The 55,068-nt window shown below is 72.1% G+C and carries 56 protein-coding genes (1 of these 56 only partly in view); 39 read left to right on the plus strand and 17 right to left on the minus strand.

Annotation, left to right across the window (positions count from 1 at the left end; all coding sequences use genetic code 11):
* Positions 1–86: 86 nt before the first annotated feature.
* Positions 87–752 (minus strand): hypothetical protein, encoded by a 666-nt coding sequence (locus tag ABTY61_RS25125; protein ID WP_350507313.1) that lies wholly within the window; start codon positions 750–752, stop codon positions 87–89.
* Between the two features lie 101 nt (positions 753–853).
* Here ABTY61_RS25125 and ABTY61_RS25130 point away from each other — a divergent pair, with 101 nt between their 5' ends.
* A complete protein-coding gene (locus tag ABTY61_RS25130) occupies positions 854–1,489 on the plus strand; it encodes a TetR family transcriptional regulator (protein WP_350507314.1) in 636 nt (211 codons plus the stop codon).
* A gap of 5 nt (positions 1,490–1,494) precedes the next feature.
* Positions 1,495–2,238, plus strand: a complete 744-nt coding sequence (locus ABTY61_RS25135; RefSeq protein WP_350507315.1) for a TrmH family RNA methyltransferase — start codon at positions 1,495–1,497, stop codon at positions 2,236–2,238.
* Positions 2,239–2,278: 40 nt separating this feature from the next.
* Here the strand turns inward: ABTY61_RS25135 and ABTY61_RS25140 are convergent, their stop codons facing one another.
* The 5 genes from ABTY61_RS25140 to ABTY61_RS25160 form a co-directional block, all read right to left on the minus strand.
* Positions 2,279–3,523 (minus strand): peptidoglycan-binding protein, encoded by a 1,245-nt coding sequence (locus ABTY61_RS25140; protein ID WP_350507316.1) that lies wholly within the window; start codon positions 3,521–3,523, stop codon positions 2,279–2,281.
* A gap of 166 nt (positions 3,524–3,689) precedes the next feature.
* Positions 3,690–4,592 (minus strand): pyridoxamine 5'-phosphate oxidase family protein, encoded by a 903-nt coding sequence (locus ABTY61_RS25145; protein WP_350507317.1) that lies wholly within the window; start codon positions 4,590–4,592, stop codon positions 3,690–3,692.
* Positions 4,593–4,599: 7 nt separating this feature from the next.
* Positions 4,600–5,070, minus strand: coding sequence for a VOC family protein (locus ABTY61_RS25150; RefSeq protein ID WP_350507318.1), 471 nt, complete (start codon positions 5,068–5,070; stop codon positions 4,600–4,602).
* Between the two features lie 189 nt (positions 5,071–5,259).
* On the minus strand, positions 5,260–6,297 hold the full coding sequence (locus ABTY61_RS25155; protein ID WP_350507319.1) for an XRE family transcriptional regulator: 1,038 nt from the start codon (positions 6,295–6,297) through the stop codon (positions 5,260–5,262).
* A 301-nt stretch (positions 6,298–6,598) separates the two neighbouring features.
* The gene (locus ABTY61_RS25160; protein WP_350507320.1) at positions 6,599–8,770 is read right to left on the minus strand and encodes a protease pro-enzyme activation domain-containing protein; all 2,172 of its coding nucleotides are present in this window, start codon (positions 8,768–8,770) and stop codon (positions 6,599–6,601) included.
* Between the two features lie 260 nt (positions 8,771–9,030).
* On the opposite strand from ABTY61_RS25160, the gene ABTY61_RS25165 reads away from it, so the two are divergent.
* On the plus strand, positions 9,031–9,597 hold the full coding sequence (locus tag ABTY61_RS25165; RefSeq protein ID WP_350507321.1) for a CGNR zinc finger domain-containing protein: 567 nt from the start codon (positions 9,031–9,033) through the stop codon (positions 9,595–9,597).
* Between the two features lie 74 nt (positions 9,598–9,671).
* Here the strand turns inward: ABTY61_RS25165 and ABTY61_RS25170 are convergent, their stop codons facing one another.
* The 3 genes from ABTY61_RS25170 to ABTY61_RS25180 all read right to left on the minus strand — a co-directional run bounded on the left by ABTY61_RS25170 (position 9,672) and on the right by ABTY61_RS25180 (position 14,474).
* Positions 9,672–11,168, minus strand: a complete 1,497-nt coding sequence (locus tag ABTY61_RS25170; protein WP_350507322.1) for an FAD-dependent monooxygenase — start codon at positions 11,166–11,168, stop codon at positions 9,672–9,674.
* A gap of 156 nt (positions 11,169–11,324) precedes the next feature.
* Positions 11,325–13,025 (minus strand): phenylacetic acid degradation protein PaaN, encoded by a 1,701-nt coding sequence (paaN, locus tag ABTY61_RS25175; protein ID WP_350507323.1) that lies wholly within the window; start codon positions 13,023–13,025, stop codon positions 11,325–11,327.
* A gap of 171 nt (positions 13,026–13,196) precedes the next feature.
* Entirely contained in the window at positions 13,197–14,474 is a 1,278-nt protein-coding gene (locus tag ABTY61_RS25180) for a putative hexosyltransferase (RefSeq protein ID WP_350507324.1), read from the minus strand.
* Between the two features lie 128 nt (positions 14,475–14,602).
* On the opposite strand from ABTY61_RS25180, the gene ABTY61_RS25185 reads away from it, so the two are divergent.
* Positions 14,603–15,187: a TetR/AcrR family transcriptional regulator gene (locus ABTY61_RS25185; RefSeq protein ID WP_350507325.1), complete on the plus strand. Its 585-nt coding sequence runs from the start codon at positions 14,603–14,605 to the stop codon at positions 15,185–15,187.
* 76 nt (positions 15,188–15,263) lie between these two features.
* On the opposite strand, the gene ABTY61_RS25190 is transcribed toward ABTY61_RS25185, so the two are convergent.
* Entirely contained in the window at positions 15,264–15,710 is a 447-nt protein-coding gene (locus tag ABTY61_RS25190; protein ID WP_350507326.1) for an Lrp/AsnC family transcriptional regulator, read from the minus strand.
* A gap of 164 nt (positions 15,711–15,874) precedes the next feature.
* Here ABTY61_RS25190 and pdhA point away from each other — a divergent pair, with 164 nt between their 5' ends.
* The 4 genes from pdhA (at position 15,875) to ABTY61_RS25210 (ending at position 21,190) form a co-directional block, all read left to right on the plus strand.
* Positions 15,875–17,014 carry a pyruvate dehydrogenase (acetyl-transferring) E1 component subunit alpha gene (gene pdhA / locus ABTY61_RS25195; RefSeq protein ID WP_502895431.1) on the plus strand — a complete coding sequence of 380 codons (1,140 nt, stop codon included), beginning with the start codon at positions 15,875–15,877 and terminating at the stop codon, positions 17,012–17,014.
* Positions 17,014–18,015 carry an alpha-ketoacid dehydrogenase subunit beta gene (locus ABTY61_RS25200; RefSeq protein WP_350507327.1) on the plus strand — a complete coding sequence of 334 codons (1,002 nt, stop codon included), beginning with the start codon at positions 17,014–17,016 and terminating at the stop codon, positions 18,013–18,015. The genes pdhA and ABTY61_RS25200 overlap by 1 nt, the downstream gene beginning before the upstream one ends.
* Positions 18,015–19,343, plus strand: coding sequence for a dihydrolipoamide acetyltransferase family protein (locus tag ABTY61_RS25205; RefSeq protein WP_350507432.1), 1,329 nt, complete (start codon positions 18,015–18,017; stop codon positions 19,341–19,343). Before ABTY61_RS25200 ends, ABTY61_RS25205 begins: the two co-directional genes overlap by 1 nt.
* A gap of 254 nt (positions 19,344–19,597) precedes the next feature.
* On the plus strand, positions 19,598–21,190 hold the full coding sequence (locus ABTY61_RS25210; RefSeq protein ID WP_350507328.1) for a globin domain-containing protein: 1,593 nt from the start codon (positions 19,598–19,600) through the stop codon (positions 21,188–21,190).
* 36 nt (positions 21,191–21,226) lie between these two features.
* Here the strand turns inward: ABTY61_RS25210 and ABTY61_RS25215 are convergent, their stop codons facing one another.
* A complete protein-coding gene (locus tag ABTY61_RS25215; RefSeq protein WP_350507329.1) occupies positions 21,227–21,769 on the minus strand; it encodes an NUDIX domain-containing protein in 543 nt (180 codons plus the stop codon).
* Between the two features lie 218 nt (positions 21,770–21,987).
* Here ABTY61_RS25215 and ABTY61_RS25220 point away from each other — a divergent pair, with 218 nt between their 5' ends.
* Positions 21,988–22,410, plus strand: a complete 423-nt coding sequence (locus ABTY61_RS25220; RefSeq protein ID WP_502895432.1) for an SsgA family sporulation/cell division regulator — start codon at positions 21,988–21,990, stop codon at positions 22,408–22,410.
* 77 nt (positions 22,411–22,487) lie between these two features.
* On the opposite strand, the gene ABTY61_RS25225 is transcribed toward ABTY61_RS25220, so the two are convergent.
* On the minus strand, positions 22,488–22,868 hold the full coding sequence (locus ABTY61_RS25225; protein ID WP_350507330.1) for a phage holin family protein: 381 nt from the start codon (positions 22,866–22,868) through the stop codon (positions 22,488–22,490).
* A gap of 155 nt (positions 22,869–23,023) precedes the next feature.
* On the opposite strand from ABTY61_RS25225, the gene ABTY61_RS25230 reads away from it, so the two are divergent.
* From ABTY61_RS25230 to ABTY61_RS25260, 7 genes are all read left to right on the plus strand, one after another.
* Complete coding sequence (locus tag ABTY61_RS25230) at positions 23,024–23,341, plus strand: cupin domain-containing protein (protein WP_350507331.1); 318 nt, start codon at positions 23,024–23,026, stop codon at positions 23,339–23,341.
* A 32-nt stretch (positions 23,342–23,373) separates the two neighbouring features.
* Positions 23,374–24,042, plus strand: a complete 669-nt coding sequence (gene tenA / locus ABTY61_RS25235; RefSeq protein ID WP_350507332.1) for a thiaminase II — start codon at positions 23,374–23,376, stop codon at positions 24,040–24,042.
* A gap of 183 nt (positions 24,043–24,225) precedes the next feature.
* Positions 24,226–24,426, plus strand: a complete 201-nt coding sequence (locus ABTY61_RS25240; RefSeq protein ID WP_350507333.1) for a DUF5326 family protein — start codon at positions 24,226–24,228, stop codon at positions 24,424–24,426.
* Between the two features lie 286 nt (positions 24,427–24,712).
* Positions 24,713–26,527 (plus strand): phosphomethylpyrimidine synthase ThiC, encoded by a 1,815-nt coding sequence (gene thiC / locus ABTY61_RS25245; RefSeq protein WP_350507334.1) that lies wholly within the window; start codon positions 24,713–24,715, stop codon positions 26,525–26,527.
* A gap of 120 nt (positions 26,528–26,647) precedes the next feature.
* Positions 26,648–26,878, plus strand: a complete 231-nt coding sequence (locus ABTY61_RS25250; protein WP_350507335.1) for a FitA-like ribbon-helix-helix domain-containing protein — start codon at positions 26,648–26,650, stop codon at positions 26,876–26,878.
* Complete coding sequence (locus ABTY61_RS25255; protein WP_350507336.1) at positions 26,875–27,282, plus strand: type II toxin-antitoxin system VapC family toxin; 408 nt, start codon at positions 26,875–26,877, stop codon at positions 27,280–27,282. Before ABTY61_RS25250 ends, ABTY61_RS25255 begins: the two co-directional genes overlap by 4 nt.
* Positions 27,283–27,335: 53 nt before the next feature.
* Positions 27,336–27,488, plus strand: coding sequence for a thiamine biosynthesis protein ThiC (locus tag ABTY61_RS25260; protein ID WP_350507337.1), 153 nt, complete (start codon positions 27,336–27,338; stop codon positions 27,486–27,488).
* A 155-nt stretch (positions 27,489–27,643) separates the two neighbouring features.
* On the opposite strand, the gene ABTY61_RS25265 is transcribed toward ABTY61_RS25260, so the two are convergent.
* Complete coding sequence (locus ABTY61_RS25265; protein WP_350507434.1) at positions 27,644–28,057, minus strand: VOC family protein; 414 nt, start codon at positions 28,055–28,057, stop codon at positions 27,644–27,646.
* Between the two features lie 124 nt (positions 28,058–28,181).
* Here ABTY61_RS25265 and ABTY61_RS25270 point away from each other — a divergent pair, with 124 nt between their 5' ends.
* On the plus strand, positions 28,182–29,111 hold the full coding sequence (locus ABTY61_RS25270) for a LysR family transcriptional regulator (protein ID WP_350507338.1): 930 nt from the start codon (positions 28,182–28,184) through the stop codon (positions 29,109–29,111).
* 186 nt (positions 29,112–29,297) lie between these two features.
* Here the strand turns inward: ABTY61_RS25270 and ABTY61_RS25275 are convergent, their stop codons facing one another.
* From ABTY61_RS25275 to ABTY61_RS25285, 3 genes are all read right to left on the minus strand, one after another.
* Complete coding sequence (locus tag ABTY61_RS25275; protein ID WP_350507339.1) at positions 29,298–30,155, minus strand: hypothetical protein; 858 nt, start codon at positions 30,153–30,155, stop codon at positions 29,298–29,300.
* 351 nt (positions 30,156–30,506) lie between these two features.
* Positions 30,507–31,823, minus strand: coding sequence for a metallophosphoesterase (locus tag ABTY61_RS25280; protein ID WP_350507340.1), 1,317 nt, complete (start codon positions 31,821–31,823; stop codon positions 30,507–30,509).
* Positions 31,824–31,994: 171 nt separating this feature from the next.
* Positions 31,995–33,152, minus strand: coding sequence for a LacI family DNA-binding transcriptional regulator (locus ABTY61_RS25285; RefSeq protein WP_350507341.1), 1,158 nt, complete (start codon positions 33,150–33,152; stop codon positions 31,995–31,997).
* Between the two features lie 357 nt (positions 33,153–33,509).
* Between ABTY61_RS25285 and hisC the strand changes: the two genes are divergently transcribed.
* From hisC to ABTY61_RS25350, 13 genes are all read left to right on the plus strand, one after another.
* Positions 33,510–34,595 (plus strand): histidinol-phosphate transaminase, encoded by a 1,086-nt coding sequence (hisC, locus tag ABTY61_RS25290; protein ID WP_350507342.1) that lies wholly within the window; start codon positions 33,510–33,512, stop codon positions 34,593–34,595.
* A gap of 348 nt (positions 34,596–34,943) precedes the next feature.
* The gene (locus ABTY61_RS25295; protein ID WP_350507343.1) at positions 34,944–36,326 is read left to right on the plus strand and encodes an efflux RND transporter periplasmic adaptor subunit; all 1,383 of its coding nucleotides are present in this window, start codon (positions 34,944–34,946) and stop codon (positions 36,324–36,326) included.
* 2 nt (positions 36,327–36,328) lie between these two features.
* On the plus strand, positions 36,329–37,132 hold the full coding sequence (locus ABTY61_RS25300; RefSeq protein ID WP_350507344.1) for an ABC transporter ATP-binding protein: 804 nt from the start codon (positions 36,329–36,331) through the stop codon (positions 37,130–37,132).
* Complete coding sequence (locus tag ABTY61_RS25305; protein WP_350507345.1) at positions 37,129–38,340, plus strand: ABC transporter permease; 1,212 nt, start codon at positions 37,129–37,131, stop codon at positions 38,338–38,340. Before ABTY61_RS25300 ends, ABTY61_RS25305 begins: the two co-directional genes overlap by 4 nt.
* Before the next feature lie 13 nt (positions 38,341–38,353).
* Positions 38,354–38,944 (plus strand): hypothetical protein, encoded by a 591-nt coding sequence (locus ABTY61_RS25310; RefSeq protein ID WP_350507346.1) that lies wholly within the window; start codon positions 38,354–38,356, stop codon positions 38,942–38,944.
* Between the two features lie 248 nt (positions 38,945–39,192).
* Positions 39,193–39,615: a hypothetical protein gene (locus tag ABTY61_RS25315; protein WP_350507347.1), complete on the plus strand. Its 423-nt coding sequence runs from the start codon at positions 39,193–39,195 to the stop codon at positions 39,613–39,615.
* 43 nt (positions 39,616–39,658) lie between these two features.
* Entirely contained in the window at positions 39,659–40,168 is a 510-nt protein-coding gene (locus ABTY61_RS25320) for a GNAT family N-acetyltransferase (RefSeq protein ID WP_350507348.1), read from the plus strand.
* A 312-nt stretch (positions 40,169–40,480) separates the two neighbouring features.
* Positions 40,481–40,693, plus strand: a complete 213-nt coding sequence (locus ABTY61_RS25325) for a hypothetical protein (protein WP_350507349.1) — start codon at positions 40,481–40,483, stop codon at positions 40,691–40,693.
* Positions 40,677–41,192, plus strand: coding sequence for a DUF6879 family protein (locus tag ABTY61_RS25330; RefSeq protein WP_350507350.1), 516 nt, complete (start codon positions 40,677–40,679; stop codon positions 41,190–41,192). The genes ABTY61_RS25325 and ABTY61_RS25330 overlap by 17 nt, the downstream gene beginning before the upstream one ends.
* Complete coding sequence (locus tag ABTY61_RS25335; protein WP_350507351.1) at positions 41,189–42,037, plus strand: helix-turn-helix domain-containing protein; 849 nt, start codon at positions 41,189–41,191, stop codon at positions 42,035–42,037. The genes ABTY61_RS25330 and ABTY61_RS25335 overlap by 4 nt, the downstream gene beginning before the upstream one ends.
* A gap of 252 nt (positions 42,038–42,289) precedes the next feature.
* Complete coding sequence (locus tag ABTY61_RS25340) at positions 42,290–43,378, plus strand: protein-L-isoaspartate O-methyltransferase family protein (RefSeq protein ID WP_350507352.1); 1,089 nt, start codon at positions 42,290–42,292, stop codon at positions 43,376–43,378.
* A 29-nt stretch (positions 43,379–43,407) separates the two neighbouring features.
* Positions 43,408–43,638, plus strand: a complete 231-nt coding sequence (locus ABTY61_RS25345; protein WP_350507353.1) for a hypothetical protein — start codon at positions 43,408–43,410, stop codon at positions 43,636–43,638.
* 96 nt (positions 43,639–43,734) lie between these two features.
* Positions 43,735–44,187, plus strand: a complete 453-nt coding sequence (locus tag ABTY61_RS25350; protein ID WP_350507354.1) for a DUF3995 domain-containing protein — start codon at positions 43,735–43,737, stop codon at positions 44,185–44,187.
* 257 nt (positions 44,188–44,444) lie between these two features.
* On the opposite strand, the gene ABTY61_RS25355 is transcribed toward ABTY61_RS25350, so the two are convergent.
* Positions 44,445–45,281, minus strand: coding sequence for an alpha/beta fold hydrolase (locus tag ABTY61_RS25355; protein WP_350507355.1), 837 nt, complete (start codon positions 45,279–45,281; stop codon positions 44,445–44,447).
* A gap of 249 nt (positions 45,282–45,530) precedes the next feature.
* Here ABTY61_RS25355 and ABTY61_RS25360 point away from each other — a divergent pair, with 249 nt between their 5' ends.
* The 9 genes from ABTY61_RS25360 to cydD all read left to right on the plus strand — a co-directional run.
* Positions 45,531–46,304: a GbsR/MarR family transcriptional regulator gene (locus tag ABTY61_RS25360; protein WP_350507356.1), complete on the plus strand. Its 774-nt coding sequence runs from the start codon at positions 45,531–45,533 to the stop codon at positions 46,302–46,304.
* Between the two features lie 148 nt (positions 46,305–46,452).
* On the plus strand, positions 46,453–46,929 hold the full coding sequence (locus tag ABTY61_RS25365) for a carboxymuconolactone decarboxylase family protein (RefSeq protein WP_350507357.1): 477 nt from the start codon (positions 46,453–46,455) through the stop codon (positions 46,927–46,929).
* A 229-nt stretch (positions 46,930–47,158) separates the two neighbouring features.
* Positions 47,159–47,947 (plus strand): response regulator transcription factor, encoded by a 789-nt coding sequence (locus ABTY61_RS25370; RefSeq protein ID WP_502895433.1) that lies wholly within the window; start codon positions 47,159–47,161, stop codon positions 47,945–47,947.
* Positions 47,948–47,958: 11 nt separating this feature from the next.
* Positions 47,959–49,470, plus strand: coding sequence for a sensor histidine kinase (locus ABTY61_RS25375; RefSeq protein WP_350507358.1), 1,512 nt, complete (start codon positions 47,959–47,961; stop codon positions 49,468–49,470).
* Positions 49,471–49,687: 217 nt separating this feature from the next.
* Positions 49,688–50,269, plus strand: coding sequence for a Uma2 family endonuclease (locus ABTY61_RS25380; protein ID WP_350507359.1), 582 nt, complete (start codon positions 49,688–49,690; stop codon positions 50,267–50,269).
* The gene (locus ABTY61_RS25385; protein ID WP_350507360.1) at positions 50,262–51,629 is read left to right on the plus strand and encodes an oxygenase MpaB family protein; all 1,368 of its coding nucleotides are present in this window, start codon (positions 50,262–50,264) and stop codon (positions 51,627–51,629) included. The genes ABTY61_RS25380 and ABTY61_RS25385 overlap by 8 nt, the downstream gene beginning before the upstream one ends.
* Positions 51,630–51,974: 345 nt before the next feature.
* Positions 51,975–53,519: a cytochrome ubiquinol oxidase subunit I gene (locus ABTY61_RS25390; protein ID WP_350507361.1), complete on the plus strand. Its 1,545-nt coding sequence runs from the start codon at positions 51,975–51,977 to the stop codon at positions 53,517–53,519.
* A gap of 30 nt (positions 53,520–53,549) precedes the next feature.
* Entirely contained in the window at positions 53,550–54,587 is a 1,038-nt protein-coding gene (gene cydB / locus ABTY61_RS25395) for a cytochrome d ubiquinol oxidase subunit II (protein ID WP_350507362.1), read from the plus strand.
* A 4-nt stretch (positions 54,588–54,591) separates the two neighbouring features.
* Positions 54,592–55,068, plus strand: partial view of a thiol reductant ABC exporter subunit CydD gene (cydD, locus tag ABTY61_RS25400; protein WP_350507363.1) — the 5' portion only. 3,006 nt of this gene lie beyond the right edge of the window; the window shows 477 of its 3,483 coding nt (coding positions 1–477); it begins with the start codon at positions 54,592–54,594; its stop codon lies off the right edge, out of view.

The following is a 55,068-nucleotide window of genomic DNA, read 5'->3' on the forward strand; positions in this document are numbered from 1 at the left end:
GAGGCCGACAGATCCCGTTGAGGACCCGAGGTCAGTCAGGCGGTGGGTCAGACCCGCCCGGGAACCGCTCATGAACATCCTCACTGTCAGGCGGCGTGGGCGGCTTGGAGCCAGTTGGTGAACTCGCAGGCGAAGTGCCACTGGTGGCCGGTGGGGAGGAGGTCGGGGGCGGCTTCGGGGAACTGGACGGTGAGGCGGATCCGGAGACCGGTGGGGGTGTCGGCGAACTCGTGCATGACGCGGAGGACTTCGGTGCCGTCGGCGAGGGTGCCGGTGGCGCCGATGCGGGTCGGGAAGGTGGCGTGGTCGGGGGCGGTGATGGGGACGTCGTCGTGGAAGTGGAGGAGGAAGCGGGTCGGGGTGGTGCCGAGGGTTTCGATGATCTCGACCCGGTCGCCGGTGGAGTCGGCGAGGTAGTGCTCGGGGTTGGCGGCGAGCAGGGCGGTGCGGTCGCCGGCCTGGAGGCGGCCCTGCCACCAGGTGAGGAAGCGGTCGGCGTCGATGCCGGTGGCGGTGAGTTCGGTGACGGCGGTGCGCCAGCGGCCCTGGGAGGCGTGGGCCCAGGTGGTGAGGGCGGCGTCGGCGGCGGTGGTGTCGGGGGTGAGCAGCTCGCGCATGCGGTCGTCGCCGAGGCGCTGCTTGAGGAGGCGCAGGGCGGCGCGGGCGCGGTCGAGTTCCCAGGTGAGGACGGCTTCGGGGGGTTGGGGGGTGTTGTCGAGGGTGGTGTGGATGGTGAGGGGGGTGATGGGCATGGTGGCGCTCCTGGGGGGAGGGCGGTAGGCGGAGAGATTTTCTCCGGTTGGATGGACGGTAGCATAGGGGGAGAGAGTTTCTCCGGTTAGGGAGTTTGTGGATGAGGGCCGACGCGGAGCGCAGCCGGCGCAGGATCCTGGATGCCGCGTGTGAGGTGTTCCTGGAGCGGGGGCCGGATGCCCCGCTGGATGCGGTGGTGCGGCGGGCGGGCGTGGGGCCGGGGACGCTCTATCGGCGGTTTCCGGATCGGGAGGCGTTGGTGCGGGCGCTGGTCACCGATCTGCTGGGGCGGCTCACCGAGGCTGCGGAGGAGGCGCGGCGGGTGGAGGGGGATCCGTACGGGGCGTTGCGCCGGTTCGTGCACGCGGCGGCTGATCTGCGGATGGGGGCGGCGATCGTGGTGTTGCTCGAACGGCTGGTGGTGGATGAGGAGTTGGTGGCCGTTCGGCGGGGGGCGGTGGCGGCGGTGGAGGGGCTGTTGGGGGCTGCTCGGGATGCCGGGCGGGTGCGGGCGGATGTGGGGATGGGGGATCTGGTGCTGCTCTGCGTCCGGGTCTCCCGGCCGTTGCCGGGAGGGCTCGCGGCGTTGGACGCGGATGGGGCGTTGGTGCACCGGCATCTGGATCTCGCGTTGGCCGGGTTGGCCGAGGCGGGGGGTTCCTTGGGGGTGCCGCTCGGGTTCGACGAGGTGATCGCGGCGGCCGGGCGGCCCGGGGAGCCGGGGGTGGGAGAGTGAGCGGCATGGACGACGAGCTGGTGCGGGAGTGGCGGGCGGCCGAGCAGGGGGCGGTGCTGCTGGACGGGTTCCACCCGCTGAAGCACGCGTTGCGGTTCGGGGGTGAGGTTCGGCGGGTGCTGACGGCGGATCGGGGGGCGTTGTTGGCGTTGGCCGGGGAGTTGGCGCCGGATGTGGTTCCGGCGCTGGACGTGCTGGCGGTGGAGGTGACGGAGGAGCGGTTGCGGGGGTTGGCGCCGCGGTTGCATCCGACCGGGGTGGTTGCCCTGGCGGTGCGGCCGTCCGTCGAGGCCAACCGGGCGGCGTTGGGGTTGCTGCCGCGGCGGGCTCCGGTGGTGGTGCTGGAGAATCCGCGGAACCTGGGGAACGTCGGGGCGGTGATCCGGCTGGCGGCCGGGTTCGGGGCGACCGGGGTGGTGACCACGGGCGAGTTGGATCCCTGGCACCCGACCGTGCTGCGGGGCAGTGCGGGGCTGCACTTCGCCACCGCGGTGGAGCGGGTGAGTCTGCCGGAGCTGCCGGCCGGGCCGTTGTACGTGTTGGACCCGGAGGGCGTCGACATCCGGGACCTGCCGTTCCCGGACGACGCGCTGCTCGCCTTCGGTACCGAGCGGCACGGGGTCTCGGCGGAGCTCAAGGAGCGGGCCGACCGGTTGGTCGCGGTGCCGATGCAGGCGGGGGTGTCCAGCTTCAACCTGGCGACGAGTGTGGCGATGGGGTTGTTCCACTGGATGTCGGGCAGGCGTTGACGGGCTGTGCCGGGGCGCGGCGGCGCCCCGGCGGGGAGGGTCAGCCGAAGAGGGCGCGCCAGGTGTCGGGGCCGGGGTAGCCGTCGGCTTCGGGGCCCTGCCAGCCCTGGGCGAGTTGGAAGGCCTGGGTCGCTCTGCGGTCGGCCTCCGTCCAGCGGGGGCCGGGGCCTTCGGTGTAGGAGCCGCCGAAGCCCTTGCGGACCAGTTGCTCGCCGAGTCGGCGGACGTGGTCGTTGGTCCGGCCGGGGGCGAAGTACTGGGGGCCCGGGAAGGTGGTGGGGGGCGGCGGGGGAGGCAGGGGGGTGGCGGGGATGTTGCGGCCCTTGTTGTTGACCAGGAAGTCCCAGGTGTCCTTGCCCGGGAGGCCGTCGGCTTCGGGGCCTCGCCAGCCCTGGGCGAGTTGGAAGGCCTGGGTGGCCTTGCGGTCGGCGTCGCCCCAGCGGGGGTCGGGGCCTTCGGTGTAGAAGCGGGAGCCGCCGCGCTGCACCAGCATCTGGCCGAGCCTGGTGACGTAGCCGTTGTTCGCGCCGGGGCCGAACTTGTCGGTGCCCGGGAAGGCGTTCGCGGTGTCGTTGCTCCCGCCGGACAGGCCGGTGTAGCGGTACGGGACGTAGCCGCCGGAGTTGTTCCAGTAGGCGTACGGGGTGGAGCGCCTCTTGGTGCCGGGGGAGGTCTGCTCGTAGGCGACGTAGCGGGTGCGGGAGGAGTCCGTCCAGCCGCCGAAGATCGTCACGTGCGAACCGGCCTGGGGGTTGGCCGGGTTGTTGTAGATCAGCGCGTCGCCGGGCTGGAGGTCGTCGCGGTTGATCCGCTCGGCGAAGTTCGGCAGGGTCCAGGTGGTCTGGCTGCTGCCGAGGCCCCAGGCCATCGAGACGAAGCCGGAGCAGTCCTGGCGGTAGCCGTCCGACCAGTAGCGGCCCATGCTGTACGGCACCGACTGGTCGACCCAGGCCTGGGCGCGCTGGATGACCTGGGCCCGGGTGACGGGCTGGGCGGCGAGGCGCGGGGCGGCGAAGGCGCGGCCGTAGAGGCCGCCGGCCTCGCCCTGGGGGGTCTGCGGGGGCTGGGTGGTGCTGCTGCCGCCCGGGGTGGGCTCGGCCGCGGCGGCGGTGCCGCCGGCCATCGCGGTGCCGACGGCGGCCATCAGCACGGCGGCCCGGCGGCGGACGCTGCGGGCCGAGGCGGCGTGCAGCCGGGCGCGGCGGCGGGCGTTGCAGCCCCCGCATATGCAGTCCTCCGCCGGTTCGACCTCGTCGAAGTCGATCAGGGTGTCGGTAAGGGTCATGCTCCGCCTCGTTCCCGGTCCGGCTCCGCGTGTCATCGGGACCAAAGTCCCAAAGCGGGCGGGGTGCGGCGCGGCGGGTTGGGCCGGGAGGGTGACGACCGTTCGGCTCCGGGGTGTGGCGGGGCTCCGGCGGAGCAGGTAGTAGCGGTACGAACCTGATGGGTGATCAGCGCGGGATGGCGGGCGAGTACTCGGGGTCGGTCCAGGTCAGCGGGGTGGCGTCGGCGAGTTCGCGTACTCCGGTGACGGTCAGTTCGACCGTTCGCTCGACGCCGGGGCCGGCCTGCTCGGACCAGTCGGTGCGGGCCTCGCCGGTGATCAGCAGGGCCCCGCCGGTCTCCCAGTCGGGCAGCAGCAGCCCGGCCCGCGGGTCCAGCTCCAGGTTCCCGAGGGTCAGGAACATGCTGTTGCCGCGGTACTCGGGCCAGCGGACGGTGTCCGGTCCGACCGGCTCCAGGAAGCCCGGGAAGCCGCCGCGGTGCGAGGCGTCCACCCGGCCGTCGGGGCCGGTGGTGGCGATGAAGAAGGTGTCGGAGGTGGCCACGGCCAGCTGCTGCGCCGTGGACAGGACCGTGCCCTCGGCGACCGTGCGGGGCGCGCCCGCGCCCGGACGGTCCAGCGGGGTGCGGCGCTGGATGTACTTCGGGCAGTTGGACACCACCTCCTCGGCGTGGACCACCAGCCCGCCCCGGCCGTCCGGGGCGGAGCGGCCGTTGAGCCGCATCCGGCGGCGGCCGGCCGGGTCCAGGGCGATGGTGCCGAGCTGCGCCGGGCGGGCCAGTGCCTCGGCCAGCGGATCGGCCTCGGCGGGGCGGGCGGCGATCGTCATGGTGTGCTCGTCGGTGGCCCGCAGGAAGCCGGCCGGGCCGGACAGCTGGGTCGCCCAGACCCGGCCGTCGGGGTCGGCGGCGCCGACCACCAGCGTCCGCCGCTCGGTCAGGAAGCGGGCGGCCACCGCGGGGATGGTGCTGCGGATCGACCGTCCGGCGTGGTCGGCCCGGTCGGTCACCCCGGCGCGGGCCTGGGCGGTCCGCTCGCCGGGGTGGTAGGGCGTGCTGGCGGTGGTCATCGCGTTCCTAGAAGAAGCCGCAGGTCGGGGCGTCGGTGTGGGGGGCCTCGGCGGTGGTCTCGTCCACTCCGGTGCGGGTGTAGACCTCCAGCCGGATGCCGTCCGGGTCGCTGAAGAAGATGCCGCCGGAGGCGGAGCCCTCGCCGTGCGGGACGACGCCGTCGTAGGCGAACTCGGCGCCCAGGGCGCGCAGCAGGTCCTCGGTGGCGCGGACCTCGTCGAGGCCCTCCACCTCGAAGGAGAGGTGGTGCAGCCCGGGCGTGGTGGTGGAGAAGGTGCCGGTGCTCTGCTGCCAGAGGGTGAGCACCAGGCGCCCGTCCCGGCCGAGCATGGCGTAGCGGCGATCCGGGTCGGTGCCCCGGGCGGTGAGCTGGAGGCCGAGGACGGCCCGGTAGAAGTCGACCGAGCGGTCGAGGTCGGTGACGTTCAGGCCCACGTGGCCGGTCTGCAGGGTGCGGAGCGCGGTGGTGCTGGACATGCCTGGTCACTCCCTGGGCTGGGCTTCCGGCGAGGCTTTTTGCCTAACCTGTATGGATGAGGCTATGGGTTAGGTGACGGGGAGTCAACCGGTGTATTCGGGTGGAGGGGTTAGGTTTCGGGGAGGGGAAATGCAAGAGCCCCGTCGGACCGTGGGGTCCGGCGGGGCTCTCTCGTGGGTGGGGTGGGACTACGGCCACTCCCAGCGGATGCCGATGTGGCCCGGCTGCTGGTCGGGAGCCAGGACGTGCGCGCTCGCCGAGGCGCCGATCCACAGCTGCTCGCGGCGGTGGTCGACGTCGGCGCCCGGCTCGCGGTCGTAGCGCTCGCAGTGCACCGGGACGGCCGCCGGGTCGAAGTGCACCTGGAGCACGTACTCGCGCACCGTGGTGGCGAAGCGGCGGCTGTACTCCATGGTCGGGCCGCCCGGCGGGATCTCCACCTCGTACTCGAAGACCGTGCTGTCGCCGAGCCCGAGCGGGCGGTCCAGCATCAGCTCGGCGACGGTCAGCCCGATCTCCGGGCGGCGGCGGACCCGGCCGAGCCGGCCGTGCCGCACCGAAGTGATCTCCGGGCAGCCGGTCGCCTCCTCGTCGGCCTTGTGCACCACCAGGCAGCGGCCGACGCCGCCGACCGTGGCGCGCACCACCTGGCGCATCCGCAGCAGGTTGGCGCGCCGCTCGGCGTCCACGTAGTACGAGTCGTGGATGCTGAGCCGCTCCAGCTCGCCGGCCGGCGGGGCGTCCAGCTCGGTGAAGATCGCGGCGATGTCCACCTCGCCCGGCCAGACGTCCTCCAGCCCGAGGTGGAGGGTGTTGGCGGCGGCGGCCCAGCGGCCGCGCGGGCGGGGCGGGCCGAGCAGCGAGGAGAGCGCGCTGTGCGGCAGGCCGAGCAGTTCCTCCAGCAGGTGCACGGCGCGCAGCGAGCTGGCCCGTTCGGGCTGGCTGCGGCCGCGGCGCCAGTAACTCAGCGTCGTGACACTGACCCTGACTCCGCGTTGGGCCAGGGCGGCGCGGATCCGGTCCAGGCTGAGGCCGCTGGCCTCGATCGCCAGGTGCAGGGAGTCCGCGAAGCCGCCGGGCGGGGCGGGGCGGCCGGCGGACGGCACGGGGGCCGTCGGGGTCGGAGGGGGATTCGGGACGGGCGCCGGGGCGGGCGGGTCGGGGCGCTCCGTGCGCGATCCGACCAGCCGCAGCCGCGCGGCGTCCTGAGGCTGCTGTGCGGCCATGCGGTGACTCTCCCCACCAGGTGAGTTCGGCGGCACCTGGTCGGCGCCGGGGCGCGCCGTCAGCGGCTTCACCGAGCTTTGGGGAACCCTATGCACGGTCGAGAGGCTACGTCATCAGTCGTGCGTATGACAGTGGTCACGGGCGGTGGACCGGATGGTTATCGATCTTGAAACAGTCCGGAAACATGACCGGAACCCGGGCCGCCGGAGCGGGCGGAACCGGGCGGAAACGGACACCGCCGGGGCGGGCCTTCGTCGGCGCCGCCCCGGCGGGGGTCTGGGTGGTGCTACCTGCCGGTGATCACTTGACGTTCAGGGCGACGTCGTCGATCACGAAGCTGGTCTGGTTGGAACCGTCCTCGGTGCCGGTGAAGGTCAGGTTCACGCTCTGGCCGGCGAAGGGGGTCAGGTCCACGGTCTGCTGCACGTAGCCGGTGGCCGCGTCCGTGTTCGACCAGGTCTTGAGCGTGCTGCCGCCCGCCTTCAGGGTCAGCGTGTCGTACGGGGTGCCGCCGGTCTCCGCGGTGTCGACGTGCAGCCAGAAGGTCAGGGTCGCGGAGGCGCAGCCGGCCGGGACGGAGACGGTCTGGGACAGGGTGTCGGTGTGGGTGCTGCCGTAGCCGTCCAGCCAGGCCTTCCAGGAGCCGGAGTGGGCGGGCTGGGAGGCGTTGTCGGTGATCACGCCGGAGGAGGCGGTCCACGGGGCGGTGCCGCTCTCGAAGCCGCCGTTGCCGATCAGCTGGGCGGCGGTGCAGCCGCCGGCGGGCGGCGGGGTGGTGCCGCCGGTGGTGGAGCCGCCGAGCAGGGCGGTGGTCAGGGCGTCGGCGACCGGGCTGCCCCAGCCGGTGACCTGGTCGTAGCCGGTGCCGGCCGCGTAGTCCTGGTTGGCGCCGGTGGTCACGTCGTGGAAGGTGCTGCCGTAGCTGCTGCTGTTGGCGACCGTGTACAGCTTGGGGGCGGCCTCGCCGAGGGCGGGCTGCCCGGCGGCCTTGGCCTTCTGGTTGAACTGGGCCGCGTAGCCGGACCACAGCGGGGCGGCCGCGCTGGTGCCGCCGATGACCTGCCAGGCGCCGCCGGTGTAGACCGCGAAGCCGCTCTGCGGGTCGGCGTTGGAGGAGACGTCCGGGACGGTGCGCATGGTGCCGTTGATCCCGGTGCCGGTCTGCCAGCTCGGCTTGGCGAACACGGTGGAGACGCCGCCGCCGGCGGTGCTCCAGGCGCTCTCCGAGGAGTAGCCGTTGCCACCGGTGACCTGGAGGTTGGTGCCGCCGACGCCGGTCTGGTGCGGGCTGGAGGCCGGGAAGTCGACCGACTTCACGGTGGCGCCGCTGGTGGAGCGGGTGCAGTCGCGGGAGCCGTCGTCGCCGGAGGCGGAGAAGATCGAGATGCCCTGGGCGGCGGCCTGCTTGAAGGCGTTGTCGACGGCCGTCATCGAGGAGGCGGTGGTGTCCGGCTCGCAGGAGCCCCAGGAGATCGAGATGACCGTGGCCTTGTTGTCGGCCACGATCTTGTTGGCCATGTCGATCTCGCCCTGGTCGTTGTTGGGGGCCTCGTAGACCAGCTGGGTGGCCTTGGGGGCCGCGCCGCGGACGATCTCGCTGTCCAGCTCGACCTCGCCGATGCCCTGGCCGGGCGCGGAGTCGTAGTTGGCGCCGTCCACCGACACGGTGCTGACGGCCGGGCCGGTCAGGCCGTACTGGGCGTCGTAGCTGGTGAGGTCGGAGGACTTGTAGCCGTCGAACTCCCAGAGCGCGACCGTGGTGCCGGTGCCGTCGGCGCCGGTCTTGTCCAGGTTGTAGGCGCCCTGGTACTGGGCCGGGCTCATGCCGCGCGGGGTGGCGGTGGCGGCGTTCGGGGTGACCGAGTGCGGCGCGGCCAGGTGGTTCTTGCGCACCGCGTGGTCGTCCAGGCCGCTGACGCCCTGGACCACGGTGGCCAGGTCGGCGGGGATCGAGGCGGCGTCGTCGTTGGCGAAGAAGGTGCGCTGCTGCTGCGGGTCCACGTAGGAGCTCTCGTGGGTGCCGAAGGCCTGCGAGACCTGCGCGGTGGTGCCGTGGGCGTCGACCACCTGGCGGTTGGCGCTGACGCCGCTGACCGTCAGGCCCTGGGCGGCGAGGTACGCCTTGACCTGCTGGACGTCCTGCTCGGTCGGGCCGAACCGGGCGGTGAACTGCTCGGGCGTCAGGTACCGCCCGTACTCGGGGGTGCCGGGGGTGGCGACCGCGCCGAGGAAGCGGTCCAGCGCGGCGGCGTCACGCAGCTTCAGGCTGACGGACACCGAGATCTGCTGCTCGGCCGGGACGTCACCCTTCTTCTCCGAGTGGGCGACCGCGGGGTTCACGGTGTTCGGCAGGGCGACGCGCGGGGCGGCGTTGGGGGTGCTGGCGGCCTGTGCGGTGGAGACGCCGAGCGAGACGGCGGTCAGCGGCAGGACGGCTATCGCCGCGGCGATGGCGAGGGAACGGTGGCGCAACGGATCCTCCTCCGGCCGACTGTGGGGAGTCGGCAAGGGGCAAGGCGTTCCGAGGGGTTCAGAAACGCTGGCTAGAACATGTCAGAGCGGATCGGTGCAGTGGATCATGGTCCGGCAATCGATTGCTAAAAAACAGTCAACTGTGGAGGCGTGGAAAGCCGGGGATTCCATACAGTGAATGGCCGGAATTCCGGGGACGGTCCATACCAATTCCCGGCGCCGGGACCGGACGTAGAATCGGGCCGAGCCGAGGGAGAGCGATGACTGAGCTGATGCCGGATCCGAGGGACCACCGACCGCTGATCGGCGAGCCCCTCGCGCTCGACCTGCTCAACACCCGCTGGGCCGGAACGCCCGTCAACGACGCGCTCGCCGACGTGGAGCAGTACGGGATCTGGCTCTCCTCCAACGGGCTGACCGGGCGCTGCGCGGCCGACGATGCCGGGCTGACGGCCATCCGGCAGACCCGCGAGGCGATCCTGCTGGCGGCCCAGGACGTGCGCGGGCAGGGCGAGTTGGGAGCGGAGGCGCGGGACGGGCTGGACGCGGTGCTGGCTCACGGGCGGATCCGGCGGACGGCCGGGCCGACCGGGGCCGAGGAGCGGGTCGAGACCGACCGGCCGGAGTGGCTGGCGCCCTGGCTGGCGGCGGACGACTTCCTCGGGCTGCTCGCACAGGGGGTCCACCGGGTGAAGCAGTGCGCACACGAGGCGTGCATTCTGCATTTCTTCGACACTTCGCAGAACGGGCGCCGGCGGTGGTGCCGGATGGCTGTCTGCGGGAACCGGGCGAAGGCGGCGCGGCACTATGTGAAGGCCCGGGGTTAACCGACGACCGAATGAATGGTCGGCGGGTGCGGCACGGACGCCGCACCCGCCGACCATTCGTCCGGGGTGTCCGGTCAGGCCTCCGCGGGGGCGCCCAGCCAGGTGGTGAGGGCTTCGCGGAGTTCGGCCTGGCCGGGGTCGACGGCGGCCCAGGCGGTGTAGCCGTCGGGGCGGATCAGCAGGACGGTGTCGGCCAGCTTGCCGTGCGGGTCGGCGGGGGCGGCGGAGACCAGGCGGTCGGCCCAGGGGGCGGTGGCGGCCAGTTCGTCGTTGCTGACCAGGACGAACTTTCCGGCGCGCAGCGCCTCGTAGAGCCGCTCGGGGGCGGCCGGGTCGCCCTCGGCGGGCTTGCTGAGGGCGGTCAGCCGGAGGTCCGGGACGCGCTTGCCGACCTGCGGGTGGGCGCCCTTGGGGGCCGGGTAGGAGATCTCGATGCCGGAGACCATGCGGGCGCCGCGCTCGGTCAGCAGGTCGAGGTGGCCGCCGATGGCGGTGAGCGCGCCGCGCAGGGCCCGGGTGGGGGCGGACTCGGCGAGGGCGAGCCGGATCAGCGTGCCGGAGGTGCGCAGCACCGTCCTGCCGACCGGGTGCCGCTCGGTCTGGTAGGTGTCCAGCAGTGCGTCGGTGGCCCGGCCCCGGAGGGCGGCGGCGAACTTCCAGGAGAGGTTGGCGGCGTCCTGGAGGCCGGTGTTCATGCCCTGGCCGCCGGCCGGGGAGTGGCAGTGGGCGGCGTCGCCGGCCAGGAAGACCCGCCCGGAGCGGTAGTTGGGGGCCTGGCGCTCGTCGCTGTGGAAGGTGGAGCTCCAGCGGACGTCGTGGAGTCCGTAGTCCTCGCCCTGGGTGGCCTGGACGACCGCGGTGAGCTGCTCGGGGGTGGGGGTGGCGCCGTCGGGCTGCGGCTCGTTGCGGTCCCAGGCGATGACCCGGTACCAGCCGTCGCCGAACGGGGCGACGAAGGAGAAGCCGGCCTTGTTGGCGCCCACGGCGATCGCGTCGGCGGGTTCGCGCTCCAGCCGGACGTCGGCGAGCATCACGGAGTCGACCACGGACTCGCCGGGGAAGTCGATGCCGAGCAGCTCGCGGACGGCGGAGCGGACGCCGTCGGTGCCGACCGCGTAGCGGGCCCGGTGGCTCCCGCCGTCGCCGGTCTCCAGGGTGACGCCCTCGGCGTCCTGGCGCAGTCCGGTGACCTCGGCGCCGCGCAGGATCACGGCGCCGGCCCGCTCGGCGCGTTCCTGGAGCACCCGTTCGACGTTGTACTGCGGGGTGATCAGGACGAACGGGAAGCGGCTGGGCAGCGTGCTGAGGTCGATGGCGACCCGGTTGAACATCGTCAGTCCGCTGAGCGGGCGGCCGGTGGCGATGAGTTCCTCGGCGAGGCCCCGGGCGTCCAGCAGCTCCAGGCTGCGGGCGTGCACGGCGAAGGCCCTGGTGAGGTTGGACTCCGTGCCGCGCTTCTCCAGGACGGTGACGCCGACCCCGGCGGCGGCGAGGTCGCCGGCCAGCAGCAGTCCGGTCGGTCCGGCCCCGACGATGATGACGTCGGTTTCGGTCGTCGGCTTCACGGCCATGTATTCAGCTCCCGTTGTTCGGAGGGCGGTTGGACGCCGTTTCCGGCGCTCTCCCAGCCTCCATCATCCCGGGCGCGGGTGGAGCTGTGAACCGCCGGTCCCCCGGTGGCCGATGGCCGACCGGGGGACCGGATCCCGAGGGTGCGGTGGTCCGGCTCAGCTGTGGCGGCGGATCTCCACCGTGCGGAACCGGTTGGCGACGAAGGCGCCGTCGCAGTACGCGGAGTTGGCGGCCGGGTTGGCGCCGGTGCCGTGGAGGTCGGAGAAGGCGGCGGTCTGGTTGGGGTAGACGCCGCCGGTGAGGTTGAGCGAGAGCGAGACGCCGGAGTCCAGCGCGGCCTCGACCAGCAGGGCCTCCACCTCGGGCGAGGTGGTGTAGCCGGAGGCCGTCATGGCGCCCTTCTCGCGGACCGTGGTGCGCAGCAACTCCACGGCGGCGGGAGTGGATTCGACGGCGACGGCGAAGGACACCGGGCCGAAGCACTCGGTGCGGAAGACCGAGCGGTCGTCCGGCTTGTCGGCGTCGAGCTTGACCAGCGCCGGGGTGCGGACGGTCGCGCCGGGGAAGTCGGGCGAGACCACCGCGCGCGGGGCGAGGGCGACCTCGCCGTACTCGCCGCCGGCCGCGGCGGCCGAGCGCTGCAGCACACCCGGGTTGACCACGGCGCCGAGGATGGCGGCGGCGCGGGCGTCGTCGGAGAGCAGGCCCTCGATGGCGGCGGCGAGGTCGGTGACGACCTGGTCGTAGGACTTGTCGCCCTGGTCGGTGCTGATGCCGCCGCGCGGGATCAGCACGTTCTGCGGGGTGGTGCACATCTGGCCGCTGTAGAGCGAGAGGGCGAAGGCCAGGTTGCCCAGCATGCCCTTGTAGTCGTCGGTGGAGTCGATCACGACGGCGTTCACGCCGGCCTTCTCGGTGTAGACCTGGGCCTGCTTGGCGTTCTCCTCCAGCCAGTCGCCGAAGGAGGTGGAGCCGGTGTAGTCGATCATCTTGATCTCGGGGCGGACCGCGAGGGTCGCGGCGACGGTGCCGCCCTCGTGCTCGGCGGCCAGGCAGACCAGGTCGGCGTCGAAGCCGGCCTCGGCGAGCACCTCGCGGGCGACGGCGACGGTCAGGGCGAGCGGGAGCACGGCCCGCGGGTGCGGCTTGACCAGCACCGGGTTGCCGGTGGCCAGCGAGGCGAACAGGCCGGGGTAGCCGTTCCAGGTGGGGAAGGTGTTGCAGCCGATCAGCAGGGCGAGGCCGCGCGGGACGACGGTGAACTCCTTGGTCATCACCAGCGGCTCGCGCTTGCCCTGGGGCTTGGTCCAGCCGGCCTGCCGCGGCAGCCGGGTCTGCTCGGCGTACGCGTAGGCGACGGCCTCCAGGCCGCGGTCCTGGGCGTGCGGTCCGCCGGCCTGGAAGGCCATCCCGTAGGCCTGGCCGGTGGTGTGCATGACGGCCTGGGCGAACTCGTGGGAGCGGGCGTTGATCCGGTGCAGGATCTCCAGGCAGACGGCGGCGCGCTCCAGCGGGGAGGCGGCGGCCCAGCCGGGCCGGGCGGCGCTCAGCGCGGCGATCAGCGCGTCCGGGTCGGCGTGCGGGTAGGTGATGCCCAGCTCGACGCCGTACGGGGAGGCCTCGCCACCGACCTGGTCGCCGTCGCCGGGGTGGCCGGCGAGGACGAAGGGCTTGCCGAGGAGGGCGTCGAAGGCGGCCTTGCCGTCGGCCGGGCCGGTCTCGCCGTAGGCCTTCGGGAACTCGGGGTAGGCGGACCAGTAGTCGCGCTTCGCGGCGGCGGCGAGCGCGGCGTCCAGGGTGGCCTGGTGGCGCTCGACCAGCTCGCCGACGAGGGGGTGGGTGACCGCTGCGGGCATCTGTGCGCTCCTCAGAGGGGAGGACGGGACACGTCACAGAGTAACCGAACGATCGGTCGGCTCAAGAGGGTGCGGGGGACGGATTCCGGCGGATACGGCGAGGGGGCGCGTCCCGGTCGGACGCGCCCCCTGCTCGATGCTGCCGGCCCGGGTCGGCCCGGGTCGGCCGGGCTACGGCACGCCCAGCTCGAAGATCACGTACCCGGCGTACCAGCCGGAGGCGACCGCGCCCGTCCCCAGGACGGTCGCCAGCACCGGCCAGCTGAGCTTGCGCATCCCCACCGCCAGCGCGATGAACAGCGGGAACGCCGGCAGCAGGTAGCGCGAGACGTTGCCGAAGATGCCCAGGCTGCCGAGCACCGAGACGATCGTGGCCAGGGTGTAGGCGGTCAGCACCAGCGGCGGGCGCAGCCGGACCAGCAGCACGATCAGCACCGGCAGGCTGAACACGATCAGGGTGGCCAGCAGGTCCGGCACCGGGAACGCGAAGGGGTAGTCGTTGCGGCCCAGCAGCACCCCGCGGATCGCCTGCCAGGTGCCCTGGCCGCCGTCGAAGTAGTGCAGCCAGGCGTCGTGCTGGATCCGGAAGTAGCCGCCCCACTCGCCGGTCTTCCAGCCCACCCAGGCCACGTAGCCGAGCAGGCCCAGCGGGGCCAGCAGCATCCCGGCCAGCGGGCGCAGCACCCCGCTCTCCCGCCGGTACAGCTCGACCAGCGCGGCCAGGCCGACGGCGCCGATCAGCGCCGCCGAGGTCGGCCGGTTGAGCCCGGCGACCAGGGTGATCGCCCCGGCCGCGACCCACTGCCTGGTCATCGTGAAGTAGCAGGCCCAGGCGGCCAGCGCGACGAACAGCGAGTCCGAGTAGACCGCCCACTCGGCGCCTGAGCCGGGGGCGATCGCCCAGATCCCGGCCGCGATCACGCCCGCCCGGGGGCCGGACAGCTTGTCCACCACGGCGTAGATCCCGGCCGCGGCGAACAGCGAGGCCAGCACCGAGACCAGCATCCCGGCGCCGTACAGGCCGAGGCCGGTGACGTCCGAGGTCAGCCGCATCAGGCCGGGGTAGAGCGGGAAGAAGGCGGCCGAGTTCTGCTCGATGGTGAAGCCCGGCTGGCCGCCCGGGATCGGGATCAGTGCCGGGTGGTAGCCGAACTGGGCGACCTGCTGGTACCACCAGCCGTCCCAGCTGGCCAGCACGTCCCAGGGGTTGGTGCCGCCGCCGAACCGGGCCGGCTTCTTGGCGTAGTCGCCGCCGAAGGAGAGCAGCTTCATGAAGACGGTGAAGCCGATCAGCTTGAGCACCGCGTAGCACCACACGGCCGGTCCGAACCGCACCACCAGGGCCTGGGCGCGCTCCTGCCAGGTGCGGGGGCCGCCCGCCGGCTCCTCGGTGCGCTGCTCGGGCACGTCCTCGGGCAGGTCGGAGGAGACTGCCGGTATTGCGTTCATCAGCTGCGGACCCCAGCCTGCTGGACGTGGACGATCGTCCGGAGATTCTAGGCGGTTCGCCCTGCGGCCGGTGTGGACCGGCCGGACCCGATCGCGTACCCCGTCGGGCGGCCGGGGATACTCGGAGGATGGCCGATCACACCACGCGCACCGCCTACACCGTCGAGTCACTGCTCGCGGTGACCGTCGACGTGTTCAACGAGCGCGGATACGACGGCACGTCGATGGAGGACCTCTCCCGGGCCGCCGGGATCTCCAAGTCCTCGATCTACCACCACGTCCGCGGCAAGGAGGAGTTGCTGCGGCTGGCCGTCGGGCGGGCGCTGGACGGGCTGTTCGCGATCCTGGCCGAGCCGGAGGCGGTGACGGGCCCGGCGGTGGAGCGGCTGGAGCACGTGGTGCGGCGCACCGCGGAGGTGCTGCTGGCGGAGCTGCCGTACGTGACGCTGCTGCTGCGGGTGCGCGGCAACACGGCCACCGAGCTGTGGGCGCTGGAGCGGCGGCGGGACTTCGACCACCAGGTGGCGGAGCTGGTGCGGGCGGCCGTCGCGGACGGCTCGCTGCGCGGGGACGTGGAGCCGCGGCTGGCCACCCGGCTGCTGTTCGGGATGATCAACTCGATCGTGGAGTGGTACCGGCCGGGGTTGAAGGCGGCCGACGGGGTCGCGGACGCCGTGGTGCACCTGGCCTTCGACGGGCTGCGGGCGCGCTGACCCACACGGGCGCGCTGGCCCACACGGGCGCGCTGACCCTCACGGGCGCGCCCCGGGCCGCGCCTGATGAGGGCGCCTAATCAGGGGGCACTTGGTCGGTCTCCTCGAACACCAGCATGGTTTGTGTGCCGAGCACCTGTGGAATGGACTGGATCCGGTTGAGGACCAAGTCCCGCAGGGCGTGGTTGTCGGCGGTGTGCACCAGCAGCAGGACGTCGAAGTCCCCGCCGACCAGGGCGATGTGGGCGACCCCGGGGAGTGCCAGCAGCTGCTCGCGCACGGTCCGCCAGGAGTTCTGGACGATTTTCAGGGTGATGTACGCGGACGCGCCCTGACCTGCCCGTTCGTGGTCCACCCGGGCGGTGAAGCCGCGAATGATGCCGTCCTCGACCATCCTGGAGATCCGGGCGTACGCATTGGCCCGGGACACGTGCACCCGCTCGGCCACCGAGCGGATCGAGGCTCGACCGTCCTGCTGCAGCAGCCGCAGGATCGCCCGGTCGACCCGGTCGAGTCTGGACATCTGTTCAGCCGACATGACCCCCCACCCTCGCCGATTGGACACACTGCCACCAGTCGACCGCCACTCGGGCCGAATGTCCACCACCTTGTCACGCTTCTGGTCAAGATGAACAGACGACCGAACAATCGGTAGGGAGCCCCCGCCACCCCTGGAGGTGCCCCGAGATGACCGTTCTCGACCACAGACACCACACGGGAGTGCCGGGCTGGATGCCCGGGGCGACCGCCCCGCGCACCGACCCGGCCCCCCTCCTCCCGGACGTCTCCCCCGTCCGGGTGCTCGGCACCCCCGCGCTGGAGAAGCACGACCCGGCGCTGCTGCGCGAGCTCTACCGGCGACTCGTCGTCGGCCGGCGCTACAACCAGCAGGCCACCACCCTGACCAAGCAGGGCCGCCTCGCCGTCTACCCGGCCTCCACCGGGCAGGAGGCCTGCCAGGTCGCCGCCGCGCTGGTGCTCGGCGAGCGCGACTGGCTGTTCCCCAGCTACCGCGACACCCTCGCCGTGGTCTCCCGCGGGGTCGACCCGCTGGAGGCGCTGACCCTGCTGCGCGGCAACGCCCACACCGGCTACGACCCCCGCGCCAGCCGGACCGCCCCGCTCTGCACCCCGCTCGGCACCCAGGCCCCGCACGCCGTCGGACTGGCGCACGCCGCCCGGCTGCGCGGCGAACCGGTGGTCGCGATGGCCATGCTCGGCGACGGCGGCACCAGCGAGGGCGACTTCCACGAGGCGCTGAACTTCGCCGCCGTGCTGCGGGCGCCGGTGGTCTTCCTGGTGCAGAACAACGGCTACGCGATCTCCGTCCCGCTCAGCGCCCAGTCCGCCGCACCCACCCTGGCCCACAAGGCGGTCGGTTACGGCATGCCGGGCCGGCTGGTCGACGGCAACGACGCGCCCGCCCTGCACTCGGTGCTCACCGAGGCGGTCGAGCGCGCCCGGGCCGGTGACGGCCCGACCCTGGTCGAGGCCCTCACCTACCGGATCGAGGCCCACACCAACGCCGACGACGCCACCCGCTACCGCACCGAGCCCGAGGTGGACGCCTGGCGGGAGCACGACCCGATCCTGCTGATGGACCGCGCGCTGCGCGAACTCGGGCTGCTGGACGACGAGTTGGTCCAGGATGCGGCCGACGAGGCGGAGGCGCTGGCGGCCCGGATGCGGGCCGAGTTCCACGCCGACCCGGAGCTCGACCCGATGACGCTGTTCGCCCACGTCTACGCCGAGCCCACCCAGCAACTGCGGGAGCAGGCCGCCCAGTTGTCCGCCGAGCTGGCCGCCGAAGCCGAGGTGCAGCACTGATGTCCACCGCAGTCTCCTCCGGTACCGCCAGCATGGCGCAGGCGCTCAACTCCGCGCTGCGGGACGCCCTGCGCGAGGACCCCACCGTCCACGTGCTCGGCGAGGACGTCGGCGCGCTCGGCGGCGTCTTCCGGATCACCGACGGGCTCACCGCCGAGTTCGGCCCCGACCGCTGCCTGGACACCCCGCTCGCCGAGGCCGGCATCCTCGGCACCGCGATCGGCATGGCGATGTACGGGCTGCGCCCGGTGGTCGAGATGCAGTTCGACGCCTTCGCCTACCCGGCGCTGGAGCAGCTGTTCTCGCACGTCGCCAAGATGCGCAACCGCACCTCGGGCAAGCTCCCGCTGCCGATCACCGTGCGCATCCCGTACGGCGGCGGCATCGGCGGTGTCGAGCACCACAGCGACGCCTCCGAGGCGTACTACACCAGCACCCCGGGCCTGCACGTGGTCACCCCGGGGACGGTCGCCGACGCCTACGGGCTGCTGCGCGCCTCGATCGCCTCCGACGACCCGGTGGTCTTCCTGGAGCCCAAGCGGCTCTACTGGGGCAAGGCCGAGTTCGACCGGGCCGTGCCGGTCGAGCCGATCGGCCGGGCCGTGCTCCGGCGCCCCGGCACCTCCGCCGTGCTGATCACCTACGGTCCCTCGCTGCCGGTCTGCCTGGAGGCGGCCGAGGCCGCGCGGGCCGAGGGCTGGGACCTCGCGGTGCTCGACCTGCGCACGCTCGTGCCCTTCGACGACGAGACGGTCACCCGGGTGGTGCGCTCGATCGGCCGGGCCGTGGTGGTGCACGAGGCCAGCGGCTTCGGCGGCACCGGCGCGGAGATCGCCGCCCGGGTCACCGAGCGCTGCTTCCACCACCTGGCCGCGCCCGTGCTGCGGGTCACCGGCTTCGACATCCCGTACCCGCCGCCGATGCTGGAGCACCACCACCTGCCCGGGGTGGACCGGATCCTGGACGCGGTCGCCCGACTGCAGTGGGAGGACCGAGGATGATGCCCGTCGTACGGGAGTTCCGGCTGCCCGACCTCGGTGAGGGACTCACCGGGGCGGAGGTGGTGCGCTGGATGGTCGAGGTCGGCGAGGTGATCGCGGTCGACCAGCCGGTGGTGGAGGTGGAGACGGCCAAGGCCGTGGTGGAGGTGCCCTGCCCGTACGGCGGGGTGGTCACCGCGCGGTACGGCGCGGAGGGCGAGGAGATCGCCGTGGGCGCGCCGCTGGTGACGGTCGCGGTGGCCTCGGCCGGAGGTGCGGGCGACGGGGTGCCCGCCGTTCCTGCCGCTGTTGCCGCTGTTGCCGAGGTCGAGCGGCCGTTGGTCGGGTACGGGGTGCTGGAGAGCAAGGGCGGGCGGCGGCGCCGGGTCGGTGCGGCCGCTCCGGTTGCTCCGGTTGTTCCCGTCGCTCCGGTTGCCGTCGCCGCGGCTCCGGCGGCGCCCGCGGTTCCGGTCGTGGTGCCGGTGATCTCGCCGCTGGTGCGGCGGTTGGCCCGGGAGCAGGGGGTCGACCTGACCGCGCTCGCCGGGAGCGGGCCGGACGGGCTGATCATGCGGGCGGACGTCGAACGGGCGGTCGCGGCGAAGGTGGCGGCTCCGGTCACTGCTGCGGTCACCGCCGCGGTGGCGGCCCCGGCCGGGCCGGACGAGGTCGTCCCGCTGCGCGGGCTGCGCAAGGCGGTGGCCGAGAAGCTCAGCCGCAGCCACCGGGAGATCCCGGCCGCGACCTGCTGGGTCGATGCGGATGCCACCGAACTGATGGCGCTGAGGCGGCAGTTGAATGCCAGCCCGGGCCCCAAGGTGAGCGTGCTGGCGCTGCTGGCACGGATCTGCACGGTCGCGCTGGCGCGCTTCCCCGAGCTCAACTCCAGTGTGACCGAGGATGGTTCGGGCATCGTCCGGCATTCGGCGGTGCACCTGGGCTTCGCCGCGCAGGGCGAGCGCGGGCTGGTCGTCCCGGTGGTCCGGGACGCGCACGCCCGCAGCACCGAGCAACTCGGCTCGGAGCTGGGCCGGTTGACCGAGTCGGCGCGGGCCGGTTCGCTGACCCCGGCCGAACTGACCGGTGGCACATTCACGTTGAACAACTACGGGGTGTTCGGCGTGGACGGCTCGACCCCGATCCTCAACCACCCCGAGGCGGCGATGCTCGGGGTCGGCCGGATCGTGGCCAAACCCTGGGTCCACGGCGGGGAGTTGGCGGTGCGGGAGGTGACCCAGCTGTCGTTCACCTTCGACCACCGGGTCTGCGACGGCGGGACGGCGGGCGGGTTCCTGCGGTTCGTGGCGGACTGTGTCGAGCAGCCGGGGATGCTGCTGCGGCAGCTGTGAGCAGGCCGGAGCGGGCCGGGGTGGGACCGCTCCGAGCAGGGCGGGGTCGCCCTGGGTGTGCTGTTCGGCACTCAGGGCGACCGCCGATCGAGTGAGAGTAGCGCGTTCCCGGGCCGGGTGTCCGGGCTTCCCGCGATTTGTCGGATGAGCAGTTCGGGCGTGCCACGCTGCCTAGGCGTCAGCAGAGACAAGCCAGGTGGTGGCGCAGGCCGGCCGGAGGCGAAACGATTCTCTTGGGTACTCGAAACGTAGCGGTGAAGTCCCGCAGAACACTCCTGATCCGCACCGGGCACGGCTCGGCGGGGGCCGCCTCCGTCCCGGGCCTGCCGCAGTCGCCGCCCGAACCCGTGGCGGTGGCGACGGAGGAGGCCCGGTCCGTCCGGCCGCCGATGCCGCTGGACCCGCCCGACCTCCCGCCGCCGGCGCCGGTGCCCCCGGTGATCCCGCCACCGCCCGTCGAGCCGCCGGCCGTCCCCGCGCCCAGTTACCCGCAGGCGCCCTCGACCACCGGCACCTCGCCCGCCTTCCAGCCCCTGTTCACCGACGCGCCCGGCCTCAACTGGGCTGGCCCGGGAGACAGTTGGAGCAACGCCTGGGCGTCGACGCCGGCCGACCAGCACACCCCGCCCATGCCGTCCGCGCCGCCCGCCGTCGTGCCGGGTGCCGTCGTGTCGGGTGCCGTCGTGTCGAGTACCGACGGCATCGAACTCCCGCTCACCGCAAGGGACATCGAGCTGATCCGGGACAGCCTCGCGCTCGTCGAACCGGTCGCCGACCGGGCCACCGCGCACTTCTACGCCCTGCTCTTCCTGCACCACCCCGAGGTCCGCTCGCTCTTCCCCGCCGCCATGGACGTCCAGCGCGACCGGCTGTTCCGCGCCCTGCTGGCCGCCGCCCGCGGCGCCGAGGACCCGGCCGCGCTGCGCACCCGGCTGAGCGCGCTCGGCCGCGGCCACCGCCGTTACGGCACCCTGACCGGGCACTACGCCCCGGTCGGCGAGTGCCTGGTGCAGGCGCTGGCCCGGTACGCGGGCAGCCGCTGGGACGCGGCGACCGAACTGGCCTGGCGGCGCGCCTACCGGCTGATCTCCACCATCATGATCGAGGCCGCCGAGGAGGCCGCCCGCACCTCGCCGCCCTGGTGGCAGGGCGAGGTGGTCCGGCACGAGCAGCGCACCCGGGACGTCGCGGTGCTCACCGTGCGCCCCGACCAGGCCTACCCGTTCCGGGCCGGACAGTACTGCAGCCTGGAGACGCCCTGGTGGCCGCGGGTCTGGCGACACTACTCCTTCGCCTCCGCGCCCCGGCCGGACGGGCTGCTGACCTTCCACGTCAAGGCCGTCCAGGCGGGCTGGGTGAGCAACGCGCTGGTGCACCGGGCCGCCCCCGGCGACGTGCTGCGGCTGGGCCCGGCGACCGGCGAGATGACCCTCGACCACGCCTCCGGCGCCGACCTGCTCTGTCTCGGCGGCGGCACCGGCATCGCGCCGATCCGCGCCCTGGTCGAGGAGGCCGCCGAGTACGGCACCTCCGGCCGCAGCGTCGAGGTGTTCTACGGGGCCCGCAGCGTGGCCGAGTTGTACGAGCTGGACGGGCTGCGCGAGCTGGCCGGGCGGCTGCCCCGGTTGACGGTACGGCCGGTGCTGTCCGGCACCGGGCCGGCCGAGGGCGTGCTGACCGGCGAACTGCCCGAGGTGGTGGGCCGGTTCGGCCCGTGGGACGGTCGGGAGGCGGTGCTCAGCGGCCCGCCCGCGATGATCCGGCGCGGTGTCGGGGTGCTGCTGCGGGCGGGCCTGCCGGCCGAGCGGATCCGGCACGACCTGGTCGGCGAACTGGCGGCGGGATAGCGCGCGCAGGACAGGGGCCGGGCCGGGCCCGGCCGGTCAGCCCAGGTCGGGTGCGAGGAGCGCGCGGATGCCCTCGATGTTGGCCGCGAGGTACGCCCGGAGCCGGGGCGGGACGACGTTCACCGAGGTCACGCCCTCGCGGGTGAACGGCAGCCGGACCACCTCGTACTCGCCGTTCGGCTCTGTCACCTCCGGCCCGTGCCGTCGGCTGAGGTCCATCGAGGCCAGCCGGCAGACGAAGAAGTGCTGGACCTTGACCCCGTGGGGGTGCAGCAGGGTGCCGTCGTCGTGGTGGGTGTGGCTGATGGTGTCGACGAAGGCGGGCACCACGTCCACGACCTTGCCGCCCAGCTCCTCGTCCACCTCGCGGTGCAGCGCCTCGACCACCGTGCGGTCCTCGCGCTCGACCCCGCCGCCCGGGGTGATCCAGTACGGGTGCGGCGCCCCGGGCCGGACCCGCCGGATCAGCACGATCGAGGCCGGGCCGTGCGGGTCGTCCGGGTCCAGCTCCAGCAGGATCGCCCGCGCGGTCCGTTTGACCACCGGGCGCAGCGGCGGGGTTCGGTTGGCGGGGCCCATGGCGACCTCCGGGGCTGGAGCGTTGTGCGGGAGTCTCCCCGCGGAGGGAAACGGTCGAAACCCCGGGAAAGGGTCGAAACGCCGCCCCCGTTCACCCGCCTGCGGCGTTCACCATCGGAGAAACGCACACCTTGTCCACTTCATCCCCGAACAGGGACGATGAGGGCTGAACGTGGACTGCCTGCCCAAAACCGTCGAAAGCATGAGGTACTGGCGCCATGCAGCACAGCACAGTCCAGGGGCACCTGGTGATGAACCTCGTGGTCTCGCCCGAGCTGTCCTTCAGCATCGTGGTGGACCTGGCGTACGAGGCCGACGATCCGTACGCGGTCCGGTTCGCCTTCCACCTGCCCGGTGACGCCCCGGTCACCTGGGTCTTCGCGCGCGAACTGCTGCTGGACGGCCTCAGCGCCCCGTCCGGCGAGGGCGACGTGCACATCCACCCGGTCGGCGGGGAGCCCCCGGAGGTCCGCATCGCGCTGCGCTGCCCCAACGGGGACGCGGTGCTGCACGCCCCGTCGGCGCCGCTGATCGCCTTCCTGGCGCGGACCGACCGACTGGTGGCGATGGGGCAGGAGCTCACCGGCAAGGAGCTCGACGCCGAGCTCGCGGACATCCTCCGGGGGTGCGACGCGGGGTGACGAAGGGGCCCGTACCCGGTGGACCACCCGGGCACGGGCCCCTTCCACGGCCGCGTGCGTCACCGCGCACGACGGGTTCAGTCGTCGTCCAGGGCCAGGTGCAGGCCCCAGGAGACCAGGCTGATGATCAGTGAACCCACCAGCGCCGAGCCGAAGGTGGACACGTGGAAGTCCAACTCCAGCCTGGTGGACGCCCACGAGGTGAGCAGCAGCATCAGGGCGTTGATCACGAAGGTGATCAGCCCCAGCGTGAGGATGAACAACGGGAGGGAGAACAGCTTCACCACCGGCTTGATCAGCCAGTTGATGAGGCCGAACACCACGGCGACGCCGAGCACCGTCAGCGCCTTGTGCTGCCAGTCGGCCTTGCCCTCGGCGAGTTGGATGCCGCTGACGATCCAGGCGGCGACCCAGATGGCCGCCGCGTTGATCAGTGTTTTGATGACGAAACCCTTCATGCCGCCCAAGCCTGACAGGCGCCCCGCCGCGGGGGAAGCTCCCGCCGGACGAGTTGGTGTTGAATGCCCCTGGTCCTGGAGGTGGACGGGGCGGAGCCGACGGGCGGGGGCCCGGCGGCCGCGGCGGTGATGACGGACGAAGGAGGACGGCAGCGGTGAAGGTGTTCCGGCTGGACGAACTGGACGCCGAGCGGGCGGCCAACGATGGTGCGTACCTGCGGTTCCTGCGCGAACCGCGGATGTCCGCCGGACTGTACGCGCTCGCCCCCGGCGACACCGACACCCAGACCGCGCACGACCAGGACGAGATCTACCAGGTGATCAGCGGCCGCGCGGAGTTGACCGTCGGTGCCGAGACCACGACCGTCGGGCGGGGCACCGTGGTGTACGTCCCGGCCGGCACCCCGCACCGGTTCCACCACATCACCGAGGAACTGCGGGTGCTGGTGGTGTTCTCCCCGCCGGAGGACTGAGGACCGGCCCCGTGGTCGTTATGGTCGTTCGCATGACCCGTAGCCTCACCGACGAGCTCTGGGCGTCGATCGAGCCGATCTACGCCGAGATCCTCGCCCACCCCTTCATCGGCGGCCTCACCGACGGCACCCTGCCGCGCGAGGCCTTCCGCCACTTCGTCGTCCAGGACTCACACTACCTGCGCGACTACGCCCGTGCCCTCGCCGTCTGCGCCGCCAAGGCCCCCGGCGAGGCGGACGTCCGGGCCTTCGCCGACGACGCGGTCGGCGCGCTCGCCGCCGAGCAGGGCATGCACGCCGAGTTCCTGACCGCGTTCGGCGGCACCGCCGACGAGGCCGCCGCCGAGCCGGTGCTGCCGACCACCCGCGCCTACACCAGCTACCTGCTGGCCACCGTCTACGGCGGGTCCTTCGCCGAGGCGCTCGGCGCGGTGCTGCCCTGCTACTGGATCTACGCCCGGGTCGGCGAGGCGCTGCTCGCCCAGGGCTCCCCCGACCCGCTGTACGCCAAGTGGATCGCCACCTACGGCGACGAGGCCTTCCAGTCCGTGGTCCGCCGGGTGCTGGCGCTCACCGACCGGCTCGGCGAGGAGCTCTCGGCGGCCGAACGCCGCCGGGTGGTCGAGCACTTCGGGACCACCTCGCGGTACGAGTGGATGTTCTGGGACGCCGCCTGGCGCGGGGAGCGCTGGCCCGTCTGACCCGGCACCCCCCGCCGTTTCTCGGGGGTCTTCCCGGGGGGTCGGATCGGGGTGATCTAGGGGTTCTCTCCGGGCCGTTGGCCCTCGTTACGGCGCCCGCGCCCCCGTACGATCGAAGCATCGAAAGCAAGCGGGATGCGGTTACCGGACGGCGGCCGACCCGAGGGGAGAAGAGGAACCGACATGGCTGAGCTCTGGAAGTCGCTGCCCTCCTGGGTGCGCAACATCGTCATCCCGGTGCTGGTCCTGGTGCTGGCCTGGAACATCATCGCCTTCGTGTTCGGCGTGGTCGGCGCCCTGCTGAGCATCGTCATCAAGCTGCTGGTGGTCGTCGGCATCGCCGCCGCCGTGGTGATCCTGGTCAAGAAGGCCGCCAAGGGCTGACCCCGCTCCGCGCGCCGCGCGGAGCACTCCCGGAGGCCCGGTACCCCGTCCGCGGGGGCCGGGCCTCGGCCTTTTCCCCGCCGGTTCCGTTCGGAGACCGTCTGGACCTGCGGCGATCGGCTCGCTACCGTGTTGGGCGTCATGTGCAGGCAACACCGCCTGCGACGCGGGAGCTCGGAGCACCGGGCTGAGAGGGCGCTGACCGGACCGTCGACGGACGGACCGACGGCTGCGTCGACCGCAGGAACCTGGACCGGGTAATGCCGGCGTAGGGAGTAGAGGTCAGATGACCACGTTCGACGCACAGCCGCAGTCTGCCCAGAGCGCCCCCAGCAGCGAGCGCACGGGCTACCCGACCCCGGCCTGGCGCAAGGCCTACCGCGACGGATCCCGCCCCGACCTGCGGGTCCCGTACCGCGAGGTGCAGCTCACCAACGGCCGGACCGTCCCGCTGTACGACACCTCCGGCCCGTACACCGACCCGGCGTACGAGCCCGACGTGCGGCGCGGCCTGCCCGCCCTGCGCGACTCCTGGATCCGCCAGCGCGGCGACGTCGAGGAGTACGACGGCCGCGAGGCGCGCCCCGAGGACGACGGGATCAAGCACACCTCCCCGCGCGGCGGCAACCTGCGCAACCTCGACGCCGTCTTCCCCGGCCGCCCGCGCCGCCCGCTGCGCGGCCGCGGTGGCGCCGCCGTCACCCAACTCGCTTACGCCAAGCGGGGCGTGGTGACGCCGGAGATGGAGTTCGTGGCGCTTCGCGAAGGACTGGAGCCGGAGTTCGTCCGGGACGAGGTGGCCCGCGGCCGCGCCGTCATCCCGGTCAACGTGAACCACCCCGAGGTGGAGCCGGCCGTCATCGGCACCAACTTCCTGGTGAAGATCAACGCCAACATCGGCAACTCCGCCGTCACCTCCTCGATCGAGGAGGAGGTGGAGAAGATGACCTGGGCCACCCGCTGGGGCGCCGACACCGTCATGGACCTCTCCACCGGCCGCAACATCCACACCACCCGCGAGTGGATCCTGCGCAACTCCCCCGTGCCGATCGGCACCGTGCCGCTCTACCAGGCCCTGGAGAAGGTCGACGGCAGGGCCGAGGAGCTGAGCTGGGAGGTCTACCGGGACACCATCATCGAGCAGTGCGAGCAGGGCGTCGACTACATGACCGTCCACGCCGGCGTGCTGCTGCGGTACGTCCCGCTCACCGCGCGCCGCAAGACCGGCATCGTCTCGCGCGGCGGCTCGATCATGGCCGCCTGGTGCCTGGCGCACCACCAGGAGAACTTCCTCTACACCAACTTCGAGGAACTCTGCGACATCCTCGCCTCCTACGACGTCACCTTCTCGCTGGGTGACGGCCTGCGCCCCGGCTCCATCGCCGACGCCAACGACGAGGCCCAGTTCGCCGAACTGCAGACCCTCGGCGAGCTCGGCCGGATCGCCCGCGAGCGCGACGTCCAGGTGATGATCGAGGGCCCGGGCCACGTCCCGATGAACAAGATCAAGGAGAACATGGATCTCCAGAAGGAGATCTGCGACGAGGCGCCGTTCTACACCCTCGGCCCCCTCACCACCGACGTCGCCCCCGGCTACGACCACATCACCTCGGGCATCGGCGCCGCGATGATCGCCTGGTGGGGCACTGCGATGCTCTGCTACGTCACGCCCAAGGAGCACCTGGGCCTGCCCAACCGGGACGACGTCAAGACCGGCGTGATCACCTACAAGATCGCCGCCCATGCCGCCGACCTCGCCAAGGGCCACCCCGGCGCCCAGGCCTGGGACGACGCCCTCTCCGACGCCCGCTTCGAGTTCCGCTGGGAGGACCAGTTCAACCTGGCCCTCGACCCGGAGACCGCCCGCGAGTTCCACGACGAGACCCTCCCCGCCGAACCCGCCAAGACGGCCCACTTCTGCTCGATGTGCGGCCCGAAGTTCTGCTCGATGAAGATCAGCCAGAAGATCCGCGACGAGCACGGTGACGGTTCCAGCGCCGTCAACACCGAGTTCGACGCCGAGGCGCTGGCCGGTATGCAGGCCAAGTCCGAGGAGTTCGCCGCCCAGGGCAACCGGGTCTACCTGCCGCTGGCCGACTGATCCACCACACCCGGGACGCCGCCCCGAGAGCTCTTGCGTCTCGGGGCGGCGCTTCGTTGTGCCTGCTCCGAATGAGCTCCACTATCTGCATTTTGCAGATAGTGGAGCTAGAATGCAGACATGACTGCCCTCACGATCCGGGACGTCCCGGACGACCAGATCCAGACCCTGAAGGTCCGCGCAGCTCAGGCAGGCAAGTCACTGCAGGCGTTCATGCAGGACTTGATCGCCAGGGAGGCGTCCAAGCCCACGATGGCGGAGATGATGGCGCGGCTCGACCGGGAGACCACCGCCGACGTCAGTGCGGCGGATGTCCTCGCTGCCATCGATGAGGGGCGAGCCGGACGTTGATCGTCATTGACTGCTCCGCGCTCGTCCTGGCTCTCACGGCTCAGGGTTCCGACGGAATGCTCGTCCGCGGTCGGGTGTCCGAGGCGGGGGACGTGTACGCGCCCATCCTCCTGGACTACGAGATCCAGTCGGCCCTCCTCGGCATGCATCGTGGCGGCAAGTTGACCGAGAAGGAGATGGAGAGGGCGGTCGCCGCGTACCGGGTGCTTCCCATCGCCAAGCGCGAGACCTTTCCCTTCTGGGACCGTGTGAAGAAGCTGAACGCCAACCTCAGCGCCTACGACTCCCAGTACGTCGCTCTGGCAGAAGCCCTGGGCGTACCACTGATCACCAGCGACGCGAGGATCAAGCGCAGTGGCGCGGCAAAGTGCGAGATCGAGGTCTTCTCCTCGATCCAGCGCTGACCGACGCGACTCTTCGTATCTTCGTAGTGGTGCCTTGATTGATCTTCTGCTCGATGAAGATCAACCAGAAGATCCGCGACGAGCACGGTGACGGCTCCACCGCCGTCTCCAGCGACTTCGACGCCGAGGCGCTGGCCGGCATGCAGGCCAAGTCCGAGGAGTTCGCGGCCCAGGGCAACCGGGTGTACCTGCCACTGGCCGACTGACGGGGCCGAGGCACCGGCCGGCATGCAGGGCCGAGGCGGGCCTCGACTCCAGCTCGACCGCCCGGTCGAGCACCTCGCCGCCCAGAGCTGAGGCCGCCGCCCTGCGGGTGCCGTCCCGGTCCTCCCCCGAGGGTCCGGGGCGGCACCCTGCTCTTTCAGCCGACGGTGTCGGCGGCGCCGGCCGCGTCGGCCGCGTCCTGGGGGTACCAGCGGAGTTCGACGGTGTTGCCGTCCGGGTCCTGGACGTAGAGGGAGGTGGCGGTGCCGCGGGCGCCGAAGCGGGGGCCCGGGCCGTCGAGGACGGTGAAGACGCCGGAGTCGACGACCTCCTGCCAGTCGAGGGGCTCGACGACGAGGCAGATGTGGTCGACGTTGGACTCGTGGCGGGGGCGGTGGAGGAGGTCGATGATCGTCGCGCCGTTGACCCGGACGGAGGGGAAGGAGACCTTGCCGGCCCGCCACTCGTCGACCCGGACGGGCTGGAGGCCGAGCAGGCCGGTGTAGAAGGCGAGCGACCGCTCGATGTCGGCGACGTTGAGGACCAGGTGGTCGAGGGCGACGACGCGCATGGTGATCGGCTCCTTGCTGGTGGTTCGCTTGGTGGCGGGTTCCACGATCCTCCGACCCGAGGTGATCATCAACGACGGATCGCCGTACGATCGTTGAGTCGGACTAAACGATGCGTGCTAACCGATGCGTGGTGCGAAGGGGTGGGGCGGCATGCTGGAGCGGCTGGAGATCGAGGTCTTCCTCGCCCTCGTGGAGGAACTGCACTTCGGCCGGACCGCCGAGCGGCTGGGCCTGACCACCGGCCGGGTCAGCCAGGTGGTGCAGAAGCTGGAACGCCGGGTCGGCGCACCGCTGTTCGAGCGGACCAGCCGATCCGTCCGGCTCACCCCGGTCGGGCGTCAGCTGGCCGGGGACCTCGCCCCGGTGGTGGCCGCGATGGAGGAGGCGCTGCGCCGGGCGGTGGACGCCGGCCGCGGGGTGACCGGTGAGCTGCGGGTCGCGTTCCTCGGCGAGTGGACGGCGCCGGTGCTGCTCAGGGCGGTCGCGCTGTTCGGCGAGCGGCACCCGGACTGCCGGGTGGACGTGCGGGAGGTGCAGCTCTCCAACTCCCGCTCCAGCCTGGAGGACGGCTCGATCGACATCCTGGTCGCCTCCTACCCCTTCGACGGCATGGCGATCGGCCCCGTCCTGCTCACCGAGCAGCGCGCCCTGGCGGTGCCGGCCGGGCACCCGCTGGCCGCCGAGGCCTCGGTGTCGCTCGAAGTGCTGGGGGACCACCCGGTGGTGCAGTACCCGGCGGTGACCTCGGTCGGGTTCAAGCGCGACCGCACCCCCGACCGCACCCCGTCCGGCCGTCCCGTCCCCAAGGGCCCGTCCGGCGGGACGTTCTCCGAGATGCTCAGCCTGGTCGCCATGGGCCGCGGTGTTCTCCCGGTCGGCCTGCACTGCCGCCAGTACTACCCGCGTCCCGACCTCGCCTACGTCCCGATCCACGACGCCCCGCCGATCGAACGCGGGCCGGTCTGGCTGCCGGGCAACAGCACCGAGCGGGTCCGCGAGTTCGTGCGGGCGGCGGCCGAGGTGGCCGCCGGCGCCGGGCGAACGGGCGGGTGAGGGCCAGGAGATCGCGCGGAGGCGGGCCGGGCACGGTTGGGTCGGCTGCTGGAGGTGGGCGGCGGTCGCGGGGTCCGCGGGGGGAGGACGAGGAACTGCCGGCTGTCGGCGGGGAGTTCGGTGAACCCGGCCCGGTGGGGCAGTGGTCGTGGGCAGTGGTCGTGGGCAGTGGTTCGGGAGGCCGGGTCAGCCGACCTCGTCCGGGCCGGTGAAGTCGGGCGGGGTGTATCCGGGGCCGGTGAAGTCGGGCGGGGTGAAGGCGGCGGGGCGGGGGCTGCGGCCGCTGGGGTCGGTGATGCCGTCGGGGCCGGGGCTGGTGAAGGCCGGCGGGCTGTAGCCGGGGCTGGTGAAGTCGGGGCCGGCGTAGTCCGGGCTGGTGAACCCGGGGGCCGGGCGACCGGCGACGGCGGGCAGCTGGCCGTGAAGGTACGGCAGCAGGCCGTGATCGCGCAGGGCGGCGCGCCACTGCGCGCGGGCGGCGGCGAGTTCGGCGGCCAGCTCGGGGTCGGTCCCGGCCGGGACGGCGGCGGCGCCGTCGCGTAAGGCGGTGAGCAGCAGGCCGATGACGCCGACGGCCATGGCGGCGACCCCGGCGGCCAGGGCCACCCAGCCGGCGGTGACCATCGAGCGGGCGAGGACGAGGCGGGAGCCGGCGGCGCGCATCAGGTAGCCGACGAGCAGCAGGACGAGTGCGGCGGCCCAGGCGAGGATCGGGGTGAGCACGGTGAGGACGGGGAACAGCCCGGCGCCGCCGTTGGCGGACCGCAGCTGGCTGAGCAGGCCGGGGGCGTACGGTTCGACGTCGGCCGGCGGCGGGGGCGTGGCGCGCAGGTTCTCGCGCAGCGCGGTGTAGTGGGCGTACTCGGCGGCGGCGGCCGTGTTGACGGTGTCGGCGTCGCGCAGGGCGAGGATGCGGAGCTGGTCGGTGCTGAGCGCGCCGGGGGCGCGCAGGGCGGTGAGGACGGTGCGATCGCGCAGGGCTTCGCCGAGGAGGCGCTCGTACTCCGGGCGGTCCTCGGCGAGCAGCGGCGGGGGGTTGGACATGGGGACCCCGTTCATGCGGACCCCGGCCCGGCGGCGAGGACGCGGGGCCGCATCGAGGACGCGGGACACCCTCAGGACGCCGGGGCGGGCGCGGAGGCGGGCCGCCGGACGGGCGGCCGGGTGTGGTGTGCCTCATGGTAGGGGCGGGTGTGCCCGTGCTGACAGTCGGTTTCCGGAATTTCGCGCCCTGGGCCGCGCGCGTGCGGGGGCGCGAGCGCCGGGAACAAATGTTCCAGTGGTGCCATCGAGTGACGTGATATCAGGGGCACCCGGCAAGGCTGAGACGATTGTCAGTACGTCAGTACGTCAGTACGTCAGTACGTCAGATCGGGCAGTCCGTCAGTCAGTCCGTCAGATCGGCAGTCGCGCGACCAGCAGCCGGCCCTCCATGGTGACCCCGCCGTCCATCGCCACGGCCAGGTCGTCCGCGTACACGTACGGCCCCGGGATGTGCGGCGGCTGCCCGTCGTCCGCGTGCACCGCGCCGGTGAGGTACGGGATCGGGCTGTGCCCGTGCACGATCCGGGCGCCGCCGAAGGTGTCGAGCAGCTCGTGGACGGCCGTCGGGCCGGCGTCGCCGCGGAAGGCGAAGCGCTTGGTGAAACGGCGGAAGCAGTCCCACCACTCGTCCACGCTGCCGTCGGCGAGCAGGCTGTGCACCGCGTCGTTGACGTCGGGGATGGACTCGCCGTACTCCAGGTACGCGGTGGTGTCGGAGTGCAGCAGCAGGTGCCCGTCCTCCAGCCCCATGGCGGGCAGCCGGGAGAGCCAGCTGATGTGGTGGGCCTCCAGCCGGTCCAGGTCGTTCTGCTGGCCGCCGTTGAGCCGCCAGGCGGCGAGGAAGGAGGCGGTGCCGGCGGTGGACTGGACGGGCTCGTCGCCGTACTTGGCGGCGCCGAGGAAGAGCAGTTCGTGATTGCCCATCAGGGCGCGGCAGTAGCCGCCGGCCGCGGCCGCCTCGGCGGCGAGCTGCATGACCAGGTCGATCACGCCGATGCCGTCCGGGCCGCGGTCGGTGAAGTCGCCGAGGAACCAGATCCGGGCGCGGCCGGCCGACCAGTGGCCGCCGTCGTCGATCAGGCCCTGGTGGTGGAGTTCCGCGCGCAGCTCCTCGAGGTAGCCGTGCACGTCGCCGACGACGTAGACCGGGCCGGGGGGCTCGCCGGGGCCGGGGGCCGGGTACGGGTAGGTCGGCGCGGAGGGGTCGGGCAGCGGCGGGCCGAGCTCGATGGTCGGCGGGTCGTCGCGGTCGGTGAGCTGGTCGCCGCGCTGGTCGCCGAGGTCGCCGAGCTGGAGGGCCGGGGAGGGCTGGTCGGGCAGGGTGGGCTCGTAGCCGGGGTGGTCCTGGGGCTCGTAGCCGCCGTGCTCCTGGGGGTCGTAGCCGCCCTCGTAGCCGACCTGGCCGTGGCCCTGGGGGTGCCCCTGGTCCTGGCCGGGCCCCTGGGCGTGGACGGTGTGGCCGTGGCCCTGGCCGTCGGGCCAGTGCTGTTCCAGGTAGCGGGCGCCGCCGTAGCCGCTGTAGGTCTCCGCTTCGTACGGGGTGCCCTGGTAGCCCGGGGCGGGCTCGGGTTCGTAGTAGGTGCCGTACGGCAGCACGTCGAGGTCCGGCTGGTGGCGGGGGCCTGAGTGGGGGTGCTCAGGTCCGGGGAAGCGGTCCTCGGGTGTCATTCGCCCATCATAGGAAGACCACTCTCCCGCCGTCGTCACCTGGTGGGTATCCAATCCTCCGGAGCGTCAGCCGGGCGGTCCCGCTGGGTCCGTTTTGCCCCGGCTCGGTAGGGTCTCGTGGGTTTTTCGTGGACGTACCGGCGGTTGTTCGTCGCCCTCCCGCCCGCTGCGCTACACCTCGCCCGGGGCACGCGGCGGGCTGATGGTGGTGCGCGGACTGCGACGCTGCGAGGAGGCGCGGACGATCAGTTCGGTCGGCATCAGGGTGCCCGGGGGCGGGCCGTTGCCGGCGGTGCGGAAGCGCGGCGGGAAGAGCCGGGCGATGTCCACGCCCGTCCCGGAGTCGACCCCCTCGATGGCGTCGATGAGGAGGTTGACCACGGTCGTGCCGATCTTGCGCGGTTTGAGCGAGAGGGTGGTGATCGGCGGCTCGGTGGTCGCGTAGACGTCGCTCTCGCTGCAGCAGACCAGCAGCAGGTCGTCCGGCACCCGCAGGCCGTACCGGCGGGCGGCGGCCAGCAGGTCGGTGCCGTTGGGGTCGAACAGGCCGTACACCGCGTCCGGGCGGTCCGGGCGGGCGAGCAGCCGGTCGGCGGCGACGGCGCCGGAGGCCGGGTCGTGCGCGGGGTAGGCCTCGTACACCGGCTCCTGGCCGACCTTGGTGCACCAGGCGAGGTAGGCCTCGGTGGAGAGCCGGGTGTAGGTGTCGGTGCTGGTGCCGGTGAGCAGGCCGATCCGGCGGGCGCCGGCCTCGGAGAGGTGGTCGAGGATGCCGAGCACCGCGGCCTCGTGGTCGTTGTCGACCCAGGCGGTGACCGGGCAGTTGCCCGGCTTGCCGTCGCTGACCACCGGCACGCCGGACCGGTACAGCTCGCTGACCAGCGGGTCCTGGTCGGGCGGGTCGATCACCACGGTGCCGTCCAGGGCGATGTTGCCCCAGACGTCGTGGCGGGAGGAGGCGGGCAGCACCACCAGCGCGTAGCCGCGGCCGAGGGCGGCGCTGGTGGCGGCCCGGGCCATCTCGGCGAAGTAGGCGAACTCGGTGAAGGTGAAGGGTTCTTCGCCGTACGTCGTGACGGTCAGCCCGATCAGGCCGGACCGTCCGGTGCGCAGGGTGCGGGCTGCCGCCGAGGGGCGGTAGCCGAGGCGCTCGGCGACCTCGCGCACCCGGCTGCGGGTCTCGTCGGGCAGGCGGCCCTTACCGTTCAGCGCATCGGAGACGGTGGTGATCGACACTCCGGCGGCTGCTGCCACATCCCGGATGCCGGCCCGCTCCAGACGCCGTGAGGTGGTAGGACGCCGACCGCTCTGGTTGGCTGCTGCTGTCATGGCGGACCGATCGTATGGCTCCTGACAAGGGTCTGTGACCGGCGCATCGGGAGCCTTCGGAGATACGTTTCTCCAAGAGTGAGCCGGGGTGCGCCCCTTCGATACCCTCCCGAAACCAGCCGACTTACCTCTGACATGTGCCAAAGGAACCGGGCAGAATGGCTGATCTGCGCCTGTCACCCGTCCGGGCATCTCACTCCTACGGGTGAGGGCGGTCGGTATCGTGCAAGGCACCCGACCGGGGTGGTCCGGGCGCGTTCCGAGAATCCCCGGGGCGGAGCCAGGTCCCGCGGTACGGCGGCGATCCCGACCGTACGAGGGCGGGCGGACCGGCAGAGAAGACGAAGGAGTACGACCGTGAGCAGTGGTACCTCAGCCCAGGGCCCGCGCCTGCGCCCGAGCCTGGACGGCATCCCCACCTACAAGCCCGGCAAGCCGGCCGGTGCCGACGCCTACAAGCTGTCCTCGAACGAGAACCCGAACGACCCGCTGCCCGGCGTCCTGGAGGCGGCGGTCGCGGCGGCCGGCTCGTTCAACCGCTACCCGGACATGGGCGTCAGCGAGCTGACCGCCGTCCTGGCCGAACGCTTCGGCGTGCCCGCCGAGCACATCGCCCTCGGCACCGGCTCGGTCGGCGTCGCCCAGTCACTGCTGCTCGCCACCGCCGGCCCGGGCGACGAGGTGATCTTCGCCTGGCGCTCCTTCGAGGCCTACCCGATCATCACCCAGGTCGCCGGTGCCACGCCCGTCCCGGTCCCGCTCAAGGCGAACGGCGACCACGACCTGGACGCGATGCTCGCCGCCGTCACCCCGGCCACCCGGCTGATCTTCGTCTGCAACCCCAACAACCCCACCGGCAACGTGATCCACCGCGCCGAGCTGGAGCGCTTCCTGGACGCCGTCCCCGGCGACGTCCTGATCGTCGTCGACGAGGCGTACATCGAGTTCATCCGCGACGCCGAGGTGCCCAACGGCATCGACCTCTACCGCGACCGCCCCAACGTCTGCGTGCTGCGCACCTTCTCCAAGGCCTACGGCCTGGCCGGTCTGCGGGTCGGCTTCGCGATCGCCCACGAGCCGGTCGCCAACGCGCTGCGCAAGACCGCCGTCCCGTTCGGCGTCAGCCAGCTCGCCCAGGACGCCGCCGTCGCCTCGCTGCGCGCCGAGGAGGCGCTGCTGGAGCGGGTCGAGGCGCTGGTCGGGGAGCGCGCCCGGGTCGTCGCCGGGCTGCGCGCCCAGGGCTGGGACATCCCGGACTCGCAGGCCAACTTCGTCTGGCTCGGGCTCGGCGAGCGCTCGCAGGACTTCGCCGCGGCCTGCGCGGCGGCCGGGGTGATGGTCCGGCCGTTCCCGGAGGGCGTGCGGATCTCGATCGGCGAGGCCGAGGGCAACTCGATCTTCCTGGCGGTGGCGGAGGCCTTCCGCAAGGAGATCGACGGCTGAGGTCCGGGCGAGGCTCTTCGGTTCGTAGGGGTGCGCTCCGGTCCTTGGGTTCGAGGAGTCGGGGTGCGCCCCTGCGGCGTCTCCGGGGACCGGCCGTCTTCCGGCCCGGCTGTGTGGGGGCCGGCTGAGGGCCGTCCGAGGGCCGTCTGAGGGCCGTCTGAGGAAGCCCTCCCGGATGGCCGGGGATCGCTGGGAGGACGCTGGGAGTTCGGCCAACGACCGCCCACGGCCCGGCCAAGCCGCCCGCACGGGCTGGTTGGTATGAGCGTGATGTCCGGATCCGGCCGGTCAGTCTTCTCCCAGCCGGTGCCCAGGGCAGCGCAAGAGCGCCCGGCGAAGCTGTGCGCCATGAAGGTGCTCCCACGGCGGCGAGGTGCCGTCCTCGTCAACTCCGCGCTCGGCGTGGCCCTGCTGGGCGGTGCGGCCCTGGTGTACACCACGGTCGACGGCAGCGGCGGCACGGCCGCGGCCAAGCCGGTCGCCCGGACCGCGACCGTCACCAAGGGGACGATCCTGGCCACCGTGTCCGGAACCGGCACGCTGGCCTCCCCGACCGACGCGGCCCAGGACTTCACCACCGGGGGCCGGCTCACCGCGGTCAAGGTCGCGGTCGGCGACGCCGTCAAGAAGGGCCAGGTGCTGGCGACGGTCGACACCACGGCGGCCCAGCAGCAGGTGGACGCCGCCCAGTCGGCCCTCACCACGGCGAACGCCAACCTCACCAAGGCGCAGGCCGGAGTCACCACCACGACCACCGAACCGCTGCCCGGGGCCACACCCCCGGCGAGCGGCGGCAGCGGTTCCGGTGGGGGTCGCGGGGCGGGCGGGAGCAGTACGCCCGCCCCGCAGACCACCACCATCACCACCACCAAGGTCGACGACGCGGCCGTGGCCCAGGCCCAGCAGCAGGTCACCGCCGCGCAGACCAGCCTCACCAACGCCCAGGCGGCGCTGGCCGGGACGACGCTCACCGCCTCGGTGGACGGGACGGTCGCCTCGGTCTCGGCGAAGGTCGGGGACACCGTCGGGGCCACTGCCTCCGGGTCGTCGTCCTCCTCCGCCAAGTCCACTGGCAGCAGCGCCGGTTCGGGCACTCCGAGCGGCTTCATCGTGCTGACCAACCCGACCGGGATGCAGGTCACCGCCAACTTCTCCGAGCTGGACTCGCTCAAGCTCAAGAAGGGCGAGGCGGCCACCGTCACGCTGAACGCCCAGTCCGACACCAAGCTCAACGCGACCGTCCTGTCGGTCAGTTCACTGCCGTCGAGCAGCGGGAGCGGTGCGGCCGGCTCCTCCGCCGTCCAGTACGCGGCCACCTTGCAGCTCAACGGGGACACCAGCACCCTGCGCACGGGCCTCAGCGCGACCGTCCAGGTGATCACCGGCGAGGCGGACAACGCGCTCTCGCTGCCGACCTCGGCGCTCTCCGGCACCGGGGCCTCGCGCACCGCCACAGTGGTGCACACCGACGGCAGCACCGATCGGGTCGACGTCGGCGTGGGCGTCGAGGGCGACAGCACGGTGCAGGTGGTCTCCGGGCTCCAGGCGGGCGACAAGGTCCAACTCCCCACCACCAGCGGCACCAACGGCTTCCCGAACGGCTCCTTCCCGGGCCTGGGCGGCGGGGGCGGCCGGGGCGGCAACGGCGGTGCCGTCGGCATCCCGGGCGGTGTCGGCGGCGGTGCCGGTGCCGGCGGTGCGGGTGCCGGCGGCCGGGGCGGTAAGGGCTGAGCATGCAGCACGTCATCGACAAGCGCGTCCCCGCGCACCCCGTGCCGGTGATCCGGATCAGCCGGCTCACCAAGTCGTACGGGCACGGCGACGCCACCGTGCACGCCCTGCGCGGCCCCTCCCGGCCCGGGACGGACGAGCCGGCCGGCGTCGACCTGGACATCGCGCAGGGCGACTACGTTGCGGTGATGGGCAGTTCGGGCTCCGGGAAGTCCACCCTGATGAACATCCTCGGCTGCCTCGACACCCCCACCTCCGGCCGCTACCTGCTGGACGGCACCGACGTCGGCCACCTCGACGAGCAGCAGCTCGCGCTGGTCCGCAACCGCAGGATCGGCTTCGTCTTCCAGTCCTTCAACCTGGTGCCGCGCACCACCGCCCTCGCCCAGGTCGAGCTGCCGCTCGCCTACGCGGGCGTCCGCGCCGCCGAACGCCGGCGGCGGGCGATGGCCGCGCTGTCGCTCGTCGGCCTCGGCGAGCGGGCCGGGCACAAGCCCAACCAGCTCTCCGGCGGCCAGCAGCAGCGCGTCGCGGTGGCGCGGGCACTGGTCACCGCGCCCGCGATGCTGCTGGCCGACGAGCCGACCGGCAACCTGGACAGCCGCTCCACGGAGGAGGTGCTGGGCCTGATCGACGGGCTCAACGCCACCGGCCGCACGGTCGTGCTGATCACCCACGAGGACGAGGTCGCCCGGCACGCCAAGCGGGTGCTGCGCCTGGTCGACGGGCAGATCGTCAGCGACGTCCGGCAGGCGCCGGTCGACGGGCCTCCGCCCGCCCTGCACCGGGCGGGGGTGTCGGCGTGATCCTCTGGCAGACGCTCCGCTTCGCGGTCGGCGGCCTGGCCGCCAACAAGGTGCGCTCCGCGCTCACCATGCTGGGGGTGCTGATCGGTGTCGCCTCGGTGATCCTGCTGCTCGCGGTGGGCAACGGTTCCTCCCGGGCGGTCAAGGACTCGATCACCTCGCTCGGCACCAACTCGCTGACGGTCAGTGCCGGTTCGGCGGCCGGCGGCTCGCGGGCCACCGCCTCGGTGAAGAAGCTGACGGTCGCCGACGCCAAGGCGCTGGCGAGCGAAGCCGATTCGTCGGCGGTCAAGTCCGTCGCGCCGGTGGTCACGACGAGTGCGACGGCGCTGTACGGGAACGTCTCGTACAGCCCCGGGTCGGTGGTGGGCACGTACCCCGCGTACTTCGAGACCGCCAACCAGAAGGTCGGGCACGGGGATTACTTCACCAACGACGATGTGCTCGGGTCGCGGAAGGTCGCGGTGCTCGGTGCCACGACGGCCAAGCAGCTGTTCGACACCGAGGACCCGGTCGGGAAGAAGATCGTGCTCGGCGGGACGCCGTTCACGGTGGTGGGCGTGCTGGCCGCCAAGGGCGGCAGCGGGTTCACCGACCCGGACGACGTGGTGATCGCACCGTTGCCGACCGTGCAGAACGCGTTCACCGGGTTCGGGGCGGTCAACCAGATCCTGGTGCAGGCTTCGTCCGCCGATACGACGACGGCGGCGCAGAGCGAGATCACCCGGGTGCTGCTCGGGACGCACGCGATCGTCGACCCGACGAAGGCGGACTTCCGGATCACCAACCAGGCTTCGCTGCTCACCGCTCGGGAGAGCACGACGAAGACCTTCACCGTGCTGCTCGGCGCGGTGGCGGCGATCTCGCTGCTGGTCGGCGGGATCGGGATCACCAACATCATGCTGGTGACGGTGACCGAGCGGACCCGGGAGATCGGCATCCGCAAGGCGCTCGGCGCACCCCGGGCCGTGATCCTCGGGCAGTTCCTCACCGAGTCGACGCTGCTGTCGGTGATCGGCGCCGGGTTGGGCGTGGCAGCGGGGATCGTCGGCTCGCACTTCAGCATCGTCGGCATCAAGCCGGTGGTCATCCCCGAGTCCGTGCTGGGCGCCTTCGGCATCGCCGTCGCCATCGGGCTGTTCTTCGGCAGCTACCCCGCCAACCGGGCCGCCTCGCTGCGGCCGATCGACGCCCTCCGGCACGAGTAGGAGCACTTCTTCGATGGAGCACGACGAACAGGTCGCCCTGCTGGCCACCCCGCCGGACGCGCGGGACGTGAGCGCGGAGCTGGCGGCGCCGCCGCGGCGGAAGCTGCCGTGGCTGTCGCTGGTCCTCGCGGGCGGCGTGATCGCCACGGGGGCTTTTGCGGGTGGGGTCTGGTACCAGCAGGGGCAGGATGGGACCTCCTCCGGTGCCAAGCCCGCTGCCCGGGCTGCGGCTGCGGCTACGGGCGGGTACGGGCAGGGCGCCGGCGGCCGGCGGGCTGGGCAGGGCCAGGGTGGCGGCGGAGGCCAGGGCGGCTTCACGCGGGGCACGGTGAAGGCCGTCGACGGCTCGACGGTGTACCTGACCGACGCCGGCGGCACCACGATCAAGGTGACGACGGGGGACTCGACCAAGGTCCAGCTCAACAAGGAGGGCAAGGTCGCCGACCTCCAGCCCGGCCAGAGCGTGACCGTCGTCGGCACGCCCGACTCCAGCGGCGGGTACAACGCCACCCAGCTCGTCGAGGGGGCCGCCACGGGCGGCTTCGGTGGTGGCGGTGGCGGGGGCTTCGGCGGTGGTGCCCCAAGGAACCCGTCCGGCGGCTGACCCGGAGCCGACGGACGCCGCTTCGCCCCGCCGGACTCGTCCAGCGGGGCGAAGCGCTGCCGGGGAACGCGAGCTCATCTGCCGAGGTTCTCGTCGGCGGACTTCCCGTTCACCGTGCCTCCGGAACGCATCGACGTACTTCGCACGCCGGGTGGGTCCAGCCCCACCCGGGCTGTGGGGGCAGACCCGTGTCGGCTTGACCGCCGTCTCCGTAGATTCGTACTCACCACGACACGGAGGACGGAACAATGGCGATCACGGCGACGGCGAACCTCGGCAACTCCCGTACGGACGAGACCTTTTCGACTGCGAAGAAGTGCATCACGCTGTTCGGCGCGATCGGCGCGATCACCCTGGCGACCGTCGCGGTGATGGCGTTCAGCGGGCACGCGACCACCCCGTTCATGTGGATCCGCGGGGCCATCCTCCCGGCCCTGGCCCCGGTGCTCCTGCGCATCACCGACCGCGCGGCCGGCGGTGAGTACAAGGCCTTCGACCGCATCCGGGCCGTCTCCACCGTGATGCCGATCGCCGTTCTCGGCGTCGACCTCATCCCCGGTGTCTGCCCGGCCTGGTACGCCGTCCTCCAGGGGCTCTCCGCCCTGGCCGTCCTCCCCATCGCCTTCCTCACCCGCACCAAGGCCATGGCCACTGCCTTCCCCAAGCAGTAGGCCCACGTCCCGCCCGGGGACCCGGCCTCCTACACTCCCCGGCATGACTGCCATGGAGCCAGTGATCCGCCCGGCGGCGGCGGCCGACCTCGACGCGGTGGCCGCGATCTACGAGCACTACGTACGCCGCACCGTGGCCACCTTCGACGAGACCCCGCCGCCCCTCGCCACCTGGCAGCAGCGGCTGGACGACCTCACCGCCCAGGGGCTGCCCTTCCTGGTCGCCGAGGTGGACGGCGAAGTCGCCGGCTACGCGTACGCGGCTCCCTGGCGCCCCAAGCCCGCCTACCGGCACAGCGCCGAGGACTCCATCTACCTCGCGCCCGGCCACACCGGTCGAGGCCTCGGCGCCGCCCTGCTGGAAGCCCTGCTGGAGGCCTGCGCCACGACCCACGTGCGCCGGATCATCGCCGTCATCGCCGACACCGGCTCCGACGCCTCGGCCGCCCTCCACCGCCGCTTCGGCTTCACCGAGGCCGGCCGGCTCACCGCCGTCGGCCACAAGCACGGCCGCTGGATCGACACCGTCCTGATGCAACGCCCCGTCGGCTGACCTGCACCCGGGGCATCGGAACTCCGCTCAGGACCCGCCGGTGACGGACTCACGCACGGCCTGCTCCCAGAGGTCCAGCCCGGCCCGGAGGAGTTCGCGCACGGCCGCGGTCTCCTCGTCCGTCCAGACCTCCCCGCCGAAGATCTTCTCGTAGGCGCTGTCAATGGCCCGACACTCGAACGTATCGGCTACTGGGGAAGGTTCTTCATTCCAGGTCAGGAATACGCACGGTGCGGCGTGGACAGGGGTCGGCCCGCTGTCCTAGCGTCGTCGGCAGCAGATGGGGAAGTGCCCGACCTGAGAGGGGGGCGCATGGCCGAGCAGCCGCAACTGACCAGGCTCACAGGCAAGTTCAACGGTCCGACCTGTGATGACGACGACTGCCCCAATGTGTACGCCACCGACCGTGAGACCTTCGTGATCCAGGGCGACCACTTCGCGGGGCTGAAGGTGCCGACCGGGGAGTCTGCCGTCGAGATCCCGCGGCATGTCCTGGAGGAGGCCGTTCGTGCTCTTGGATGGTGAGCAGTGGCGGGCGCACTTCGACGGGTACCGGCGTGAAGCCTTTCGCCTTGAAGTGCAGCCCGCCTACGCGATGCCGAAGGAGTTCGAGGGCCTCTCGCGGTTCCTGCGCGGGGAACCGAAGCCGGCCGATCACAACGCGGCGTGGCACCAGCGGGTGCGCGGCTTCGTCTCCGCGGGGCGTGCGATCGGGCGAGTGCGGGTGGTCCGTCGGCCCCTGACGGACTATCAGCGGTACCAGTTCGCCTGGGGAATCCCCGGGAACATCGAGGCGGGAGAGGACATTCGAATCCTGGACGCGACGGATCAGGACTTCGGTCTTCCGAACCAGGACTGGTGGCTGTTCGACGGCTCCTCGGCGGTCCGCCTCAATTTCCGTCCGGACGGCACCCAGATCAATCGGGAGCTGGTCATTGGTGACCTGCGCCAGTATCAGAATTGGAAGGAAATCGCCCTGGAGCATTCCGTCCCGTTCGTGGAGTACCTGAAAGAGCATGGGTGACGCTCGACCCCGACCAGCTCGGCAGATCGAAGTCGGAGCTGGCTGAAGCGTTGAGGAGGCTCCGCCTGGAAGCCGGTCTCACAGGAGACCGGCTTTCGGCGCGCTGTGGTATCTCCCAGAGCAAGATCAGCAAGATCGAGACCGGAAGAGTGACTCCGACCCTGGTTGACGTGGAGCTCATCCTCAGGGCGCTCGGAGTGTCCGCCACGCTCCTCCAGGAGGTTTCCGCGCTGGCGCGGATCGCGAACACCGAATGGCAGGACAAGCGTGCTTCATGGCGGCGGGGGGTCGAGAAGCGTCAGGCCGAGCTGTCGTCGCTGGAGGCGGACGCGACGGAACTGCGGTACTTCCTGCCGGCGATGATCACCGGCCTGCTGGCGACGCCCGAGTACATCCGGGCGAGCCTGAGCCATTCTCCCGGCGACAAGACGGCTGTCACCAGCCGGAAGCTGGAGCGCCAGGCGGTGCTCTACGACGAATCGAAGTCGTTCACGTTCCTGCTCACGGAGCAGGCGGTGAACTGGGCCCTGATTCCACCCCCGGCAATGGCGGTTCAAATAGACTTCCTGGCATCCCTCTCCCATCTTCCGGCTGTTCGGATCGGTGTGATCCCGTATGGAACACTTCTCACCCGTGGCCCGATGAACACGTTCACGATGTATGACGACCGCCTCGTCACCATGGAGTCGTTCACCGGGCGCATGGTGTTCAGGGACTCTCGGGACGTCCTGCACTATCGTGAGATCTTCGCAATGTTCGAAGATCGTGCGCTGTTCGGTGATGACGCCCGTGTCCGGCTGCGTGAGTGGGCGGGGCGCCATCGAGGAAAACCCCGAGATCTTTAATCGATTTCGGGAATATCATGGTGCGGTTTCCCGGAATTCTCGTAATGTGCTCCTCGCTGGTCGGAGAGTCCATCCGCAGGAGGGAACGCACATGGGAAAGCACGGCGGAGGATCGGGCGGGGACGGCCCCGGCAAGGCCGGTGGGGGCAGCGGCGGTGGCCACTCGGGGAAGCCGGACACCGCGCCGCACGACGGCCGGCGGGATGCGCCGCCCACCAACTTGCCCAAGCCGTCGAAGCCGTAGGGGAAGCCATGACGTGGGACAGGCTGGCCGACGTGCTCCGGGAGTCCGGGGCGCTGTCGGCCGATTGGGAGAAGACGTTCCGCAGCACTCCGCGTGAGTTGTTCACCCCGGACCGGATTCGGTACCGGGGCGAGTGGATCGACCGCGCCGAACACGCGGATCGCTGGGCCGAGTTGGTGGCATCGGACGTGGCTCTGGTGACGCAGGTCTACGACGGGACCGACATCCCGTCCTCGTCCAGCTCCATGCCCACCGTGGTCGCACAGATGCTCCGGCACCTGGACGTGGCCGAGGGCATGCGGGTCCTGGAATTGGGCACCGGTACCGGCTGGACGGCGGGGCTGCTGTCCGGCCGGATCGGTGCGGAGAACGTGATCAGCATCGAGCTGGACCCGGATCTTGCGAGTCTGGCCCGGAATCGGCTGCACGCCGCCGACTTGCGGCCCACGGTCCTCGCCGGTGACGGCACGCTCGGCCACTCCGAGGGCGCCCCGTTCGACCGGGTGCACTTCACGGCGGCCGTCCAGCGGCTTCCGTCGGCGATCATCGAACAGACGGCCCCCGGCGGCGTCATCCTGGTGCCCTACGGCACACCGTTCTGCAACGGTGCGCTGCTGCGTCTCACAGTGGCCGAGGACGGGCAGTCGGCGAGCGGTCCGTTCGTCGAGGACGTGTCGTTCATGTGGGTGCGCGACCAGCGCCCCGACAGTGGTGAGTTCGACATCGAGGACATCCGGCGCAGTGCGTCCGGGATCGACCCGGCGGACGTGGCCGAGCAGACCCATGCCGCGTTCGCCATCGGGCTGCGGATTCCTGGCCTGTTCCGTAGGGACGTGTGGACCGGCTACGACCGGTTCGGCACCGGCCGCGCCGAGATCTGGGACGGGGAGTCGTACGCCCACTGCCGCTTCGCCGACTGGGACGGGCCGCACGCCGTGTCGCAGTCCGGCCCGCGCGGACTGTGGGACGAGGTGACGGCGGCGCACGGCTGGTGGGTCCACAGCGGCAGGCCCGACCTCACCCGGCTCGGCATGACCGTGACCGTGGCCGGTGAACACCGTCCATGGCTGGACGAGCCCGGGAACATCCTGCCCTGACCCCGATCGGACGGGCCAACTGCGTTCGGATGCAAGGGTTTACGGGCCGACCGCGCGCGCTGCGCGGCCGGCCCTGGCGCACCTGGCCGGCGGTCGAGGACACCCCGGCCGAGGGCGGGATCTGGGACCTCCCGTACGAGGAGCGGGCGCGGATCCAGTGCCCGCCCGGCCTCATGATCGGCGACATGGGCGGCGTCTACCTGTTCGAGTGTCCCGACTGCCCGGGCCGGCCCTTCGCCTACCGTTCCGACTGCTCCTGACGGACGGTACGGACGACCCCCACTCCCCCGGGGAGGGGAGGGGGTCGGGCCGACGGGACGATTCGGTGGCCGCCCCCGCGCGGCGACCGTGGAGGCATGAAGCGAACCCTTGGCCCCGCCGCCTACGCCGCCGCCACCTGGTCGGCCGCGTTCTCCCTCGTCCACCTGTACTGGTTGATCGGTGGCCGGATCGGGCTGCCGGACGGGCTGTCCGTCACCGGGAACACCCCGCTGCTGGTGATCGACGTCCTCGCCATCCCGGGTTGTGCCGTCGCCGCCGTGCTCGCCCTGGCGATCGTCCGGCCGTGGGGCGTCCGGCTGCAGGCACGGCTGCTCGGCATCGCGCTCTGGGGCATCACCGCTGTCCTGCTGGTCCACTCGCTGCCGTCCGTCCCGGACTGGCTGGCGCTCGCCGCCGGCTCCCGGACGACGGCCGACTTCGACGCGATGGGGCGCTTCGCGACGTTTCTCTACGAGCCGTTCTTCCTGGTCGGCGGGCTGCTGTTCGGCCTCGCCGCCCTCGGTCGCCGCTGGGGGCGTCGACGCTGACGGACGTCCGGCACTACGCCGGGTGCTCCAGGCCGATGGCGCAGGACGTCGGCGAGTCCCCGGTCCAGCCGGCCGACATCGACCTGGACGCCCTCGCCGCCGAGGTGGTGGCGATCCGCGACGCCGTCCGGGTCCGCTGATCAGCCGCGGGCGCTACGGGACGTCGATGCCCGCGGCGGGCGGCTTCTGCCGGATCGGCGCGCTCAGCCCGGTCCGGCCGGGGCGTTCGAGGTCAATCCCGGTTCCGCGGTCGGCTTTCACACCGTCCGCGGGGCGGTGGCGAGTTCGCGGACGGTGGCGGCGACGGCCCGGTGGTCCTTGCGCAGGATCTTGGAGTGGTTGCTGGGCACCTTGGCGGCGATCCGGATGTGCGGGTGGTCGGCGGCGACGTCGGTGATGACGGCGCGCAGTCCCTCGATGGTCTTCTCGTCGGCGCCCAGGTTGCCGCCGGTGGCCAGGACGTAGCGGGTGGGGACGGTGAGCCGGTCGAGGACGGGGAGGAAGGCGGCGGGGGCGGACAGGTCGATGAGTTCGAGGTTGATCTCGGCGTGCTGTACGGCGCTCATCCGGGCGGCCAGGCCCAGGCGGCGGCAGACCGGGAACAGCGGGCTGAGGCGGGCGAAGAGGCCGCGGACCTTGGCCTTGGCGGCGTCGTCGAGCGGCTCGACCGGCATCGCGCCGTCCACGGAGACCGCGCCCAGGACGCGCTCGGGGTGCCGCTCGGCGTAGTGCACGGCGATCATCGCGCCGTAGGACCAGCCGACCAGGATCGCCCGCTGGACGCCGCGGGCGTCCAGGACGGCGTCCAGGTCGCGCAGGGTGGCCTCGAAGGAGTAGTCGGAGGCGGTGGCGGACTTGCCGCGGGCGCGCTCGTCGTAGCGGATGTGGCGGTAGCCGTCGCCGAGGTCGGCGACCACCCGGCGCCAGTGCGACTGGTCGGCGTAGGAGCCGTTGAGGTAGACCACGGCGGTGCCGGTGCCGCCGGTGTCGCTGACGGCCAGGGCGGTGTCGTCGACCCGCACGGTGCCGCTCCAGGCGGGGACGTCGAAGGCGGCGGCGCCGGCGGGGGTCTCGGTGATGGTGGGCGTCCGCATGGTTTCTTCTCCTTCTCCGGCGGCGGGCCCTTTTTGGCCCGCTGCTTTCTGATGAAGGAAAAGCTACGTTGCGTTCATCAAGATGGCAACGCACAGATTGCGCCGTGGCCGCATCTTTGCAGGTGGTGGGCCAGAAATCATTGCAACGGATCTGCCGGGAATGCAACGGCCCCACCGTCCTTCGTTGCAATGGATTGAGGATGAACGCTATGTTGTGCGGAGAGACCACGGATCACCGAGGAGGCCGCGATGCCGGGAGGCAGACTCACCCAGCAGGAACGCCAGCAGATCGCGCTGGGGCTGGCCGACGGCCTCGCGTACGCGGAGATCGCCAGGCGCCTCGACCGGCCGACCTCGACCGTCACCCGCGAGGTGATGCGCAACGGCGGCCCCGCCACCTACCGCGCCGATCTCGCCCACCGCGCCACCGGGCACCGGGCCCAGCGCCGGCGGCAGTCCGCGCCCCAGGAGCCGAACACCGCCCCGCAGCCGCACGGGCGCGACGCCGAGGCGGTGCGCGCCTACGAAGAGGTGTTCACCGGCGTCATCATGCAGTCGGGCATGCCCAGGATGACCTCCCGGGTGCTCGCCTGCCTCTACATCACCGACGCGGGCAGCCTCACCGCCGCCGAGCTGGTCGAGCGCCTCCAGGTCAGCCCGGCGACCATCTCCAAGTCGATCGCGTTCCTGGAGAGCCAGGGCATGGTGTCCCGGGAGCGCGACGAGCGGCGCCGCGAGCGCTACTTCGTGGACGACGACATCTGGTACCGCGCGATGATGGTCAGCGCCCAGACCACCGCCCAGCTGGTCGACACCACCCGCCAGGGCGTCGGCGTCCTCGGCGCGGGCACCCCGGCCGGCAACCGGCTGGAGAACATCGCCCGCTTCCTCGACTTCGTCTCCGAGTCGATCGCCCGGGCCGCCGAGCAGGGCCGCGAGGTCCTCCACAGCAGGCCCGAAGACGCCGAGCCCGAAGGCACGGAGCCGGACGGTTCCGAGGGACCGGCTGACGCGGACGGCTGACGCGGATGGCTGGCACGAAGGGGCGACGCCAACGGACCACGCCACGGGTGACGCGGACCACATCCGCACCCTGTCACGCCCGGCCCGGCTGCCCGGTCATAGAGGGCAACACCGGCAGGACGTACCAGCGCACCCGAGGGAGCACACCGTGGAAGCCCGACTGAACCCCTTCGCCAGCCCGGTCATGGGCAAGGTCTTCAAGCACCTCATCGCCGCGCACCAGCCGATCGCGGACTCGGCACTGCCGTACGCCACCCAGGAGTTGGTGCGGCTGCGGGCCAGTCAGATCAACGGCTGCGGGTTCTGCGCCGACATGCACTTCAAGGACGCCGTGCACGCGGGGGAGGGGGCGACCCGGCTGAACCTGGTGGCGGTCTGGCGGGAGGCCACCGTCTTCACCGACGCCGAGCGGGCCGCCCTGGAGCTGGCCGAGCAGGGCAGCCGGCTGGCCGACGGGGGCGGGGTGACGGACGAGGCGTGGGCGAACGCGGCGAAGCACTACGACGAGGAGCAGCTCGCGGCGCTGGTCTGCGTGATCGCGCTGATCAACGCGTTCAACCGCGGCAACGTCATGATCCGCCAGCCCGCGGGCGACTACCGGCCGGGGCAGTTCGCCCAGCACTGAGCGGGGACCGCGCGGGCGGCCGGACGGAGCCTCCGTCCGGCCGCCCGCCGCCGTCTGCGGCCGCGCAGGAGAGGGGAGCCGGTACGCACACCACCGAGCCCCACCCCTGGGGGCTTGGCGCCCAAAAACCGACCGTTAAGGTGTTAATCCAACATTCATCCATGCCGCATAGCCTCCGGGGGCTAGCCTCATGCTGAACGTCATCGTCCGACCGGGAGGCGAAACCCCCGTGCAAGGCACTGTCACCACACCGGGCGGCCCCGCCGTGGCCGGGGGCCAGGGCGAGGCCTTCCTCCTCGTCGTGGACGACGAGCCGAACATCCGCGAACTGCTCGCCGCCTCGCTGCGCTTCTCCGGATTCCGGGTCGCCTCCGCCGCGAGCGGGACCGAGGCGCTGGAGCTGATCGCCGTCGAGCGGCCGGACCTGGTGGTCCTCGACGTGATGCTGCCCGACCTCGACGGCTTCACCGTCGTCGAGAAACTGCGCGAGCGCACCAACCGGGGCCGGATAGCCGGGCCCGCGCACGGGCACCCGGGCGACCACCTGCCGGTGCTGTTCCTCACCGCCAAGGACGGCGTCGGCGACAAGGTGCAGGGCCTGGCCGCCGGCGCGGACGACTACGTCACCAAGCCGTTCAGCCTGGAGGAGCTGATCGCCCGGATCCGGGCGATCCTGCGCCGGGCCGGCGGCCCCGCCGAGGACGGCCGCCTGCTGGTGGCCGACCTCAGCCTCGACCCGGTCGCCCACGAGGTGACCAGGGCCGGCACCCCGGTCGCGCTCTCCCCGACCGAGTTCAAGCTGCTGCACTACCTGATGGCCAACGTCGGCCGGGTGGTGTCCAAGGCGCAGATCCTCGACCACGTCTGGGCCTACGACTTCGGCGGCGACCTCTCCATCGTCGAGTCGTACATCTCCTACCTGCGCCGCAAGCTCGACTCCGGCCCCGCGCACGGTCCCAAGCTGATCCACACCGTGCGCGGCATCGGCTACGCGCTGCGCCGTCCCCCGCAGGGCTGACCGGCCCGCCCGTGCTGACCCGCTTCACCTCCCGGCTGTCGCTGCGCGCCCGGCTCCTGGTCCTCGCCCTCGCGCTGGTGACCACCGGGCTGGTGGTCAGCGACACCTTCGTGCTGGGCACCGTACGGGCCCAGCTGGTGGAGCAGCTGGATGAGCAACTCCAGCGCTACGGCGTGCCGTTGTCGCGCAAGGCGCCGATGCAGCTGGCCACCCCGGGGGGCGGGAAGCCGGTCGTCACCGGGCGCCGGATCAGCCTGCCCAGCCAGTACCTGGTGCAGTGGCTGTCCTCGGACGGCAAGGTCCAGACGTCCCTGCGCCAGCCCCTCTCGGACAGCGACCCGGCACCGCAGCTGGCCGGACTGGACCCGACTCGGACCGCCCCGGACACCCCCTTCGACCTGCCCGACCAGCGCGGCCACCACAGTTGGCGGGTTCTGGTGCTGCCGCTCCAGGCGCCGCGCGCGCCCGTCCCCGGGATCGGCGCGTACGCCTCGCCGGCCGCCACCCCGACCTACGTCATGGTCGCCGTCTCCCGGGAGGACGTCGACGCCACCACCGGCCGGCTGAGCACCTCCTTCCTGGCCATCGGCGGGGGCGTCCTGCTGCTGATCGCCGCGCTCGGCTTCTTCGCCGTCCGGGCCGGACTGCGGCCGCTGCGGCGGATCGAGGAGGGCGCCGCCCGGATCGCCGCCGGCGAACTCTCGCACCGGATGCCGGAACTGTCCCCCGGCACCGAGGTCGGACGGCTGTCGATCGCGCTCAACGGCATGCTCACCCAGATCGAGGCGGCCTTCGCGGCCCGCGCCGAGTCCGAGGCCCGGATGCGGAGCTTCGTCGCCGACGCCTCGCACGAACTTCGCACCCCGCTGGCCGGCATCCGGGGCTTCGCCGAGCTGTACCGGATGGGCGCGCTGCCCACCGAGGCGGACGTCACCCGGACCATGAGCCGGATCGAGAGCGAGGCCGTCCGGATGGGCACCCTGGTCGAGGACCTGCTGGTGCTCGCCCGGCTCGACGAGGAACGCCCGCTCGACCTGGCCCCGATGGACCTGCGCACCCTCGCCGCCGACGCCCTGCACGACCTCACCGCGCTCGACCCCAGCCGCCCGGTCGCGCTCACCGGCCCGGCCGGCACCGGCGCACCCGGCGCGGCGCCCGTCCTCGGCGACGAGGCGCGGCTGCGGCAGGTGGTCACCAACCTGGTCGGCAACGCCGTCAAGCACACCCCGGCCGGCACCCCGGTGCGGATCGGGGTCGGCGGCGGGCCCGACGGGGTCTGCCTGCTGGAGGTCGCCGACGCCGGGCCCGGCCTCACCGAGGAGCAGGCCCAGCGGGTCTTCGACCGCTTCTACCGGGTCGACGCCTCCCGCAGCCGGGACAACGGCGGCGGCGGCGGACTCGGCCTCGCCATCGCCACCGCCCTCACCCGCGCCCACGGCGGCACCCTCACCCTGGACACCTCGCCGGGCGCCGGTGCCACGTTCCGGGTCGAGCTGCCCACGAACGGCGACCGGGTCTCCTGAGTCCTTGGCGACTCGTCAGCTCGGCTGCCGAGCTCGCCGAGACCCGGCGTTTCCGGGCGCCAAACGCCCCGATCGGGTGAACCTGCCGCCGTTCACTCGGTCGGCCCCTCGGTCGCGTGCGACCGTGCAGCCGTTGCTTGTGCGAGCTCGCACGGGCTGACCACACTGGACGGGAAAGAGGTGTCTCGTGAGCGCGCTCGTAGTCGAGGAGACCGTCGTGAACCTGGACCAGCAGCTGTGGCAGGCATGGAAGTCCATGGATGTGCCCGAGGGCTTCCGCGCGGAGATCATCGAGGGGACGATCACGTTGTCACCCACTGGCGGGACCCGCCACTTCGGCATCAACAGGCGGCTGGGTCGGGCTCTGCACGACTATCTGAGCGGTACCGGCTACGGGCCGGCGCAGGACGGCAACGTGATCGCCGATCTGAAGGTGTTCATCCCGGACGTCTTCGTGGCGCCGGACGACACCGACGACATTGAGCACCCCGAAGGCGTTGGCGTGCTGGCCGCAGGTGTTTCGATGGTTGCCGAGACCGTCTCGCCGGGTGCCGAGGCCCGCAAGCGCGACCATGTCCTCAAGCGCCGTGCCTATGCGGCCGCGGGTATCCCGGTCTACGTGATCATCGATGACTACGAGGACGGCGGAATGGTGACCGTCCTCACCGGGCCGGACCGCGAGCGTCGCGCGTACGAGTACGCAGCCCGGATCCCGTACGGCAAGGAGGCCGTGATCCCGGAGGGGCCCGCCAAGGGCTTCGTGATCGGTCCCGAGATCACCGGAGAGCCCCGTGGCTGACCCGACTCCCGCCTCCTTCAAGCGGGACCTCTCGGAGTGGCGGATCGCCCTGGTGGCCTGGCGGCTGCTGATCATCCAGGCCGCGGATCCGGTGGTGGGGGCGGGGATGCACGAGCACTCCACCTACCGGGCGCACCCGTGGCGGCGGGTCGAGCACACCCTGGGGAGCGGGCGGCGGCTGTTCTACCAGGACGCGGACGCCCTGCGCCGCGAGGTCGCCCGGCTGGAGCGGGCGCACAAGCGGATCCGCGGCGAGATGCCGGACGGCCAGGCGTACGACGCCCGGGACGCGGCGACCAGGGTGTGGGTGCTGCTGACGCTGTTCGAGTGTGTGGTCGCCATGCGGCGGCTCGGCGGTGACCCGTACGACGCCGGGCAACTGGAGTCGGCCTACCGGGAGTTCAGGGAGACGATCGCGGCCTTCGGTCTGCCGGACGAGGAAGTCCCCAAGAGCGCCGCCGACTTGCCCGGCTACTTCGCCCGGTACACCGCCGAGAAGCTGGAGTTCACCGCGGCCGCCCGCTACCTCCTGAACGACATCGTCCGCGAGGCCCCCCGCCCGCGCCGGCTGTGGTTCCTCGGGGACGCCGGCTGGCGGATCACCCGGGTGATCGTCGCCAAGGCGATCCGCGAGCTGACCGTGGCCGACCTGCCGCCGGCCGTACGGGAGCGGCTCGGACTGGTCCGGACGAGGCGGGGCGCGCTGCTGTCCGTGCTGCTGCACCGCGGGGCCGGGGTCGTCGTCCCGCGCCTCCCGGAGCGGATGCGCTACCGCTCCCCGGAGGAGCAGGCCCCGCCGCGCCGGCTGCGTCCGCAGCGCCGGGACGCCCGGGGCTCCCGGGTGGACCGGTTCTTCCGCGAGGTGCTCGACCAGACCGGGGACGGCGTCATCACCGTGCACGACCTGCGGGCGATGGCCCACAACGTGTGCTGGCAGCTGGAGTTGGACGAGGCCGCCGAGGCCCGGGTGTACGCGGCCTTCGACGGGTGGTGGGAGCAGCTGCGGGTGGCGATGGACGCCGACGGGGACGGCGAGGTGAGCCGGGAGGAATTCGTGGCGGCGACCCTGGCGGGCTGCGACCGGGGCGAGGCGTACCTGGAGCAGGGGCTGCTGCCCGCGTTGCGGGCGGTGTTCACCGCGGCCGACACGGACGGCAGCGGCTTCCTGGAGTTCGACGAGTACCGTGCGGTGTTCGGCGGCCCTCGGGTGCACCCGGCCGAACTGTCGCACGGTTTCCGGCAGTTGGATACGGACGCGGACGGGCGGATCACGGTGGAGGAGTTCGTGGGCGGCTTCACCGAGTTCTTCACGGCCCGCGCCGACTCGACCTCGGGCGCCCAGCTCCTCGGCCGTCCGTAGTCGGCCACCGCCCAGCACGCCCCGCTCGCCGCCGCGAGCGGGGCGTGCTGCTGTCAAGTGCCGGTTCGGCCAAGAGCTCCGCGCCGTCCGCCCGCTCGTTCGTTGCCCCGGCACCGGCCGGTCCGCAGACTGTGCGCACCGCCTGCGCCGACCGTGACGCACCGCACACGGGTGTCAACGCCACCCCACCTGCGGTTCCCCCGTAAGGATGGTGGATACTGTGCTTGTGAACGTGTTCACGTTCACAAGCGGACAAGCTTGCACGCTTGTGCAACGGTCTACGGCTATAGATGAAGTTTGTCCGGAACATGCCCTGAAAACGGGCCGGTTGGGAGAGAGGGCGACGTGGAACTGGCAATCGCTCACGAGACGATCGCGCGATGGCAATTCGGAGTCACCACCGTCTACCACTTCCTCTTCGTACCGCTCACCATCAGCCTGGCCGCCGTCGTGGCCGGGCTGGAGACCGCCTGGGTGCGTACGAACAAGGAGAAGTACTTCCACGCGACCAAGTTCTGGGGAAAGCTCTTCCTCATCAACATCGCGATGGGCGTCGTCACCGGAATCGTCCAGGAATTCCAGTTCGGCATGAACTGGTCCGACTACTCCCGCTTCGTCGGCGACGTCTTCGGTGCCCCGCTCGCGATGGAGGCGCTGATCGCCTTCTTCTTCGAGTCGACCTTCATCGGCCTGTGGATCTTCGGCTGGGACAAACTGCCGAAGAAGATCCACTGCGCCTGCATGTGGATGGTCTCGCTGGGCACCGTGCTCTCCGCCTACTTCATCCTGGCCGCCAACTCCTGGATGCAGCACCCGGTCGGCTACGCGATCGACCCGGCCACCGGCAAGGCGCAGCTCACCGACATCACCAAGGTGCTGTTCCAGAACACCACGCTCACCGTCGTCTTCCACACGCTGACCGCCGCCTTCCTGACCGGCGCCGCCTTCATGGTCGGCATCTCCTCCTTCCACCTCTGGAAGGCCAAGCGCAGGCCCGCGAGCGCCGACCCCAAGAAGACCGCCGTGATGCGCACCTCGCTGCGGCTCGGCCTGGTGCTCGCCGTGGTGTTCGGCGCCGGCACCGCGCTCAGCGGCGACACCCTCGGCAAGGTCATGTTCGAGCAGCAGCCGATGAAGATGGCCGCCGCCGAGGCACTGTGGGACACCCAGTCGCCCGCGCCGTTCTCGATCTTCGCGGTCGGCGACGTCAGCAAGGGCCACAACTCGGTCGAGCTGGAGGTCCCCGGGATACTCTCCTTCCTCGCCCACAGCGACTTCAGCTCCTCCGTCCCCGGCATCAACGACACCGCGGCCGCCGAGGCCGCCGCGCACGGCGGCAACCCCAAGGACTACATCCCGAGCGTCTTCGTGACGTACTGGGGCTTCCGATTCATGATCGGCTTCGGGATGACCTCCTTCGTCGCCGCCCTGATCGGCCTCTGGACCACCCGCCGCAGGTTCCTGCTGCGCCCCGAGTTCCGCACCGGCGACACCGAGGTGCCCCGGCTGATGCTCACCCCGTCACGGGAGATGGGGCCGCTGCTCACCAAGTGGAGCTGGCGGATCGGCATCCTGACCATGGGCTTCCCGCTGATCGCCAACAGCTTCGGCTGGATCTTCACCGAGATGGGCCGTCAGCCCTGGGCCGTCTTCGGCCTGATGACCACCGCGAGCGCGGTCTCCCCGAACGTCGGCATCGGCACCCAGATCGGCGCCCTGGTCACCTTCACCACGCTGTACGCGATCCTCGCCGTCGTCGAGGTCCGGCTGCTGGTGAAGTACGCCAAGGCCGGGCCGGTGGTGACCGAGCGGCCCCCGGCCAAGGACCCGTCGCTGCGCGGCCCGTCCGCGGACGAGGACGCCGACAAGCCGCTCGCCTTCGCGTACTGACCGGCACCGCAGGGGATTCGAGGATCTGACATGCAACTCCACGACGTCTGGTTCGGGCTGATCGCGGTCCTGTGGATCGGCTACTTCTTCCTGGAGGGCTTCGACTTCGGGATCGGCATCCTCACCAAGCCGCTCGCCCGGAACACCGCCGAGCGCCGGGTGCTGATCAACACCATCGGCCCGGTCTGGGACGGCAACGAGGTCTGGCTGCTGACCGCCGGCGGCGCCACCTTCGCCGCCTTCCCGGACTGGTACGCGACCCTGTTCAGCGGCTTCTACATCCCGCTGCTGGTCATCCTGGTCTGCCTGATCGTCCGCGGCGTGGCCTTCGAGTACCGGGCGAAGCGCGACGGCGCCCGCTGGCAGCGCAACTGGGAGGAGGCCATCTTCTGGACCTCCCTGCTGCCGGCCTTCCTGTGGGGCGTGGCCTTCGCCAACATCGTCCGCGGCGTGGACATCGACGGGCAGAAGAACTACGTCGGCGGCCTCGCCGACCTGCTCAACCCGTACGCGCTGCTCGGCGGCCTGGTGACGCTCACCCTGTTCACCTTCCACGGTGCGGTGTTCGCCGCGCTCAAGACCGTCGGCGAGATCCGCGAGCGGGCCCGCCGGGCCGCCCTGTACGCGGGCCTGGCCGCCGCCGTCCTGGCCCTGGCCTTCCTGGTCTGGACCCAGGCGGACAGCGGCAACGGCCGCAGCCTGGCCGCCCTGACCGTCGCCGTGGCGGCCCTGGTCGGCGCCCTGGTGGCCAACCGACTCGGCCGCGAGGGCTGGGCGTTCATCCTCTCCGGGGCGACCATCGTGGCCGCGGTCGCGATGCTCTTCCTGGCGCTCTTCCCGAACGTCATGCCGTCCACGCTGAACCCGGCCTGGAGCCTGACCGTGACCAACGCGGCCTCCTCGCCGTACACGCTCAAGCTGATGACCATCGTGGCCGCCGTGTTCACCCCGCTGGTGCTGCTCTACCAGGGCTGGACGTACTGGGTGTTCCGCAAGCGCATCGGCGTCCAGCACATCCCGGGGCACCACACCGGCCAGCAGCCCGCCGCCCCGCTCGACCAGGCCTGACGCCATGCAGCCGGTCGACCCGCGACTCCTCGCCCACGCCCGCACCACCCGTGCCTTCCTCGCCGGATCCGTGCTCCTCGGCGGGGCGGGCGCGGCCCTGGTGGTCGCCCAGGCGAGCCTGATCGCCGAGATCGTGGTCCGCGCCTTCCAGCGCGGGGCCGGCCTCGGCGAACTGGCCACCCCGCTGGTCCTGCTCGCCCTGACCGCCGTCGGCCGCGGGCTGGTCGGCTGGCTCACCGAACTCACCGCGCACCGGTCCGTCGCCCGGGTGAAGTCCACCCTGCGGCGCCGGCTGCTCGACCACGCCACCGCGCTCGGCCCGTCCTACCTGGCGGGCCGGCGCACCGGCGAGCTCACCACCCTCGCCACCCGCGGCATCGACGCCCTCGACGACTACTTCGCCCGCTACCTCCCGCAGTTGGCGCTCGCCGTGGTCGTCCCGGTGATCGTGCTGCTGCGGATCGTCGGCGCCGACCTGACC

The organism is Kitasatospora sp. NPDC096128 (assembly GCF_040303105.1).
Taxonomy (GTDB): domain Bacteria; phylum Actinomycetota; class Actinomycetes; order Streptomycetales; family Streptomycetaceae; genus Kitasatospora.

What these genes read in the sequence shown, in the direction of transcription:
- ABTY61_RS25125 (WP_350507313.1), bottom strand. Translation starts at nt 752, where the DNA reads ATGCCCATCACCCCCCTCACCATCCACACCACCCTCGACAACACCCCC.
- ABTY61_RS25130 (WP_350507314.1), top strand. Translation starts at nt 854, where the DNA reads ATGAGGGCCGACGCGGAGCGCAGCCGGCGCAGGATCCTGGATGCCGCG.
- ABTY61_RS25135 (WP_350507315.1), top strand. Translation starts at nt 1,495, where the DNA reads ATGGACGACGAGCTGGTGCGGGAGTGGCGGGCGGCCGAGCAGGGGGCG.
- ABTY61_RS25140 (WP_350507316.1), bottom strand. Translation starts at nt 3,523, where the DNA reads ATGACCCTTACCGACACCCTGATCGACTTCGACGAGGTCGAACCGGCG.
- ABTY61_RS25145 (WP_350507317.1), bottom strand. Translation starts at nt 4,592, where the DNA reads ATGACCACCGCCAGCACGCCCTACCACCCCGGCGAGCGGACCGCCCAG.
- ABTY61_RS25150 (WP_350507318.1), bottom strand. Translation starts at nt 5,070, where the DNA reads ATGTCCAGCACCACCGCGCTCCGCACCCTGCAGACCGGCCACGTGGGC.
- ABTY61_RS25155 (WP_350507319.1), bottom strand. Translation starts at nt 6,297, where the DNA reads ATGGCCGCACAGCAGCCTCAGGACGCCGCGCGGCTGCGGCTGGTCGGA.
- ABTY61_RS25165 (WP_350507321.1), top strand. Translation starts at nt 9,031, where the DNA reads ATGACTGAGCTGATGCCGGATCCGAGGGACCACCGACCGCTGATCGGC.
- ABTY61_RS25170 (WP_350507322.1), bottom strand. Translation starts at nt 11,168, where the DNA reads ATGGCCGTGAAGCCGACGACCGAAACCGACGTCATCATCGTCGGGGCC.
- paaN (WP_350507323.1), bottom strand. Translation starts at nt 13,025, where the DNA reads ATGCCCGCAGCGGTCACCCACCCCCTCGTCGGCGAGCTGGTCGAGCGC.
- ABTY61_RS25180 (WP_350507324.1), bottom strand. Translation starts at nt 14,474, where the DNA reads ATGAACGCAATACCGGCAGTCTCCTCCGACCTGCCCGAGGACGTGCCC.
- ABTY61_RS25185 (WP_350507325.1), top strand. Translation starts at nt 14,603, where the DNA reads ATGGCCGATCACACCACGCGCACCGCCTACACCGTCGAGTCACTGCTC.
- ABTY61_RS25190 (WP_350507326.1), bottom strand. Translation starts at nt 15,710, where the DNA reads ATGTCCAGACTCGACCGGGTCGACCGGGCGATCCTGCGGCTGCTGCAG.
- pdhA (WP_502895431.1), top strand. Translation starts at nt 15,875, where the DNA reads ATGACCGTTCTCGACCACAGACACCACACGGGAGTGCCGGGCTGGATG.
- ABTY61_RS25200 (WP_350507327.1), top strand. Translation starts at nt 17,014, where the DNA reads ATGTCCACCGCAGTCTCCTCCGGTACCGCCAGCATGGCGCAGGCGCTC.
- ABTY61_RS25205 (WP_350507432.1), top strand. Translation starts at nt 18,015, where the DNA reads ATGCCCGTCGTACGGGAGTTCCGGCTGCCCGACCTCGGTGAGGGACTC.
- ABTY61_RS25215 (WP_350507329.1), bottom strand. Translation starts at nt 21,769, where the DNA reads ATGGGCCCCGCCAACCGAACCCCGCCGCTGCGCCCGGTGGTCAAACGG.
- ABTY61_RS25220 (WP_502895432.1), top strand. Translation starts at nt 21,988, where the DNA reads ATGCAGCACAGCACAGTCCAGGGGCACCTGGTGATGAACCTCGTGGTC.
- ABTY61_RS25225 (WP_350507330.1), bottom strand. Translation starts at nt 22,868, where the DNA reads ATGAAGGGTTTCGTCATCAAAACACTGATCAACGCGGCGGCCATCTGG.
- tenA (WP_350507332.1), top strand. Translation starts at nt 23,374, where the DNA reads ATGACCCGTAGCCTCACCGACGAGCTCTGGGCGTCGATCGAGCCGATC.
- ABTY61_RS25240 (WP_350507333.1), top strand. Translation starts at nt 24,226, where the DNA reads ATGGCTGAGCTCTGGAAGTCGCTGCCCTCCTGGGTGCGCAACATCGTC.
- thiC (WP_350507334.1), top strand. Translation starts at nt 24,713, where the DNA reads ATGACCACGTTCGACGCACAGCCGCAGTCTGCCCAGAGCGCCCCCAGC.
- ABTY61_RS25250 (WP_350507335.1), top strand. Translation starts at nt 26,648, where the DNA reads ATGACTGCCCTCACGATCCGGGACGTCCCGGACGACCAGATCCAGACC.
- ABTY61_RS25260 (WP_350507337.1), top strand. Translation starts at nt 27,336, where the DNA reads ATGAAGATCAACCAGAAGATCCGCGACGAGCACGGTGACGGCTCCACC.
- ABTY61_RS25265 (WP_350507434.1), bottom strand. Translation starts at nt 28,057, where the DNA reads ATGCGCGTCGTCGCCCTCGACCACCTGGTCCTCAACGTCGCCGACATC.
- ABTY61_RS25270 (WP_350507338.1), top strand. Translation starts at nt 28,182, where the DNA reads ATGCGTGGTGCGAAGGGGTGGGGCGGCATGCTGGAGCGGCTGGAGATC.
- ABTY61_RS25275 (WP_350507339.1), bottom strand. Translation starts at nt 30,155, where the DNA reads ATGTCCAACCCCCCGCCGCTGCTCGCCGAGGACCGCCCGGAGTACGAG.
- ABTY61_RS25280 (WP_350507340.1), bottom strand. Translation starts at nt 31,823, where the DNA reads ATGACACCCGAGGACCGCTTCCCCGGACCTGAGCACCCCCACTCAGGC.
- ABTY61_RS25285 (WP_350507341.1), bottom strand. Translation starts at nt 33,152, where the DNA reads ATGACAGCAGCAGCCAACCAGAGCGGTCGGCGTCCTACCACCTCACGG.
- ABTY61_RS25295 (WP_350507343.1), top strand. Translation starts at nt 34,944, where the DNA reads ATGAAGGTGCTCCCACGGCGGCGAGGTGCCGTCCTCGTCAACTCCGCG.
- ABTY61_RS25300 (WP_350507344.1), top strand. Translation starts at nt 36,329, where the DNA reads ATGCAGCACGTCATCGACAAGCGCGTCCCCGCGCACCCCGTGCCGGTG.
- ABTY61_RS25310 (WP_350507346.1), top strand. Translation starts at nt 38,354, where the DNA reads ATGGAGCACGACGAACAGGTCGCCCTGCTGGCCACCCCGCCGGACGCG.
- ABTY61_RS25315 (WP_350507347.1), top strand. Translation starts at nt 39,193, where the DNA reads ATGGCGATCACGGCGACGGCGAACCTCGGCAACTCCCGTACGGACGAG.
- ABTY61_RS25320 (WP_350507348.1), top strand. Translation starts at nt 39,659, where the DNA reads ATGACTGCCATGGAGCCAGTGATCCGCCCGGCGGCGGCGGCCGACCTC.
- ABTY61_RS25325 (WP_350507349.1), top strand. Translation starts at nt 40,481, where the DNA reads ATGGCCGAGCAGCCGCAACTGACCAGGCTCACAGGCAAGTTCAACGGT.
- ABTY61_RS25340 (WP_350507352.1), top strand. Translation starts at nt 42,290, where the DNA reads ATGACGTGGGACAGGCTGGCCGACGTGCTCCGGGAGTCCGGGGCGCTG.
- ABTY61_RS25345 (WP_350507353.1), top strand. Translation starts at nt 43,408, where the DNA reads ATGCAAGGGTTTACGGGCCGACCGCGCGCGCTGCGCGGCCGGCCCTGG.
- ABTY61_RS25350 (WP_350507354.1), top strand. Translation starts at nt 43,735, where the DNA reads ATGAAGCGAACCCTTGGCCCCGCCGCCTACGCCGCCGCCACCTGGTCG.
- ABTY61_RS25355 (WP_350507355.1), bottom strand. Translation starts at nt 45,281, where the DNA reads ATGCGGACGCCCACCATCACCGAGACCCCCGCCGGCGCCGCCGCCTTC.
- ABTY61_RS25360 (WP_350507356.1), top strand. Translation starts at nt 45,531, where the DNA reads ATGCCGGGAGGCAGACTCACCCAGCAGGAACGCCAGCAGATCGCGCTG.
- cydB (WP_350507362.1), top strand. Translation starts at nt 53,550, where the DNA reads ATGCAACTCCACGACGTCTGGTTCGGGCTGATCGCGGTCCTGTGGATC.